The 57,671-nt window shown below is 44.3% G+C and carries 53 protein-coding genes (1 of these 53 running past the window's edge); 26 read left to right on the top strand and 27 right to left on the bottom strand.

What is annotated here, in order from left to right; translation table 11 throughout:
* The 12 genes from grpE to PHF32_02620 form a co-directional block, all read left to right on the top strand.
* Positions 1 to 284, top strand: the 3' end of a protein-coding gene (gene grpE, locus PHF32_02675) for a nucleotide exchange factor GrpE (GenBank protein MDD4559635.1). It extends 355 nt beyond the left edge of the window; the window shows 284 of its 639 coding nt (coding positions 356-639); its start codon lies off the left edge, out of view; it ends in the stop codon at positions 282 to 284.
* Positions 285 to 2,252 carry a molecular chaperone DnaK gene (dnaK, locus tag PHF32_02670; protein MDD4559634.1) on the top strand — a complete coding sequence of 656 codons (1,968 nt, stop codon included), beginning with the start codon at positions 285 to 287 and terminating at the stop codon, positions 2,250 to 2,252. It begins immediately after the preceding gene.
* A gap of 112 nt (positions 2,253 to 2,364) precedes the next feature.
* On the top strand, positions 2,365 to 3,516 hold the full coding sequence (gene dnaJ / locus PHF32_02665; GenBank protein MDD4559633.1) for a molecular chaperone DnaJ: 1,152 nt from the start codon (positions 2,365 to 2,367) through the stop codon (positions 3,514 to 3,516).
* A gap of 2 nt (positions 3,517 to 3,518) precedes the next feature.
* Positions 3,519 to 4,232, top strand: coding sequence for an RsmE family RNA methyltransferase (locus PHF32_02660; GenBank protein MDD4559632.1), 714 nt, complete (start codon positions 3,519 to 3,521; stop codon positions 4,230 to 4,232).
* A gap of 128 nt (positions 4,233 to 4,360) precedes the next feature.
* A complete protein-coding gene (locus tag PHF32_02655; protein MDD4559631.1) occupies positions 4,361 to 5,152 on the top strand; it encodes a TatD family hydrolase in 792 nt (263 codons plus the stop codon).
* On the top strand, positions 5,149 to 6,354 hold the full coding sequence (locus PHF32_02650; GenBank protein MDD4559630.1) for a hypothetical protein: 1,206 nt from the start codon (positions 5,149 to 5,151) through the stop codon (positions 6,352 to 6,354). The genes PHF32_02655 and PHF32_02650 overlap by 4 nt, the downstream gene beginning before the upstream one ends.
* Positions 6,348 to 7,874 (top strand): DHH family phosphoesterase, encoded by a 1,527-nt coding sequence (locus PHF32_02645; GenBank protein ID MDD4559629.1) that lies wholly within the window; start codon positions 6,348 to 6,350, stop codon positions 7,872 to 7,874. Before PHF32_02650 ends, PHF32_02645 begins: the two co-directional genes overlap by 7 nt.
* Positions 7,875 to 7,880: 6 nt before the next feature.
* Positions 7,881 to 8,468 carry an SEC59/DGK1/VTE5 family protein gene (locus PHF32_02640; protein MDD4559628.1) on the top strand — a complete coding sequence of 196 codons (588 nt, stop codon included), beginning with the start codon at positions 7,881 to 7,883 and terminating at the stop codon, positions 8,466 to 8,468.
* A gap of 10 nt (positions 8,469 to 8,478) precedes the next feature.
* The gene (locus PHF32_02635; protein MDD4559627.1) at positions 8,479 to 9,435 is read left to right on the top strand and encodes a glycosyltransferase family 2 protein; all 957 of its coding nucleotides are present in this window, start codon (positions 8,479 to 8,481) and stop codon (positions 9,433 to 9,435) included.
* A complete protein-coding gene (locus PHF32_02630) occupies positions 9,422 to 10,636 on the top strand; it encodes an ABC transporter permease (GenBank protein MDD4559626.1) in 1,215 nt (404 codons plus the stop codon). The genes PHF32_02635 and PHF32_02630 overlap by 14 nt, the downstream gene beginning before the upstream one ends.
* Positions 10,637 to 10,645: 9 nt before the next feature.
* Complete coding sequence (locus tag PHF32_02625) at positions 10,646 to 11,320, top strand: ABC transporter ATP-binding protein (GenBank protein MDD4559625.1); 675 nt, start codon at positions 10,646 to 10,648, stop codon at positions 11,318 to 11,320.
* A 1-nt stretch (position 11,321) separates the two neighbouring features.
* Positions 11,322 to 15,395, top strand: coding sequence for a hypothetical protein (locus tag PHF32_02620; GenBank protein MDD4559624.1), 4,074 nt, complete (start codon positions 11,322 to 11,324; stop codon positions 15,393 to 15,395).
* Between the two features lie 45 nt (positions 15,396 to 15,440).
* On the opposite strand, the gene PHF32_02615 is transcribed toward PHF32_02620, so the two are convergent.
* Together PHF32_02615 and PHF32_02610 are read right to left on the bottom strand one after the other, a co-directional pair.
* On the bottom strand, positions 15,441 to 16,778 hold the full coding sequence (locus PHF32_02615; GenBank protein MDD4559623.1) for a hypothetical protein: 1,338 nt from the start codon (positions 16,776 to 16,778) through the stop codon (positions 15,441 to 15,443).
* A 294-nt stretch (positions 16,779 to 17,072) separates the two neighbouring features.
* A complete protein-coding gene (locus PHF32_02610) occupies positions 17,073 to 17,669 on the bottom strand; it encodes a hypothetical protein (protein ID MDD4559622.1) in 597 nt (198 codons plus the stop codon).
* 237 nt (positions 17,670 to 17,906) lie between these two features.
* Between PHF32_02610 and groL the strand changes: the two genes are divergently transcribed.
* From groL to PHF32_02550, 12 genes are all read left to right on the top strand, one after another.
* Positions 17,907 to 19,544: a chaperonin GroEL gene (groL, locus tag PHF32_02605; GenBank protein ID MDD4559621.1), complete on the top strand. Its 1,638-nt coding sequence runs from the start codon at positions 17,907 to 17,909 to the stop codon at positions 19,542 to 19,544.
* A gap of 441 nt (positions 19,545 to 19,985) precedes the next feature.
* Positions 19,986 to 21,083: an ATP-dependent 6-phosphofructokinase gene (locus tag PHF32_02600; GenBank protein MDD4559620.1), complete on the top strand. Its 1,098-nt coding sequence runs from the start codon at positions 19,986 to 19,988 to the stop codon at positions 21,081 to 21,083.
* A 73-nt stretch (positions 21,084 to 21,156) separates the two neighbouring features.
* Positions 21,157 to 22,077, top strand: a complete 921-nt coding sequence (locus PHF32_02595) for a 3-phosphoglycerate dehydrogenase (protein MDD4559619.1) — start codon at positions 21,157 to 21,159, stop codon at positions 22,075 to 22,077.
* A 537-nt stretch (positions 22,078 to 22,614) separates the two neighbouring features.
* Entirely contained in the window at positions 22,615 to 23,811 is a 1,197-nt protein-coding gene (locus PHF32_02590) for a pyridoxal phosphate-dependent aminotransferase (GenBank protein MDD4559618.1), read from the top strand.
* Between the two features lies 1 nt (position 23,812).
* Positions 23,813 to 24,415, top strand: coding sequence for a hypothetical protein (locus PHF32_02585; GenBank protein MDD4559617.1), 603 nt, complete (start codon positions 23,813 to 23,815; stop codon positions 24,413 to 24,415).
* Positions 24,412 to 25,827 carry a sigma-54 dependent transcriptional regulator gene (locus PHF32_02580; GenBank protein ID MDD4559616.1) on the top strand — a complete coding sequence of 472 codons (1,416 nt, stop codon included), beginning with the start codon at positions 24,412 to 24,414 and terminating at the stop codon, positions 25,825 to 25,827. Before PHF32_02585 ends, PHF32_02580 begins: the two co-directional genes overlap by 4 nt.
* Positions 25,824 to 26,759, top strand: a complete 936-nt coding sequence (locus PHF32_02575) for a sugar ABC transporter permease (protein MDD4559615.1) — start codon at positions 25,824 to 25,826, stop codon at positions 26,757 to 26,759. Before PHF32_02580 ends, PHF32_02575 begins: the two co-directional genes overlap by 4 nt.
* An 11-nt stretch (positions 26,760 to 26,770) precedes the next feature.
* On the top strand, positions 26,771 to 27,754 hold the full coding sequence (locus PHF32_02570; GenBank protein ID MDD4559614.1) for a carbohydrate ABC transporter permease: 984 nt from the start codon (positions 26,771 to 26,773) through the stop codon (positions 27,752 to 27,754).
* A gap of 12 nt (positions 27,755 to 27,766) precedes the next feature.
* Entirely contained in the window at positions 27,767 to 30,472 is a 2,706-nt protein-coding gene (locus PHF32_02565; GenBank protein ID MDD4559613.1) for a DUF2723 domain-containing protein, read from the top strand.
* Positions 30,473 to 30,546: 74 nt separating this feature from the next.
* On the top strand, positions 30,547 to 30,786 hold the full coding sequence (locus PHF32_02560) for a hypothetical protein (protein MDD4559612.1): 240 nt from the start codon (positions 30,547 to 30,549) through the stop codon (positions 30,784 to 30,786).
* Positions 30,786 to 31,553 carry a 4Fe-4S binding protein gene (locus PHF32_02555; GenBank protein MDD4559611.1) on the top strand — a complete coding sequence of 256 codons (768 nt, stop codon included), beginning with the start codon at positions 30,786 to 30,788 and terminating at the stop codon, positions 31,551 to 31,553. Before PHF32_02560 ends, PHF32_02555 begins: the two co-directional genes overlap by 1 nt.
* A complete protein-coding gene (locus tag PHF32_02550) occupies positions 31,550 to 32,161 on the top strand; it encodes a 4Fe-4S binding protein (GenBank protein MDD4559610.1) in 612 nt (203 codons plus the stop codon). The genes PHF32_02555 and PHF32_02550 overlap by 4 nt, the downstream gene beginning before the upstream one ends.
* Before the next feature lie 528 nt (positions 32,162 to 32,689).
* Here PHF32_02550 and PHF32_02545 read toward each other — a convergent pair.
* The 12 genes from PHF32_02545 to PHF32_02490 are packed head-to-tail and all read right to left on the bottom strand — an operon-like array spanning position 32,690 to position 43,094.
* Positions 32,690 to 34,474 (bottom strand): NADH-dependent [FeFe] hydrogenase, group A6, encoded by a 1,785-nt coding sequence (locus PHF32_02545; GenBank protein MDD4559609.1) that lies wholly within the window; start codon positions 34,472 to 34,474, stop codon positions 32,690 to 32,692.
* Positions 34,475 to 34,492: 18 nt separating this feature from the next.
* On the bottom strand, positions 34,493 to 36,055 hold the full coding sequence (nuoF, locus tag PHF32_02540; GenBank protein MDD4559608.1) for an NADH-quinone oxidoreductase subunit NuoF: 1,563 nt from the start codon (positions 36,053 to 36,055) through the stop codon (positions 34,493 to 34,495).
* Positions 36,055 to 36,510, bottom strand: coding sequence for an NADH-quinone oxidoreductase subunit NuoE (gene nuoE / locus PHF32_02535; protein MDD4559607.1), 456 nt, complete (start codon positions 36,508 to 36,510; stop codon positions 36,055 to 36,057). Before nuoE ends, nuoF (PHF32_02540) begins: the two co-directional genes overlap by 1 nt.
* 9 nt (positions 36,511 to 36,519) lie before the next feature.
* Positions 36,520 to 38,376 carry an NADH-quinone oxidoreductase subunit NuoF gene (gene nuoF, locus PHF32_02530; protein ID MDD4559606.1) on the bottom strand — a complete coding sequence of 619 codons (1,857 nt, stop codon included), beginning with the start codon at positions 38,374 to 38,376 and terminating at the stop codon, positions 36,520 to 36,522.
* Positions 38,377 to 38,391: 15 nt separating this feature from the next.
* On the bottom strand, positions 38,392 to 38,757 hold the full coding sequence (locus PHF32_02525) for a (2Fe-2S) ferredoxin domain-containing protein (GenBank protein ID MDD4559605.1): 366 nt from the start codon (positions 38,755 to 38,757) through the stop codon (positions 38,392 to 38,394).
* Positions 38,757 to 39,326 (bottom strand): ATP-binding protein, encoded by a 570-nt coding sequence (locus tag PHF32_02520; GenBank protein MDD4559604.1) that lies wholly within the window; start codon positions 39,324 to 39,326, stop codon positions 38,757 to 38,759. Before PHF32_02520 ends, PHF32_02525 begins: the two co-directional genes overlap by 1 nt.
* A 4-nt stretch (positions 39,327 to 39,330) precedes the next feature.
* Positions 39,331 to 39,813, bottom strand: coding sequence for an NAD(P)H-dependent oxidoreductase subunit E (locus tag PHF32_02515; protein ID MDD4559603.1), 483 nt, complete (start codon positions 39,811 to 39,813; stop codon positions 39,331 to 39,333).
* 26 nt (positions 39,814 to 39,839) lie between these two features.
* Complete coding sequence (locus tag PHF32_02510) at positions 39,840 to 40,583, bottom strand: PHP domain-containing protein (protein MDD4559602.1); 744 nt, start codon at positions 40,581 to 40,583, stop codon at positions 39,840 to 39,842.
* Between the two features lie 9 nt (positions 40,584 to 40,592).
* Entirely contained in the window at positions 40,593 to 40,934 is a 342-nt protein-coding gene (locus PHF32_02505; protein MDD4559601.1) for a hypothetical protein, read from the bottom strand.
* Between the two features lie 22 nt (positions 40,935 to 40,956).
* Complete coding sequence (locus PHF32_02500) at positions 40,957 to 42,243, bottom strand: [Fe-Fe] hydrogenase large subunit C-terminal domain-containing protein (protein ID MDD4559600.1); 1,287 nt, start codon at positions 42,241 to 42,243, stop codon at positions 40,957 to 40,959.
* A 5-nt stretch (positions 42,244 to 42,248) separates the two neighbouring features.
* Complete coding sequence (locus PHF32_02495) at positions 42,249 to 42,740, bottom strand: ATP-binding protein (protein ID MDD4559599.1); 492 nt, start codon at positions 42,738 to 42,740, stop codon at positions 42,249 to 42,251.
* A gap of 6 nt (positions 42,741 to 42,746) precedes the next feature.
* Entirely contained in the window at positions 42,747 to 43,094 is a 348-nt protein-coding gene (locus tag PHF32_02490; GenBank protein ID MDD4559598.1) for a DRTGG domain-containing protein, read from the bottom strand.
* A 924-nt stretch (positions 43,095 to 44,018) separates the two neighbouring features.
* Between PHF32_02490 and PHF32_02485 the strand changes: the two genes are divergently transcribed.
* Together PHF32_02485 and tpx are read left to right on the top strand one after the other, a co-directional pair.
* On the top strand, positions 44,019 to 47,072 hold the full coding sequence (locus PHF32_02485) for a GNAT family N-acetyltransferase (GenBank protein MDD4559597.1): 3,054 nt from the start codon (positions 44,019 to 44,021) through the stop codon (positions 47,070 to 47,072).
* A gap of 215 nt (positions 47,073 to 47,287) precedes the next feature.
* Positions 47,288 to 47,791, top strand: a complete 504-nt coding sequence (gene tpx, locus PHF32_02480; GenBank protein ID MDD4559596.1) for a thiol peroxidase — start codon at positions 47,288 to 47,290, stop codon at positions 47,789 to 47,791.
* On the opposite strand, the gene PHF32_02475 is transcribed toward tpx, so the two are convergent.
* The 13 genes from PHF32_02475 to PHF32_02415 all read right to left on the bottom strand — a co-directional run bounded on the left by PHF32_02475 (position 47,781) and on the right by PHF32_02415 (position 57,358).
* A complete protein-coding gene (locus PHF32_02475) occupies positions 47,781 to 48,455 on the bottom strand; it encodes a metal-dependent hydrolase (protein MDD4559595.1) in 675 nt (224 codons plus the stop codon). The two genes, tpx and PHF32_02475, sit on opposite strands and share 11 nt — an antisense overlap.
* A gap of 10 nt (positions 48,456 to 48,465) precedes the next feature.
* On the bottom strand, positions 48,466 to 49,002 hold the full coding sequence (locus tag PHF32_02470) for an NUDIX hydrolase (GenBank protein ID MDD4559594.1): 537 nt from the start codon (positions 49,000 to 49,002) through the stop codon (positions 48,466 to 48,468).
* A 250-nt stretch (positions 49,003 to 49,252) separates the two neighbouring features.
* Positions 49,253 to 49,531: a hypothetical protein gene (locus PHF32_02465; protein ID MDD4559593.1), complete on the bottom strand. Its 279-nt coding sequence runs from the start codon at positions 49,529 to 49,531 to the stop codon at positions 49,253 to 49,255.
* A gap of 10 nt (positions 49,532 to 49,541) precedes the next feature.
* Positions 49,542 to 50,387 carry a hypothetical protein gene (locus PHF32_02460; protein ID MDD4559592.1) on the bottom strand — a complete coding sequence of 282 codons (846 nt, stop codon included), beginning with the start codon at positions 50,385 to 50,387 and terminating at the stop codon, positions 49,542 to 49,544.
* 11 nt (positions 50,388 to 50,398) lie between these two features.
* On the bottom strand, positions 50,399 to 51,799 hold the full coding sequence (locus PHF32_02455) for a cohesin domain-containing protein (GenBank protein MDD4559591.1): 1,401 nt from the start codon (positions 51,797 to 51,799) through the stop codon (positions 50,399 to 50,401).
* Positions 51,800 to 52,357 carry a signal peptidase II gene (gene lspA, locus PHF32_02450; GenBank protein MDD4559590.1) on the bottom strand — a complete coding sequence of 186 codons (558 nt, stop codon included), beginning with the start codon at positions 52,355 to 52,357 and terminating at the stop codon, positions 51,800 to 51,802.
* Positions 52,358 to 52,363: 6 nt separating this feature from the next.
* Positions 52,364 to 52,765 (bottom strand): TraR/DksA C4-type zinc finger protein, encoded by a 402-nt coding sequence (locus PHF32_02445; GenBank protein ID MDD4559589.1) that lies wholly within the window; start codon positions 52,763 to 52,765, stop codon positions 52,364 to 52,366.
* A 78-nt stretch (positions 52,766 to 52,843) separates the two neighbouring features.
* Complete coding sequence (locus PHF32_02440; protein MDD4559588.1) at positions 52,844 to 53,650, bottom strand: purine-nucleoside phosphorylase; 807 nt, start codon at positions 53,648 to 53,650, stop codon at positions 52,844 to 52,846.
* Complete coding sequence (locus PHF32_02435) at positions 53,647 to 54,216, bottom strand: DivIVA domain-containing protein (protein ID MDD4559587.1); 570 nt, start codon at positions 54,214 to 54,216, stop codon at positions 53,647 to 53,649. The genes PHF32_02440 and PHF32_02435 overlap by 4 nt, the downstream gene beginning before the upstream one ends.
* A gap of 14 nt (positions 54,217 to 54,230) precedes the next feature.
* Positions 54,231 to 54,494: a YggT family protein gene (locus tag PHF32_02430; protein ID MDD4559586.1), complete on the bottom strand. Its 264-nt coding sequence runs from the start codon at positions 54,492 to 54,494 to the stop codon at positions 54,231 to 54,233.
* Entirely contained in the window at positions 54,494 to 55,057 is a 564-nt protein-coding gene (locus tag PHF32_02425) for a thymidine kinase (protein ID MDD4559585.1), read from the bottom strand. Before PHF32_02425 ends, PHF32_02430 begins: the two co-directional genes overlap by 1 nt.
* A gap of 128 nt (positions 55,058 to 55,185) precedes the next feature.
* Positions 55,186 to 55,755, bottom strand: a complete 570-nt coding sequence (locus PHF32_02420; GenBank protein ID MDD4559584.1) for an indolepyruvate oxidoreductase subunit beta — start codon at positions 55,753 to 55,755, stop codon at positions 55,186 to 55,188.
* 1 nt (position 55,756) lies between these two features.
* Positions 55,757 to 57,358: a thiamine pyrophosphate-dependent enzyme gene (locus PHF32_02415; protein ID MDD4559583.1), complete on the bottom strand. Its 1,602-nt coding sequence runs from the start codon at positions 57,356 to 57,358 to the stop codon at positions 55,757 to 55,759.
* Positions 57,359 to 57,671 lie beyond the last annotated feature (313 nt).

Raw genomic sequence — 57,671 nt, 5'->3', positions numbered from 1 at the left:
AGGCCAAGACTGAAGATTTGGAATCTCCATTTGGCAAGGGTGTACAACTGATAGAAAAACAACTGGCAAAGACTTTGGAAAACGAAGGAGTAAAGAAGATTGAGGCATTGGGATGTGAATTTGACCCGGAGTATCATGATGCTTTGGCGCATATTGCCAGTGAATATGAAGAGAATATTGTGGCCGCTATCATCCAGAATGGATATACCATGCACGACAAGGTGATCCGTCCGGTTCGGGTAGCGGTTTCAAATGGAAATAAAATGAATACCCTGGAGGAATAAATGGGAAAGATAATTGGAATCGACCTAGGAACCACCAATTCCTGCGTTGCAGTAGTTGAAGGTGGTAAACCTGTAGTAATCACAAATGCAGAAGGCGGACGCACCACTCCGTCTGTAGTTGCATTTACAAAGGATGGACAACGTCTGGTAGGACAATTGGCAAAGCGTCAGGCGGTTACCAATCCGATCAATACGGTGTTTTCGATAAAACGCTTTATGGGCCGTTCTTACTCGGAAGTGAGTGAAGAGATAAAACAAGTGCCTTTCAAAGTAAAATCCGGCATCAAAAATCAAGCTGCGGTTCACGTGGATAGTGAAAACAAGGACTTTACTCCTCAAGAGATATCCGCAATGGTGCTTGCACGTATGAAAGAGACCGCAGAAGCATATTTGGGAACCACAGTAACCGAAGCTGTGATTACTGTGCCAGCTTATTTCAATGACGATCAACGCCAAGCCACTAAAGATGCGGGTAAAGTGGCAGGTCTGGAAGTGAAACGAATTATAAACGAGCCTACCGCTGCAGCTTTGGCATTTGGTATGGAGAATAAGAAAGAACAGAAAGTAGCGGTATATGACCTGGGCGGAGGTACCTTCGACATCTCTATCCTGGATATCTCTTCCGGTGTGGTAGAAGTACTTTCCACCAATGGAGATACTCATCTGGGCGGAGACGACTTTGATAAGCGGGTAATAGACTGGATTCTGGAGCAGTTTAAGAAGCAGGAAGGTATGGATCTCAGTAAGGATCCGATGGCGATGCAGCGTTTGCGTGAAGCAGCAGAAAAAGCCAAGATCGAGCTCTCCGGAACTCAGACCACAAATATCAATCTTCCCTTTATCACAGCGGATGCCACCGGTCCCAAACACTTGAGTCTGGACCTCAGTCTGGCAGAGTTTAACCGTCTGACTGCTGATTTGGTTGAGCGTACATTGGGTCCCTGCAAAAAAGCTCTGGCCGATGCCAAGCTAAGCACTTCCGATATTCAGGAAGTACTGATGGTGGGTGGCAGCACCCGTATTCCGGCAGTAGGAGAAGCGGTGGAAAAGTACTTTGGCAAAAAGCCCAATCGCAGCCTCAATCCTGATGAAGTGGTTGCCATTGGTGCCGCCATTCAAGGTGCTATCATGTCCGGAGATGACAAAGTATCCGATGTGCTGCTTTTGGATGTGACTCCACTATCATTGGGAATCGAGACTCTGGGAAGTATGATGACTACTCTGATTCCTCGAAATACTACAATTCCCACAAAGAAGAGCCAGGTGTTTTCCACTGCTGCGGACAATCAAACCGCTGTGACTATTCATGTATTGCAGGGTGAGCGTCCCATGGCTCAGGATAATAAGAGTCTGGGCAGATTTGACCTGGTTGGAATTCCTTCTGCTCCACGCGGAGTACCACAGATCGAAGTAACCTTCGATATCGACGCTAATGGCATTTTGCATGTATCCGCAAAGGATAAAGGCACGGGTAAGGAGCAATCCATCCAGATAGACCGTGCAGGTAGTATCGACAAGGAAGACATTGATCGCATGGTGAAAGATGCCGAACTACACGCTGAGGAAGATAAAAAGCGCCAGGAATTTGTAAGCGCAAAGAATGAACTGGATACACTGATCTTCAGCACTGAAAAGAGTCTATCTGAATATGGTGACAAACTGCCGGAAAGTGATAGAAGCGAATTGGAAGCTGAATTGAAGAACGCCAAGGAACGGCTTGACAAGCTTGGTGACAAAGAACAGGTTGATCAGATTATAGAAAATCTATCCAAAAAAGCTCAAAAATTGGGGGAGATCATCTACGCTAACATGCAGCAGCAACAACAGCAACAGCAAGGTGGCGGAGCAGGATTTGATCCCAACGCGCAAGGCTTCAATCCGGAAGATTTTGTGGGAACAAAAGAAGAAGATCATAAGAAAGATGACGGCCCTATAGACGCAGATTTTGAGGTCGTTGACGATAAATAATCCAATAAATATCCTGCGGGGATAGTTCGTGAATCGGGCTATCCCCAGGGATAGTTTTGTTTATTGATCTGCTTTCTGCTAAGCAGATAGTTTTGATTTATTAGGAGAATAGATGGCGAAACGCGATTATTATGAAGTATTGGGTGTTGACAAGAACGCCGATGAAGCAACTATCAAGAAAAACTACCGCAAGCTGGCTATGCAGTATCACCCGGATAAGAATCCGGATAACAAAGAAGCAGAAGAAAAGTTCAAGGAAGCCAGTGAAGCATACGAAGTCCTGAGTGATAAGGATAAACGGCAGATTTACGATCAATATGGTCATGCCGGAGTAGAAGGACAGTTTGGTGCGGGTGGATTTTCCTGGGAGAATTTTACGCATCGTAGTGATCTAAACGACATCTTTGGCGACGGTTTCTCTTCCATCTTCGATAGCCTTTTTGGAGGTGGATTTGGATCGCGTTCATCGGGAAGAAGCTCGAATCGTGGAGAAGATCTGCAAATCGAACTATCGTTGAGCTTGAACGAGATTGCCATCGGAGCCGAGAAAAAGATCAAGATAAGCACCAAAGAAGTCTGTGACAAATGTAACGGGAGCGGCAGCGCCGACGGCCAGGTGGATACTTGCTCTCAATGCAGAGGATCGGGACAAGTGCGCCAAGTTCGCCAATCCCTTTTCGGGCAGATGCAAACCGTTTCCGAATGCCCATCATGCAGAGGTGAAGGCAAGATCATCAAGAACAAATGCGGGAAATGCTATGGTGAAGGGCGCATCGCAAAGGTAAAAGAAATCAACGTAAAGATCCCCGCAGGAGTGGAGGAAAACCAATATATCCGTCTGCGTGGACAAGGGAATGTGGGACCCAGAAACGGAAGTCGCGGAGATATCCTGGTTCTAATCCATGAAAAGCAGGATGATCTGTTTGAGCGCAATGGAAACGACATCATTATGGAATACCCTATCTCGATATCCCAAGCAGTCCTAGGGGACGAAATCCTAGTACCCACGCTAAGCGGAAAAGTGAAAATGAAGATTCCATCCGGAACTCAAAGCGGCAGACTGTTTCGCCTGAAAGGTCAGGGCATTCAAAGCCTGAATTCATATAGCAAAGGCGATGAGATCGTGCGGGTTGTGGTTGTGATCCCCACCAAAATATCGAAGGAAGAAACCGAGATGTTCACGAAGCTGAAGGAATATGACGCCAAGCGGGAGTTGAAACCAGGTAAGGGCTTCTTTTCGAAACTAAGGGATTACTTCGTATAGAGATGCCATCATACTATTATCCTCAGTTGAGAACAGACAGCCGGGAAATCATCCTGGAAAATGATGAGTATTACCACCTTAGCAGAGTAAAACGCATTCGAAGCGGGGCCAGGATCATGCTCAACGGGGGTAATGGCTTGAGCGCAGAGTGCAGAGTGGTTAAGCTGGAAAAGCGTTGTGCAGTATTGGAAGCGATCAGCATCAAAGAACATCCAGCGCCAGAGATGCCTTTTGCCATAGCCTTTTCACTGCTCAAAAACCATCATGATGAATTAGTGGTGGAAAAGTGTACCGAACTGGGAGCGAGCGCTTTCTTCCCCTTGCTTACGGAATATACTGTAAGGGACGAAAAACGCAACACCATATTTCGCTTTGAAAAGATCGCTTTGGCAGCGATAAAGCAATGTGACAATCCCTATCTGCCCACAATACATCCTATTCTGAACCTCGAAGATGCTTTGCCCTATATCAGACAACAGGGTTATCAGCCAGTATTATGCTCTGAAAGCGAGCAGCAGAATTGCCTATACGACACAAAGAGCACTAAAAAGCCTTGCTTTATCATTGGTCCCGAAGGGGGCTTTTCGGAAGCTGATATCCAGGTGATGCAGGAAATTCCTTCCATTAGCATCTGCAAACGGATTGTAAGGGCGGAAACGGCGGCTATCTGCATTGCTTCCCAATATCAACTCCTTGCTTTGAATGAGCAGTATTAAGAGCTCACCTGGAGTATCTGTACTATATGAAAAAGCCTGCTTAACAGAGCTGGCCAAAATTCTCTTTGACAGGATAAAGAAGGTGATATAATTGACACAAACAAGAAAAAGGGGACTCGCCTAGAAATATGAAGCTGTTTGAGACTCATGCGCATCTGGACCTTCCGGATTTTGATTCTGACCGGGAGAGTCTTATCAATAAATGTTTTAGCACTGGTATCGAATACATTATCAACATCTCATACAACAAGGATACCGCAATATCGTCGCTGGAACTGGCCAAGAAGCATCTGCATATTTATACTTCGGTTGGTTTTCATCCGCACGACGCTCAAGAATTTGACGCAGAGCTGGTGAAGAAACATGCGCGGGAAAAGAAAGTCTTGGCCATTGGCGAGATCGGCCTCGATTTCTTCCGCAATCTGTCTCCTTATCCAGTGCAACGGGAAGTATTTGCAAATCAAGCTCACTTGGCTGTTGAATACGATTTGCCAGTGGTAGTTCACGACAGACAAGCGCATCAGGAATGTTACAATATACTGAAACAGGAAAACGTGAAGGAAGCTGTGTTCCATTGCTTCTCCGGAGACATCATCTTTGCCCAGCAGGTTCTGGATGCTGGCTGGATGATGAGTTTTACAGGCAGTATTACCTACAACAATTCTCATCTGGATGATGTGGTTCGTTTGGTGCCTATGGACAGATTCATGATCGAAACGGATTGTCCCTACTTACCGCCTCATCCGCACCGAGGACAACGCAATTCTCCGCTGCTGTTACATCTTGTTGCAGAAAAGATTGCACAGATCAAAGAGATCAGTCCCAATGAAGTGGCAGAAGCCTCATATAATAACGCGATGAAGTTCTTCCGCGTTCCACCAGATCCGGTTAAACACCATAAAGCAGGTCATAAGAAATGAAAAGATCAATACTAATCGCATCCTGTCTGATAGCCATGTCACTGTGGGCAGGAAATTCCATCTTCTCTTACGATGGTTATCCTGTCCAATACTATGGGCGCGACATTTATAGTTTGAGCATGGGAGATACCGGCTCCAGCGATGTGTTTCGCAATAACACCGCCTACGCAAATCCAGCTCAGAGCAATATTGACAACAAGACCCTCTTTGGTACGGGTATGGTTTTTGGCTATACCGGATATAAATCCAAATACAACGGAAACGAGAACAGCTTTCGGGATGATTCGGTAGATTTCCCCTATTTCAGCATATCGATTCCGGTAAAGAAACATCGTTTTGCTTTCCAGTTTGCTTCTTATGCCAATGGTTTGGTGAAAAATCAGACCATGATCGATAGCCTTACCATAGAAAGCCAGGAAGTGGATAAATACTTGTACCGTGCGGACCTCGTCTACAGCTATAGATACAAAAACCTGAACCTTGGTATCAGCGGTAATTATTTTTTAGGGCATGACAACCGCAAATTTGTTCAAAGCTCATCTGAAAACACAGTGCCCAGCTCCGAGACGTTGGAGCAAAACTACAAGAATCCCAGCATCAGCGTTGGATTTGTGCAGCGATATAATGACCATGCCTTTGGCTCTTATGCGACCCTGCCAGTTACATTGAAGGGAGAAAGAATCTGGAGCAGTTTCCACAGTAGCGGTGAAGCAGAAAATTCATCATTTGACATCCCTCTTACCATTGGCTTTGGCTACACCGGCCTTATGCTACGGGAGTTCAAGGTTGCCGCTGATTACACTTATGAAGCCTTCTCCGAAACCGATGCCAACTTGCGTGATGGCTGGAAACTGGGTGTTGGTGTGGCATATGAGCCCAATACTGCACGCAAGCGCTATTGGTATCACAAGATTCCGTTGCGGGCAGGTTATTCCAGACGCGCTTTACCGTTCAAAGTAAACGGGGAGTATGTGGACGAGAATGCCATCAGTGCCGGTTTCAGCTTACCACTAAAGGGAGAAGTGAATCGCTTGGACCTTGGCTTTATGTATCAGACACGCGGTTCTCTGGACACACATAATATCCAGGACACCAGTTATATGATGCTTATTGGTTTTACCGGTTTCGACATCATTAGCAAAGCGATTGATCGCACTGCTCCCAGAGAGATACCTAAGGCGGAGGAATTGCAACAATGGTAGCAGATGGCAATTTATCCGAAAGAATATTAAAAGCCCGCAATCTACTGCCTATTGATATGGAGAGCAGTATCGATGATTTGCCGGACGAGGGTCTCTTTGCGAACATCGACAAGGTTTCGGAGCGAATACGGGAAGCCATTTTCCAAAACGAACCTATGGTCATTTTTGGGCACGACGATCCGGATGGTATCACAAGCACATACATATTGTACAACTATCTGAACAGTTGCGGATATCAGCGTCATAGCTACTATATCCCAAACCGCAATCTGGAACCTCACGGTATCCAGGCAGGCTTTATCGAGCATGTAAAGAAGAATGGTTACAAGCTCGTTATTACTGTGGATAATGGCATCTCCGCTTTTAAAGGAGTAGAAAAGCTGAATGATATTGGTTGTGATGTTATAATCACCGACCATCATCTTGTGCAATCAGATATGTTGCCCAATGCTTATGCCGTTATGAATCCGCAGTTACCATCCTGCGAGTATCCCTTCAAAGCCTTGGCTGGAGTAGGTGTGGTACTGATGCTGATTCGTTATCTGGCCAAAGTATGGGAACATCCTATCGATCCAGCCAGCTACTTTTGGACTGCAGTAGGCTCATTGGCGGATAAGGTACCCATGATCGGTATCAACCGAATCCTGGTAAGACATGTTTTAAAGCACTTCGAAGAAGTAAGCGACCATACAGTACAGTTTCTTTTGCGTAACTACAGCAGGGTAGACAACCCCACCGATGTCAATAATTTCCTTATCTATACATCCCGCCTTATTGCCAATGGCCGGGAAGAGGGAGGACAGCATACAGCGCTCCGCTTCATTTTGCAACTCTCCGATGCCAAGGCTCGTCTGTTTGAGGGTCTAGAAGAGCAAAAGAATATCTGGGAAGCGGAACTGAACCATGTCTTCAGCTTTCTGGAGACTCTAGCAGAAAACTTTGTGGGAAACTTCTTTGTATATTACGACGAAGAAGACGCCATTCCATATTCTTTGTTGGGCACAGCATCTACTTTTATTGTGAACCGGCTGGGTATCCCGACTATCATGCTGAAACATCACAACGGCAATACGGTATGCGAAGGGCGTTGCGGAGAAGGTTTTAACATGGTGGATGCCTTTACGCACTGTAAAGATCATCTCATCCAATTTGGCGGACATGCAAAAGCAGCCGGATTCTCCATGAATACAGATTCTTATGACGGTTTCCTTGAGTGTTTTACTGATTACTTGAGTGCTAACCTTATATCTTCAAACGAAGTAGATGAGATTCATTACGATGTTGAATGCTCACTTGCGGAGATGAATCAAGAGCAATGGCAGAAGCTAGAAATCATGCTTCCATGGGGTCAAAAGAATCCGGAACCTACTTTGCTCATCAGGGGACTGAAAGTGAGCGAAATGGCCGGTTCTTGGAATCTGGATTGCGGGGGGCTGCATCTCATGAAGGATAAGGAGTACGATTGTCTCGTTTTGTGGCGCTCAGCCAACCAGCTACGCATTCTAAAAATACTTGATTAGTGCATCATGGGAAGACTTAGCGAGACTCTTAGAAAGTCAATTCATCTTAGTTCGTTGGTGATTCCTCTCGGTTATCGCTATACTCTGGAATACAACAGGCGTATTGCCTTTGCGATGCTACTGGCTGCTTTGGTTGTCAGCTTAGTAATAGAGTTTAACCGCTTTTGGCAACGCAGCTTTCGTAAAACCTTTCATCGTCTCTTTGGTATGATCTTGAGGAGACACGAACTCAAGGATTTTACCGGAGCCACTTATTTATTGGTTTCCAGCTTGCTCTGCGTCGCGTTCTTTGATGAGAGAATTGCAGCGGCTTCCATTGCATTTCTAAGCATAGGTGATACTTTTGCCGCATTGATAGGTATGAATTTTGGTAAACGGAAGTTCCTGCGAAATAACAAAAGCCTGGAAGGAAGCCTGGCTTGCTTTGTCACCTGTGCTGTTTTTGGATTATGGTGGCTGGCAAATCCCTGGCTGGCCATTATTGGTGCATTAACAGCTACAGCGGCTGAACTGAGTAGTGTACCTCTGGATGACAATATCAAAATACCGTTGTCTTCCGCTTTAGTGATGACTGTTGTGAGTTTGTTCATATAGTGAGGACAATATGCTGATATCGTTTGTGATTCCTGTTTTGAATGAGTGTGAGTCCCTCAATCAGCTCTATGATGAAATCCTGGCCAATCTGGGTGATAACACTTATGAGATTATCTTTGTGGACGATGGTTCCACCGATGGCAGCTATAAAGTAATGTGTGATCTGGCAGCGCTAGACCAACAGGTAAAGGTGATAAAATTTCGCCGCAACTTTGGGAAAGCCGCTGCGCTCCAAAAAGGCTTTGAACATGCCGATGGCGAGATTGTCTTTACCATGGATGCCGATCTGCAAGACATTCCTGCGGAAATACCTGCCTTCATAGCAAAGTTGAACGAGGGTTTTGACCTTGTATCCGGGTGGAAGAAGAAGCGCCGTGATCCATGGTACAAAAGGTTACCTTCCAGACTGTTCAATTCTGTAACCGGATACACCTTCAAGCTGAAACTGAATGACTACAATTGCGGGTTCAAAGCATATCGGCGGGAGGTTGTGACGGAACTCTCACTATATGGGGAGATGCATCGCTATATACCAGCTCTGGCTCATTCCTTAGGGTTCAGAGTGGGGGAGATCCCCGTAGAGCATCGGGCGCGGCAGTATGGGAAGAGCAAATACGGGGTAGAACGTTACTTACGTGGCTTCTTTGATCTACTTACTGTGAGGATGATTACATATTACATTAAGAGTCCGCTATATCTATTTGGTAGAGTAGGGCTTATTTCCACTATAATAGGATCACTTATTACTCTATACCTTGCAGTTTTGAAGATATTCTGGGGTATGCCTCTTTCGAATCGCCCCCTCTTGTTATTGGGAGTTCTTATGATCTTGGGTGGGCTTCAGTTCATATCTCTGGGCTTGATTTCTGAGCTCATCATAAACCGAATCAGTCCCACTCAGCGTTTACCATTGTCCATTGAGACAATGCTCAATGTGGAGCAACACAGTAAAGATGCAAAACCTTGAGCTTTTTTTTCTGAAACGATATATTAAATCTCCGAAGCGAAACCTGTTTCGCTTTAGTTTTGTGTTTATGGTTTTAGGTATTGTACTTTCTGTAGGCATTCTTTCTGCAGGATTGCACTTATTCCAAGGTTATGAAAGCACGCTCAAAAGACTCTTGTTGGATAGCTTTGCTCATATTAGTATCGCTTCGTCCGATTCGAATCTACTTAGTGTAGAACAGATCGATCAAATCCGTAAGATAACGGAGCAGATAGATGAAGTTCAATCCAGTGTGGCGACTCTACAGTTTTCTTTGATGGCGCAAAACCAAGACAAGATTCGAGCTGCGAACCTGCGCGCTTATGATGCTCATGATGATGCTCCATACAGCCAGTATATCAGCAAAGGAAAGACACAGATTAATAGGGGAGAGGTGATCGTAGGGCACTATCTTCTGGAGGAGCTGGGTTTGAGCATAGGCGATACGCTTAGCTTGAATTATCCCCGCCTGGATCGGATCAGTCCTCTGGGCATCCCCAGTGCCCATTACAATTATGTTATCGCTGCTGTATACCGCTCTGGTTATTATGAGAACGATCGCAGTATAGTAATATCCAGCGAAGAAGATGCCCGTGACTTGATGATGCTTCCTTCAGGGTATTCCAAGGTGGAATTGCGTTTAAAAGATGCTGATCAAGCTTCCGAATTGGCACAATATCTGATCAATCACTTGGGAGTGGATTATATCGCCATTCCGTGGAATCTCTACGCAGAAAGCCTCTTGCGATTGGTTGCTATGGAAAAATGGCTCATATTCATCGTCTTTAGTTTTCTGGTATTGATCGCAGGTATCAACGTGATCTCCACAGTAAGCACCATTATCATAGATAAAAAAGCGGAAATAGCGGTATTGCAGACCTTGGGAGCAGGGATCGGTTCCATTCGCAGATTGTTTTCGTTCCGAGTAGGCTTAGTGGCTGTTCTTTCCGTGATTGTCGGGCAGATGTTTGGTGTTTTCTTGTCCTGGTGTGTGGAGAAGCAGAGCTTTTATCGATTGAAGGGTGATGTTTATTTCATTGACACTCTGGGAGCTCAGATCACTTTTGTGAATCTATTGGTAATCTTTGTGGTCGCCACTATCCTGATTTTTATATGTATCCTTATTCCCTTGAAGCAGATAGAGCGGTTACAGATCATCGATATTATCCGCAACAAAAATTAGCGAGGAAGCATGATATTAAGTGCAAAACACTTGAGTAAGTCCTATATTGACAGCGACCAGATCATAGAAGTTCTGAAGGATGCATCTCTAGATGTATCAGCCGGAGAACTGGTCTGTATCACCGGAAAATCCGGATGTGGAAAAAGCACAATGCTGCACATCATGGGCTTGCTGGATGAGCCTGATGGGGGTGAACTCAGGATTTGTTCCCAACCTATTCGCTCAAACGATCCCCAGGCTCCGATAGTGCGAAACAGAGACTTAGGTTTTGTATTCCAATTTCACTATCTGATTGATGACCTTAGTGCCACCGAGAATGTAGCTCTGCCTTTGCTGATTGCAGGTCGCAGTGAATCTGAAGCAAGAGCTAGAGCCAAGGAATTGTTGGTATTGCTGGGTTTGCAGGATCGCTTGAATCGATATCCCAATCAGCTCTCCGGAGGTGAGCAACAAAGAGTGAGCCTGGCCAGGGCATTGGCAAACAATCCCAAACTGGTGCTGGCAGATGAACCCACCGGAAACCTTGATCCCACTCATAGTAATGAAGTATGGGAGATGATTCGGAAGCTTAATAAAGAACTCAATCAAGCATTTGTGGTGGTAACCCATGATGTAGAAGCGGCGTCGAAAGCAAGCCGCAGTTACGAACTTATCGATGGCAGGTTGATACAGCTCGAGGCATAACATGCATCGTCCCCGCAAGTTTCTCATTTTGATTATTGTCCTCTTGGTGATCAATGTGCTTTTCTTCAGCATTTGGTATCCTTTGGGAGGTAGAGACTTTGTGCGGAATTATATCGCTTCAATGATTGGTAAGGCTGCTAATGCCTCTATAAAAATTGGTAACCTTCATATCAGCGATAAACAGATTCTGGTGCAGGATTTCAACATTGCCACGCAGGACAGTCTGATTGATCTCAAGATAGATAGTGTAAGACTGCGCTACAATCTGTACAAATTTATTCTGTCCGGTTTCAAACTGAATAATGTAGTATCATCAGTAGAGATTGTCAAGCCGGTTGGGCGTTTATACTATCATCCAATCTCCAAAGCGGAAAAGAAAAAAGCCAAGAAAGAGAGATTCAAGATTCCTGATTTAGTGCCCTATTTCAAACTCATTACTTTGGAAGATGGTGCTCTGGAAGCAGATTTGGCCTTTGACCTGAAAATCCTTCATACAGGAAAGCTAAGCATTGAAGAGAACCTGACTCATCTGGATCTACGCATAGAAAACACGAGTTATACAGACGTACTCCTGAGCGCAAACACTTCCTTGGGAGGTAGTATTCACCTGAAGGGGAGCCTTGATAATGGTCGTATTGCTTTGGCAGAAGCGGAAATCGCAGACTTCAAGCCACTCTATGTATCGCATCCGGATATCAGAGATTTTAGAAGTGATATCAACATCAATGCAAACTACAGTGAACCAGCGGATTCTGGTGCAGTGCAGTTTGGTGGAAAGGCGATCATATGGAATACTGCAGCTGAGGTGATAGACAAATTTGCCGTGCAGATCCCATTGATTAATCTAGAGACAGACGGTCATGATGCCGCTTTATCAATATCCCGATCAAGCATAGGGCGTAGTAGCCTAGTTGCCGATCTTTTGGTTCAAGATTATCTGGGAGATATGACTTTCGATGGTTCAAGAGCTTCGATAAGCTTGGATGCGTCTGATATTTTACCTCAGATGAATGGATTGATAGAAGCGGATCTATGCGCATCCGGCAGTATCAAAGATCCTAGCGCAGAAATAAGTGCGCGTAGCCATCGTTTTGCTTATCAAGAATGGGTTTTTGAAGACCTGTCTCTTGTGGCGGATTACCAGGATGATCGCGCCAGCTTGAGTACTTTGGATGCCAGGTGGAAGAATCAAGCCCTATCCATCAGTGGAAGCTTTGTTCCCCAGACACTTTCCTTTGATGCTGAATTGGCTACCAATGCTCTGAAAGACATACCTGGGGATATTGTTGCAAACGGCAGGTTGAACCTTAGTGGTGTCATCTTGAAGCCTTACCCCCTACTCTCAGCTAATTTGAAAGATGTGAATGTAGTATGGCGCCATCTCAATCTGCGCAATCTGAACGCAGAAGCCAGCATGGTGCCTTCTGAGGGCTCTCTTCTGGTCTCAGCAGATATTCAATCCGAAGAGGGATACAGTATACGGGCGGTGGGAGATGTCTTATCTCAACACATAGCCTTGGATGCAGTGTTTGACAGTTTGGAAGCAGCGAGTGTCTATGATCTGGATGTGCTTGGCATATTAGCTCCACAGGTCAGCGGGCAACTGAAGGCAGTGATGACTGGTAGAGATATATGGTATCATGCGAATCTAGCTTCAGCGCTAAAGGGCGAGTATGACTACATTGCAGATATTGATCTCCTGGGCAATGTCAATGTGGCAGAACCAGCTGTAATGGCTTCGCTAAAGACCTCCAACGGATACTTTAACGGTTTGCCTGCGGATATCAGTGTAAATATGGACTATCGTGATATGAAGCTAAAGCTATGGTCGCTGAAGCTGGAAGACATGCTCAATCTTTCGGCAATGGTGGACTTGAAAGATCTTTGGCTCTCCGATGTGGATCTCAGCATACGCAATATCGATTCAGCAAAGATCATCTCATACTATCCCGATATCAGTCATCTGATTCCAGAGTTTAATAAGCTAAACCTCTTTGCTACATACAATAAGGACAGTCAAAAGAGTATTGACGCATGGGTCAATCTTACTGATGTAGATCTTATCAGCGTGATACCCCTTAGCGTAGATATGCATCTGAAAGGAAGCCCTGACTTGCTTAGCCTTAGTGGAGACATCTCTCATAAAAAAAAGACATTGATAGATCTTGCCGGAACAGCATCTCTACACCCTAAGCTTAATGTTGCGCTGGGTGCAAACATAGATGATTTGAAGCTACAGGAGGTTTTGACCCAAAGCCCGGGTTTGGCATCCGTCAGCGGAACGGTTGATTTTAGCATGCAAGATATCCTCTCTGAGGATTCCGTAATGGAGATTGCTGCGGATCTCGTTGGCCGGGATATGAAATTCGGAGATATTGAAGTAGATTATGCAGCGGTGAAAGCCGCTCAAGAAAGCAATGCGCTTGTGATAGATTCACTCTATGTGTTTGCCCATGATCTTTTAACTGCCTCCGCGTCTGGCTCACTGGATTACAACATCCTACAGAATGAATTCTATGAGGGAGATCGGCTATTGAATATACAGGTGGATGGCGAATTGTTCCCATGGTTAAAGAAGTTAACAGATTATATTCTGGTTTCTTCGGGAGATTCCAGCCTCGAGCTGAGTATAGGCACGTCGGAGGATCAATTTATGTTTCATTCCGGACACATTAATCTCAGCAATGGCCTCGTCCATCTCAAAGACCAAGTAGAACCAATGCGAGACATTCAAATACAGGGAGTATTCGAACAAAATCGCCTTATGATTCAGCGGGGTACTTTCCAAATGGGCAACGGGAAGTTCTATATGAACAACCTTTTTGAAAGCGAACCAAGTGATCATTTCATGGTCAGTTTTCTGGATCTTGGTTACTTCAGAGTCCTTATTGAAGAACCAGGAATACAGGCTACCATACCTGTCGTGTCTCCGCCAAAGACTCTTAGCAATGTAGCGATAAGCGGTCAAGATGGCAGATATGCAGTGATTCGTGGCCCTTTTGACGATATGAAGATTGAAGCTTTGGTAACCGCCTCCAATCTCGATATCCTATATCCTCCGGGAGCGGATAACCTGCTGAATCTCATCATGTCTGTCCGAAGCACCGGAAAGAAACCTGATACCGAACCAACTCCTTTGCCATTCAAGCTTGATGTGCGCATAAATATCGGTGAAAATGTACGGTATGTAACCTATCCTACAAATCTCTACCTGAGCCCAGGGGGATTTTTGCATCTGATTTATAATGGCAATCGCTTTATTGTGGAAGAGGCAAACATCAATTCTGAACGTGGTTCGATCGATTTCTTCGGTACAGTATTCCAAGTGGAAAACATCGCTATCACAATGATAGATCAACAGAACATCCTCAGTGTAAACGGTCTCTTCAACAAGCGCACTCCGGATGGAAGCATTATTACTCTGTCCGTAGCATCCAGTCCGGAATACGACAAGGGATTCTTCGATCGCTTACAGATCAGCCTGTCCAGCGATAATCCTCAGGATCAAAACATTACACAGGTTCTTTCCCGAATGCGCTACAATCAAGGTATGGAAGAGCTTCCGGAGGATCAAAAACAAAACCTGCTCCAAGATGAAGCTTTGGGTTTGATCGGCGGGAACTTGAATTCCACGGTGCTCACACCTTTCTTTTACCCCGTGGAAAACTGGTTTCGCCGTACCTTGAAGCTGGATGGATTCTCCATAAACGCAGGTTTCATTCAAAATATCTTCAGCGAATACTCCGCTAATCCCTCCCAATTGGCAGATATGACAGACCTTAGCAATCTTTCCTCCGATATCACCCGATTCTCTTCGTCCATTCTGCTGAACAATCTTTCGGTTTCGATGAGTAAGTACTTGGGCTATCGTGTATTTGCGGATTATGAATTGCAATTGCAAGAAGCTACGGACATGCAGCAAAAAACACGCATTCTGGTGTCTCATGATACCAGCCTGCGTCTCGTTCTCCCGCGTCAGTTCAGGCTGGGCTATACTCTAAACTACTCTCCCAAAGACACCGGACTTACTCATGAGATCCTCCTGCAAAAATCATGGCGCTTTTGGGGGCTATAAAAAAACCAAGCAATGCTCGGTCTCTTTTGTATATCGTACATTTGACTAAAAATTGACCTTAACACCTACTGCCGCAGAGCGCTTGGTGTCTTTCCACCAGTTAATCCCACCTTCTTTATCCTTGTATTTTTCAGAGTATTTTGCGATCACAAACCATCTGTGCTTGGAATCCAAACCTATAGTACAACTGGCAGACATATTAGCTCGAGGAACGGCTATTTTCCCCAGATTCAGGCTGCTTACGTTAGTTTTACTATAAGAGAATGCTACTTTTTCCAAGCGCTTGTACTTCGTATCCACATTCAAACTGAACCACATGGATTTTCCGTTTTTCAGTTCGTTTCCATACATATTTTGCCAGGCAAACATCGCTTTCAGCCGTTCCCCAATCACGCCTTGAATCTTTCCATAGAATCCATAGGAGGATTGTCTGTCTTGCAGAGCCTCTTCTTTCGTGATGATAATGGGAGTGCCGTCTGCCAAAGTATCCTGAATGGCACGCTCTGCCTCATAATGATAATCGAAATATGAAGGGGCAAATTTATCGCCATTTGTCCGATACTCCAGATTCACTTTCACAACTTTAAAATCGGCATATACTCCGGGCAATATGCTTCCGGTACCATTATCGATCATGTGCGCTACTTCCGTATAAATGCCATACTCTGCTTTCTCACTGCGCTTGATGGGTTGGGAATAATCGAAGGAGATGATGGTAGCAGCATCCTTTTTCCCTGTGCGAAGGTAGTCCAGACTGTCTGGTAGAGTGTGCTTCAGATTACTGTATTGATTCAGGTCGGAATACACGGAAAAACCTATCTTTGCCATGTCCAGAATCTTCAGGGTCGAATCCGCCAGAGGCTTGAAATGTGCGCGGAAGCATAGTAAATCGTTCTTTGTGATGTCCGAACTAAAGAGCTCCAATTCCGGCTCAAACAGCGTTGGTACTCTGCCTCCAATCAGAACACCCTGATGTCTCAAATCTGGATAGAATGTCATGTTTGAGTAGTTCAACATCACAAGTCCGTTACCCACCGAATACTTCGGGAATCCTCCGACGTGGAAGAATAACGGATCACCCAGTTCGGCATAACGGAAATAGTAGATTTTGTTCAACGCGTCGCCGATATGATCCCAGTCGCTTTCTTTGATATGGTAGTTCTTGTCGAACAGTATATCCAGATCCAGTCCCAAACCAAACTTTTTATACTTGAACTCCTGAATAAAGCGAAACTGCGTATAACGAATGGAGTCTTCTTCTACTTTACCATACATTGTGGAAGCACTGTAATTAGTGCTGGATTTAACTGCAAATGGCATATCCTGAGCGTATATGAACACCGGTAACAAGATAAGAAAACAAAAAAACAGTCTCTTTAGCATAGCTTCATCCTTTCATTCCGTTAATATTAACAAGTATATGCAAATTAATATTACTGTCAAGCTAAAATGCGTTTTTGTATATCAAGCCATAAATGCATTGCCCGATTTCCAAAGCGTATGAGTAGTGAGATATGTATGGAACGCAGATGACGCTGTTCGAACAGATGAGCGCTGATTCTATTGTCTAGAGAATGTCTGGGTCTTTATTTGGGTTCACGCAGATTTACGCAGATAAATGCGCCGTTCCGTTCGTATGGAAGGCTTCCGATCCTCCCAATACGTAGCATCGGAATGCTACGATACCTTTCGTAGGACAGGATTGCGCTTCAGAAACGTAATGAACTGCCAGATTCCTGCGACCACATTGAAAATACCATAAACAAAGAGCAGCTTAAAGATATCCAGAAATTTTAGATTGCCAATGGCAAACACAATAATGAGACCCAGGATTACAACCCTCTCAAGTAGGGGATACCAGCTTATCCCATCCCATTCCATGAAAGACCTGACCTGCCATTCTACGAACAATACCAGATAGATACCAAAGAAAAAATAACCAGCCTTGTCCTCAGTTAAACCCTTGCCAAATAGTGCTAGTAAGAACAGCATGATCAAAAGGAAAGCAAAGACAATCGCCGTGTTCCGCTGCCTGCTTCTTTTCCAATACAAGCGGGATTTTGCATCACCTCTGCGCTGGCTGACGTACTTCTTTTTGATCCAGTAGTTCAAGGGGATAAACAGGATCGGCAAAAGACACATCAACAGGGATACTTCGAATACAAGATAACACATTATAAATGCAAATCCCTTAAAAACCCAAGTAAGGCCGTCACCATAGTATAAGTCCCGGTTATGCTTTCTTTCAGTTTCTTTCAATGATGGATCTATCATAATTTCTCTTGGCAAGTTTGTGTTAACTTAGGAGCCTCTCTTTTCTATGAATATATTGTTACACTTGCAGAATTAGCTGACTCTTGATAAGGTGTTTATACCCCCAATCTGGAATCAGCGGAAAGAAAAAATAATTTGCACTTGACAGGAAACGGGATATAATAAGATTAGCACTCAAAAGAACAGACTGCTAAGATTAAAGAAAATGAAATTTAGTAAATATGGAGGAAAAACAAGATGGCAAAACAAATGCAGTATGCACACGAAGCCCGCACTTCCCTGAAACGCGGTGTGGACAAATTGGCAGATGCCGTTAAAGTTACCCTTGGACCCAAGGGCAGAAATGTGGTATTGGACAAAAAATTCGGTTCTCCGCTCATCACGAATGACGGCGTTACCATTGCTAAAGAAATTGAACTGGAAGATCCCTATGAAAACATGGGCGCTCAACTATGCAAAGAAGTAGCTGAGAAAACTCACGACAACGCCGGGGACGGTACAACTACAGCAACTTTATTGGCTCAAGCAATCATTGAAGAAGGCTTGAAGCATGTAACTGCTGGTGTGAATCCGATGTATCTGAAACGCGGATTGGAAAAAGCCACAAAAGTGATAGTGGATCAGATCCATGAGTATTCGAAGACCATCAAGAGCAATGCCGAAGTAGCTCAGATTGCAAGCATCAGTGCAAACAACGATCCTGAAATCGGCAGACTAATCGCAGAGGCGATGGAGAGCGTTGGTAATGAAGGCATCATCAATATCGAAGAAGCCAAATCCATAGATACAGGTCTGGAAAAAGTAGAAGGTATGCAATTTGACCGTGGCTACATTTCTCCTTATTTTGTCACCAATCCGGACAAGATGATTGCTGAGATGGAAGATCCCTTCATTCTGCTCTATGACAAGAAAATCACCGTAATGAAAGACTTGTTGCCCATTCTTCAGGAAGTAGCGCAGACCGGTAAACCCTTGCTCATCATCTCTGAAGACATTGAGGGTGAAGCCTTGGCAACCTTGGTCGTTAACAAGCTCAGGGGTGTATTGAATATAGTAGCTGTGAAGGCTCCTGGCTTTGGTGATCGTCGTAAAGCCATGATGGAAGACATTGCCATTCTTACCGGAGCTACCTTGATCTCTGAAGATATGGGCCGCAAATTGGACAGCGCAACCATGACCGATCTGGGCAGAGCCAAAAAGATACTTGTGGAAAAAGAAAACACTACTATCCGTGAAGGCGCTGGAGTACAGGAAGCTATAGACGGCAGAATAAAACAGATCAAAGCTCAGATTGATGAGACAAAATCAGACTATGATAAAGAAAAGCTTCAGGAACGTCTGGCAAAACTATCCAGTGGTGTTGCGGTTCTGCGCATAGGTGCAGCTACCGAGACCGAAATGAAAGAGAAAAAAGCTCGCGTTGACGACGCTCTACATGCTACCCGCGCCGCAGTAGAAGAAGGTATAGTCCCCGGCGGTGGAGTTACACTCATTCAAGCAGCAAAAGCTTTGAAGAACTTGAAAGGACTATCCTATGAAGAAAAAATGGCAGTGGAAATCCTTGCGAAAGCTGTGGAAAAACCAGTTTATCAAATCGCAGCCAACGCAGGAGAAGAAGGAGCCGTGGTAGTTGAAAAGATTAAAGGCTTCAAGGACATTCACATGGGTTTCAATGCCGCAACCAGCAAGTATGAAGACCTCTTTGAGGCTGGCATCATCGATCCCGCCAAAGTAGTACGCAGTGCCGTTCAAAACGCTTCTTCCATCGCAGGTCTGTTCCTCACCACCGAGTGCATAGTTACAGACATTCCCGAACCGGAAGCACCAGCTTCCATGCCGAATCCCGGAATGGGCGGAATGGGCGGAATGTATTAATTGACCCGACATAATTGCATAATAAAAGGCCTCCTCTTTTCTGAGGAGGCTTTCATTTATCTAGCAAAAGGGAAGATGTGGGGAGCATATCCAATATGAAGATTAATAAAAAATCAACATCATAGTATCATCATCCCAATTTATACGGTAGAAAAGCTGCAACTGAGCTATACCAATAACTTCCTGGCCAAAGGAATTCTTTCGCAGATCGGGATGTTGTTCTTGGCACTATTATTCGGGAGGCTGCACGACAAGTGCATCCCTTTAAATACATAGGAATTAGCTTTGCAATGTTAATGCTCTTTCCTATATTATTCGTGTTATCGTCTTTATGGGCAGGGGAATCGGTGATAGCAGTGTTGTGTTGTTCCAAATGAATAAATATAGGTTGACTAAAATAAGCAAGTATGAGAACCTGACTCTAGAGATATTGGAGCCTGTATGAAAAAGAGACTATTGATAGCAACCGGCGGAGGAGATTGCCCCGGATTGAATGCGGTGATAAGAGCTATTGTAAAGCGAGCATCACAGGAGCATAACTGGGAAGTTTTAGGTTCCATAGATGCGTTTGACGGTGTACTACGGGATCCCATGCATTTGGTGGAGCTTACTCCGGAAATTGTAGCCGGGATTCATGTAAGGGGCGGAACGATTATCGGTACTACCAATAAGGGCGGTCCCTTTGCCTGGCCTGTACAGGACGAAGATGGTAAATGGAGTACGGTCGATCGTAGTCAGGAATTTGTACAAAGACTGCGCTACCAAAACATTGATGCCATCATCAATATTGGCGGAGATGGGTCGCAAAGAATATCTCAAGGCTTGTTTGAACTTGGTTGCCCCATCATCGGGGTGCCTAAAACCATCGACAACGATCTCAGTGATACCGATTTCACTTTCGGATTTCAGACAGCGGTGGATGTAGCTACTGACGCTGTGGATAAACTGGTTACTACTGCCGCAAGTCATCATCGCGTTTTGATTTTGGAAGTGATGGGCAGATATGCGGGCTGGATTGCTCTTCATGCTTCAATTGCAGGTGGGGCAGAGGTATGCCTGATCCCTGAGATTCCTTATGATATAAACAAGGTAATGGAAGCCATCTTACAACGGTTTGACCACGGTCGCGGCTTTGCCAATATTGTGATAGCAGAAGGGGCAATACCCGTAGGAGGAGATTTGTCCTTTACGGAGAACAATACTCCGGGAGCTATGAAGATACGGCTGGGGGGAGCCGGTATGCGTCTTGGAGAGGAGTTGCGCAAAGCAGGATGTCCCATTGAGATCAGGGAAACCATATTGGGGCATTTGCAACGCGGAGGTACCCCAAACGCCTTCGACCGTATCCTGGCTTCTCAATTCGGCGTTGAGGCCTTCGAACTGGTATTGGAGAAGAAATGGGGTAATATGGTAGCCTATCGGCATCCCAATATCATCGCCGTACCTATCAAAGATGCCATCAAAGAGTACAACTTGGTAAATCCCAAGGGTAATCTGATAAAGACAGCTCGCGGTTTGGGAATCTCCTTGGGGGATTGAGCACTCTGTTTGCTTTCATACAAAGCGAGCTTATACTGTATTTAGAAAAACAAAAATATACATGGAGGCTATAATGCCAAAAGTCTTGATTGCCACAGAGAAACCCTTTGCCGCCGAAGCCGCAGCAAAGATCAAAGCGGAGCTGGAATCCGCAAAGTACGACTACAGCTTTTTGGAATCCTACACGGATGTCAAAGATTTTCACAACGCAGTTGCCGATGCAGAAGCACTGATTATTCGTAGTGATAAAGTGGATGAAGCGGTTTTCAACGCAGCGAAAAAGTTGAAAATTGTGGTAAGAGCCGGAGCCGGATACGATAATGTGGATTTAAAAGCCGCTACTGCCCACGATGTGGTGGTTATGAACACACCTGGTCAAAACTCAAATGCCGTAGCAGAGCTTGCGATCGGAATGATGATCTATATGGCTCGTGGCAAGTTTAATGGCAAGACCGGCACTGAAATTGCCGGCAAGAAGCTGGTTCTGTTTGGCTTTGGTTATATTGCTCGCCTGGTAGCCAAGATGGCTCGCGGAATCGGAATGATAGTATATGCTTATGACCCCTACATTGCCGATGAAGTGATGGTAAAAGAAAGCGTGAAACCGTTGAAGAAAGTGGAAGATATCTTTAAGACAGGAGATTATGTCTCTATACATATTCCAGCAAATTCAGAGACAAAGAAATCGATAAATTGGGAAATGCTTTCCTTGATGCCCGATGGAGCTACTTTGGTGAATACTGCACGCAAGGAAGTGATAGATGAAGAAGGACTATTACAGGCTTTTGCCCAGAAAAAAGGTTTCCGCTATGTAAGTGATGTTGCTCCGGATAACCTGGCAGCAATAAACGAGCAGTATGCAGACAGAATTTACTGCACCCCCAAGAAGATGGGAGCGCAAACAGCGGAAGCTAATACCAATGCCGGCATCGCTGCCGCCAAACAGATTGTAGCCTTCTTTGAAAAAGGCGATAAGACCTTCAAGGTAAACTAATATCACGTCCAACTTAGTGTGGTAATCTACGAATCGCCACAGCGACCGAATGGAGCTTTGAATCATACTTCTCTTTCCCTTTGTTCGATCCAGTGTTGAAGCTGATATCAAGGTGTTATCATCCTGTGTTCACTCGATGATAACCCGATAGTATCAGGTTCAAGTATCGATAACCCAAAGAGGAATGAAGCTTTTGAATCGTTTAGTAGATTATATGCTAAATTGGAGTTGGCAGCCCAGTAGCAAAACGACATTCGTACCTTGACGAGTCACGAGTATTATTGCAAAAATATCAAAGCCGGGTTACAAAAAGCCCGGTTTTTTTGTTTCAATTGATCCATAGCGGGAAAAATCCCCACACTACTATGTCTTTATGCTCTAGCTTTGAATTTCAGAGCAAATCATGCTTACTCTCAAGGTCTTGTAAAATAGCATCTAAGCGGTGTGCAATCCTTTGTGTTCAAGATTTTCCTTGTCTTTTTTTCATTGTTCTAAATATAGGACACAAAGGATAAAATAAAAAAAGGAATGTAAAAAATGAAGCTATCAAAACGTGCTTTGGAAATCCAAGCATCCCCAATCAGGAAGCTTATGCCTCATGCTGTTGATGCAAAGAAAAGAGGCGTAAAAGTGTATCACCTCAATATTGGCCAGCCCGATATTCCAACACCACCTCAGATGATAAAGGTATATCACGAGTTTTCGGAAAAAGTGCTGGCATACGGTCCCTCTCAGGGATTGGAAGTGTATCAGCAGGGCCTGGTGCACTATTATAAGCACTTGGGGATATCTTTGGACACCAAAGACATTATTGTAACCACAGCCGGAAGTGAAGCTGTAACCTTTGCCATGATGGTAGCAGCAAACGAAGGTGATGAAATCTTAGTTCCGGAACCGTTTTATACAAACTACAACGGTTTTGCAACCATGGCCTCGATAAAGTTGAAACCGATAACCACTTATGCTGAAAACGGCTTTGCATTGCCGGATGACGCAGCTTTTGAAAAGCTGATTACTCACAAAACCAGGGCTATCATGATATGCAATCCTGGTAATCCCACTGGAGCAGTTTACAGCAAAGAAGATCTGTTTCGCTTAGCAAATTTCTGCAAGAATCATAATCTCTTCCTGATCTCTGACGAAGTATATCGGGAATTTATTTATGACGGACTTACGCATACCAGTGTGTTGCAAGTTCCAGATTTTGAAGCGAATGCCATTATGGTGGATAGCGTTTCGAAACGCTATTCCGCATGTGGCGCACGGATAGGATGCATTGTATCCCGCAACCGCGAGCTCATGGGAGCCACACTCAAATTTGCTCAAGCAAGATTGTGTCCTCCCACTGTTGATCAACTGGCTGCAAACGCCTGTGTGTATTTGCCAGACGAGTATTTCCACGAGATGGTGGCAGAGTATCAGTCGCGGCGGGATTTGGTTTATGAAGAGCTGAGTAACATAGAAGGCATCATATGTAAAAAACCACAGGGAGCATTTTACATTGTTGCCAAATTGCCCATTACCAATGCCGAGGATTTTGTAGTCTGGATGCTGGATAATTATCAGATTAATGGCGAAACCGTGATGGCAGCGCCGGCAGAAGGCTTCTACGCAAGTCCCGGTTTGGGTAGAAATGAATTAAGGCTGGCATATATCCTGAATCGCGATGATCTTAGAAAAGCCATGCACATCTTCCGTGAAGGATTGAAAGAATACCGTAGAACACATCAATAATATGATTGATAACATCCTGGTTCGACATATTCTGGAAGGATTGATTCACAATCTGAATAATCCCTTGAACTTGATTCTGGCATACAGCCATCGTCTGCGCAAGGAATATCCGGATATTGAAGAAATCAGTAAGATTTATGAAGCTGGAGTCAGGATGGACGATATGTTGAAAGACTTGTACAACCAGTTGACAGAGAGATCTTTTGCCAAGAAACAGGAGATCTCTCTGCCCAAATGGTTGGATAAAGAAATGGGCTATCTACAACACTATCTCCCGGTGAAGCACAGCTTTAGATTGAATCAGGATAAGTCTTTGAAAGAGTGCAAAGCTCACACAAGTTCGATTGAATTATCCATGTGGTTCGAGACAGTCTTGCTGCGGCTTAGTTTATGGTTCGATAGCATTGAACTCCGAACAGGAGCCATGGAATATGAAGGTTGCTGTGCAATCTATTTAGCCTTCAATGATGATTTCAAGCTGGATGATGTTCAGTGGGACAAGCTTTTGCAACAGCCAGAATCGACTTTGTTTGAAGAAGATAGCTTTTGCATTAACTCGGTTTGGCTACCACAACAAAACAGGCTATTGGGAGTAATCAGATGAAAGAAAAAGCACGATTACTAATTGTGGACGATTCCAAAGAGAGTCTTGAACTAATCGACTCTCAACTGAACAATGAGTATCACACCACATTGGTGACAAACTTAACAGAAGCCAGAAAGAAACTGCAGAATCATCGTTATCACATAGCGATTGTGGATCTTGTATTACCTGGTGAGAATGGACTGGATCTGATCAGGGAATTGTCCTCCGAGCATCCCTATACTGCAGTGATAGCTATCAGCGGGCAAGCTTGCATTGAATCTGCAGTGATGGCAATGAAGTTGGGTGCTGCGGAGTATTTGGTGAAACCTCTGCGCAACCCTGATCTTATCAATATCATGGTGGAGAAAACGCTGCAATCTCAATGGTTGTTGGAAGAAAACCGCAGACTAAGCGCAATGCTGCGAAAAGAACTGGATACCGATCTGATCATCGGAAACTCGCCCCCGATCCAATCTATCATCCAAAAAGTGAAGAAAATCGCAGGATTGGATACATTGGCACTGATCACGGGAGAAACCGGAGTAGGGAAGAGCGTCTTTGCAGAATTGATTCATCGCAATAGCCCGCGCAGAGCGGAGAAATTTGTATCTGTGAATTGTGGAAGCCTCACCGAGACTTTGTTGGAAAGCTTACTCTTTGGGCACAAACGAGGCGCTTTCACGGACGCTAGTCGCGATAAGATCGGATATTTTCAGGAGGCTAATGGTGGTACTCTGTTTTTGGATGAAATCACAGAAACGTCCCCTGCTTTTCAGGTTAAGCTGCTGAAAGTTCTGGAGACGGGAGTTTATAGAGCGGTAGGCTCGGATGAAGACGCTCGCACGGATACCAGAATCATTGCCGCCAGCAATAAAGACATTGAGGAATTGGTCAAAGAGGGTAGCTTTCGGGAAGATCTGTATTATAGATTGAACGTAATAAACCTGCATATTCCTCCTCTGCGGGAACGCAAGGATGATATCAGAATACTCGCGAGTTCTTTCGTACAGGAGTTTTGTCAAAAGTATAATAAATCTGAATTGAAGATATCTCCCGGAGTGATGTCTTTACTACTCAACTACAAATGGAAGGGTAATATACGTGAATTGCGTAATGCTCTTGAACACGCTGTTATTTTGGCTGAAAATAAAGTGATCCAACCCGAGGATCTTCCGGAAAGCGTGAGCAACACATCCGAATATTCGGAAGTATTTGTGGAAATGGACAACACCAACTGGGCAATAGCAAGGGACGCTTTCAGCAAACACTATATCCAGAATCTACTCGTTAAAACCGGGGGAAACATCCTGCGCGCTGCAGCGATAGCAGAGATCACCCGGGAAAACTTCTACAAAAAGTGCACAAAACTGGGCATAGACTGGCGAGAGTATCGCAAGCCCGGCAACAACGATAATGGTGGTGAGATATGAAAACAAAATGGAAGATTTCTCCATACCTCTACCTTTTACCAGCATTGGTAATTGTGGTGGCATTCCGTTTGATACCAATTGTGATGAGCTTTATTCTCTCGTTTTTCGATTGGTCACTTCAGGGAACCGGAAGATTCATAGGTTTGGAAAACTACAGCAAGATGATGCAGGATTCGGTGTTTTGGCAATCCATGGGTAATACCTTTTGGTTAGTGATTATCCTGGTTCCTTCGACCATCGTGCTTTCTCTGCTGTTTGCAGTGCTTTTAAACAAGATTAAGTACTTTAAAAGCCTGTTTCGGATTGTATATTTCATGCCCTTTGTAACCTCTTTGGTAGCGGTATCTATAGTATGGAAACTGATCTTCAACGAACAAACGGGATTGATGAATACCTTCCTGGGTTTTATCGGAATATCTCCACAAGCATGGTTGTCTGAATCGCGGGGTATTTTTCTGATTATGTTTGAAAACCTGGGCTTTGAGAAGCTGCCACAGTTCTTTCACGGCCCCTCTCAAGCGCTGTTTGCTATTATTATTATGACCATATGGAAGGGACTGGGCTACAACACCATCATCTACCTGGCTGGGCTACAGAACATCTCAAAGGTCTATTATGAAGCTGCCGAGATAGACGGTGCCAGTAAAACGCGTCAGTTCTGGAATGTAACTGTTCCTCTAATTTCACCTACTACTTTTTATGTTTTGATCATGACCACTATCACAACCTTCCAAACCTTCTCGCAGATATATCTGATGACCGATAAAGGCGGGCCGCTAAATACCACAAAGTTGATAGTATACTATATCTATGAACGCGGATTCGATGTATTAGAGATGGGCTATGCCAGTGCGGTATCCCTAGCTTTGTTTGTCCTGATTCTTGCGCTTACCATCTTCCAACGCAGAATGGAAAAGCACGTTAATTATTAAGGGGGGATGAAATGGACAGATTAAGAAGTATTCTCACCTACTCAATCCTGATTATTTTCGGATTGACCATGGTCGTACCCTTTTTATGGATGCTTTCCACATCTCTGATGACTCAAAGTGAATTCAACAAACAAGAGACCTTATTCATTCCCAAAGAGGAATATCATGTGTGGCAAAATAACGGACAGACTGAACGCATCCTTTTGGTTATGGATAAAGGTGAGAAAAGCATTATTCACATTTTGGATGAGGACTTGAACATCGTTGAGGAATACAAGGAAGTACCTACAGACGAGATTAAGCTGGTGCGCAAGAAACCCAGCTTCCATTTTGAGAACTACATCAAAGCCTTCAAGAAAGTACCGTTTGGATTGTATTTTTACAATACCATTTATGTGTCTTTACTTAGTTTGATTGGAGTGCTGTTTACTTCCTTGTTATCGGCCTATGCTTTTGCCCGGATGGAGTTTAAAGGAAGGGATTTCTTCTTCTATCTGTTCCTGTCCATGATGATGGTTCCTCAACCAATCTACATGATATCATCCTATGTCCTATTGGATAAACTGAACTGGTTGGATACCTATAATGCGCTTATCATACCCTGGATGGCAAACATCTTTACCATCTTCCTCTTTCGGCAGCATTTCAAGTCTCTACCCAAAGAACTGTTTGATGCCGCATCGATAGATGGCTGCTCCACCTTTGGCATGCTGTGGCGCATCGTAGTTCCGCTTTCCAAACCCGTAATTGCCACTGCATCAATTTTTTCATTAATCTCCAGCTGGAACAGTTTTATGTGGCCATTAGTAATGATCAACCGTCCGGAACTGAGAGTTCTACAAGTGGGATTAAGCTATTTCAACCAGGAAGCCTCCACGCAGACTACCCTGTTGATGGCTGCGTCCACATTCAGTATATTACCGATCGTAATCCTGTTCTTCTTTGCTCAGAAGCAGATTATTGCCAGCTATTCCCGTAGCGGAATGAAAGAATAAGAAGGAGTCCTAATGCCGAAAAGCGAAAGTATAAAAAAGAAACTAAATCAAGCTAAAAAGATGGAATATGTAAGACCGGAACCACAGCGTATTGTGGACACCACTCCCATGAAACCTCAGGCCCTGGTTTCCGTCCTGCACAATCGCATCCTCGCATGGCTGATCTTTGCTCTCACATTGGCTGTATATATCAGCACTCAAGCCCGCACCATGAGTTTTTGGGATAGCGGAGAATATGCCACGTGCATCAGTATATTAGGTGTGCCGCATCCCCCGGGAAATCCTTTTTATATAGTATTTGGTAGGGCTTTGGTTGCTCTTTTGGGAGGCATTGTATCTCACGCGGTGATAGCAGCTTTTATTTCCGCTTTGGCTTCTGCATTTGCAGTGATGCTTACCTATCTGTTTACAGTGAAGCTGGTAAGCATGATGAAGGTAAAAGCTTGGGAAGCGATGTTTGCTGGGACAGTTGCGGCTTTATACACTGCTTTTTCCTTCACTTTTTGGATGAATGCCATTGAAGCGGAAGTCTATTCCGGACTCGTGTTCTTTGTGAACCTGATCCTCTGGCTCACTCTCGTGTGGGTGGAAAAGAGTGAAGACTACAGCCATCAAAACATTCTTCTGCTTATTGTGTATCTGTTCTTTCTGGGCTTTTGCGTTCATCAAACAGCGCTACAAGTAGCTCCTGCGGTGCTCTTTATTGTAGTTTACCCTTTACTACAAAACGGTATCAAAAAAGAGAATTTCTGGCTCAAGGTATTAGGATACACCTTTGCTATCCTGGCTGGATATTTCATCTTCGGAGCCATCGGAAAGTCTCTGTCGGTTGATGATTTTGACAAATGGGGATTTGCAGTTGTCACCTTGTTTATTCTTGCTTACGAATTGCGTGATGTATTCGGAAAACGTTTCTGGTTGTGCTCCGCACTTCTGGTTTTAATAGGGGTATCCAGCCATATCTATCTGATGGTACGTGCCGCTGATCGCCCCTTTATCAACGAAGGGCGTCCCAGCAACCTACCGTATTTTATGGATTATGTCTTACGGAAACAATACGGTAACACCAGCTTTGTTCAGCGTAGAGCCAGCTTTTTCGAAGATCAAATGGGTTTCCACTTCCTCCGCTATTTCGGTATGCAATGGTTCCCTCAAGGGATACTGGCACCAATCGTGAATATGGGATCTTTCCTGGGCAAATCCATTGGTGCTGCCTTAATAGCCCTGCTAGGCTTTGCCGGAGCAATATTCCATCGTAGAGGCAATAGGCATAGCTTCAAATACTTCCTTAGCATCATTATCTTCACAACAGTAGTGATGGTTTTTGTGATGAATCTGTCCGATGCTGAGGTGCGCGACCGAGATTATTTCTTCGTTGTGGCATACAATATGTGGGCTATTTGGATCGGTATCGGAGCTTTAGCAGTCATAAATCTGTTTAAACAGCATTCCATTCGTTATATCCTTGCGGCTATCATGTTGCTTCTACCCATAGGAAACATGGTTTCACAATACCATGTTCACGATCGGTCTCATGAATACATAGCGCTGGATTATGGCTTGAATTTCCTGAATTCGCTGGAAGAAAATGCCATTATCTTTACAAATGGAGATAACGATACCTTTCCCTTGTGGTATGCACAGGCCGTAAAAGATCCTCATGCTAGGGAGTATATGTATCCCGCTGAAGATGTACAACCTTCCGAGCAAGCACTTGAAGCGATGAAAATTGCCATGGAATACAAGAACAAGTATCTAAAGGGGATTCGCAAGGATGTATCGGTGGCAAACCTGTCTTTGCTAAACACGGAATGGTATATACGTCAATTGAGAGATATGGAAGGCGTGTTGTTCAATATGTCGGATGAAGATATCGATAAAATGAATGTATCCAGACTTGAGCAAAACCTGTATGCTCCGGGCACCGAGGCTAGCGGATCCTTTACTGTGGAGCTGGAACCAACTCCCACATGGCGTCCAAATGAGCCATTTTACAGGATATCCGACCAGGCAGTAATGAAGATCATCAAAGACAATTTTGGTCATAGACCAATCTACTTCGCCGTAACCTGTGAGAGTTTTATCGGATTTGAAGATTACTGTCGAAATGAAGGCATGGTGGCACGCGTGGTCTCAATCAAAGGGGATGATCAGGAAAACATCCCTAGATTGCTGAAAAACATCGATACTGTTTACGAATATCGCTCCATCGGAGATGACAAGGTGTTCAAAGATGAAAATATGCGCCGCCTTGTATTGAACTATGGATCAGGATTTGTAAGAGCAGCTACGCACTTTGCAGAAATGGGAGATACCGAAAAAGCCCGTTCTTACATCGATCGCAGCAAGATATTCATAGACAACGAAATCAAGCTCACAGAATTCTACACCACCATATACACAAAAACACAGGACTGGGATGAACTGGAAGCCTTTGTGGACCGTGTGATATTCCCCCATAACGAAGGCTGGAAGATTTATGTGCACTTTGTATTGCAACACCTGTTGGATAACGCACCGGAACACAGTCTTCGCTTTATCAAAAAAGGGATGCTGCACTTTCCGAGTGAAGTTACCTTTGCCCAAGTAGCCTTGTATCTGGCCGATAACTCGGATTTGGATAACGAAGCAATTCAGGTGCTCCTTGAGGCTAAATCCCAAGTTCATTATGATGTCATGCCCTATATAGAAGCAATCAAAAACCCTGAAGGATTATAAAGTGTTGTCTGGCAATATATATACCGTCCCTATCTGCGGCAAAGCTGGAGAAGGAGCAAAAAAAAGCAGTCCAGGTGATTGCCAAGCTAGCTGTAAGCCACAATAACACCTTTGAGCTTTACAATGAAAAGAGCGTGATAATGGACAAAGTACCGGAAAGCACAGAAGAAGCTCGAAAACTGACACTGGATACTGAGAAGTACTACATAGGCGTGTATCGCGAGGAACATCGCCCAGCATATCATGAAGCTGTGAAAACCAAAGTGAAAGCGATGAATATACTGCAAAGAAGGGCTTTTCTAAAAGAACCGTAATGAGCAAACGCAATCTGATTCAGACTCTCTTTCTGGTGTTGACTTCGGCATTTCTCACAAGTGTGATTGTTCTGGGCAAAAACTCCATCCACAGTATCTGCCCATATGCGGTAATCTGCTTTGGTATGCTAAAGGGAAATCTACTTACACTTAGTCTTGGCTTAGCTTCTGTGGGAATATTCTTCGGAATACTGTTCATGATTCTGGCCATGTTTTGGGGCAGAGTGTTTTGTAGTTATGTGTGTCCTCTTGGTACTATTCAAGAACTGCTGTATAGAATTACCCATAAAAAGAGGCTCCGGCAGATACCCCTTTTTGCTGAACGTAAACTGAACAAAATCAAGTATTTTGTTCTGGGTATTAGTATCATTCTGGTGATCTGCGGATTTGCATGGTTATACATCAAATTATGTCCCTTTTACTCTCTATCGCTTCTGCCAAGATTGGTTTATCTAGGCTTGTTTACCATATTGGTCATTGTGATAGGAGGAGTATTTCTGGAACGATTTTGGTGTCGTTTTCTATGTCCCTATGCCGCATTATTGATTGTATCTCAAATCCTGGGCGGCTTGTTTGGCATCAAACGAAAGAAAATCCGCAGAAACATGGAATGTTGCACGGATTGTGGTATTTGTAACCTGAATTGCCCCATGAATCTGGATATACTTTGCGATGAATACGTGGAATCAATTGATTGCATTATGTGTGATCGCTGTGCCGAAAAATGCCCAAAACACGGTACTATCACGAAAGAGAGAGAACAATGAAGAGAGTCTTACAAATCATTATCGTAGCCTTGATGTTTCTGTTGGCAATCATTCAGATAACGGCTGCACAAGGTGTGTTTTCAAAAAGTGAAGAACAGATAGTATGTCCGGTGAATGCCATCTACATGGAAGATGGTAAAGCAGTGATTGACAGTGAGAAATGCATCGGTTGCAAGCGCTGCGTGGATGGATTTATTGCCATTCCGAATGATAAAGCTCAATATCCAGTTGAGCAAGTTACTGCACTTGCTACAGAGCCTGAAATAACGGAAGAAGTAAAGAAAGAAGCCCCTCAAACTAAACCTGGGGGAGAAGATATTGCAACTCCTACAACCAAGAATCAGGAATCAGACATTGCTCAGAATCCCCCTGATTCCACACAAGCAACTGAAATTGAGGAAAAAGCTTACAATGTTGTGGATGCCTCTACTTGCATATCCTGTGGATTATGTTTGAGAGTCTGCCCTGAACATGCTATCTCTTACAGAGATGGGAAAGCCTATATTGACCCCGAGAAATGCATCAATTGCGGTAAATGCACTGGAATAGACCCCAAGATTTTCAGAGGTTGCCCAGTGGATACTATTCATCCCTCATCCGGTTCGTAATACTGTAGTACATAGCTCATAAGTATTCAATCTATTTCCAATCTCGCGGAAGCGCCTTGCTTACCCTTGGGTACATCGCCTCATAGACCTCTCATAAGCATCCTGAGAGCTACTCAAGCTCCGCATAGGAGACCTTTGGGAGGATCGCATATGGCAGTAAATCAATGAGGGCTAGTGACTCGTCAAGGTACGAATGTCGTTTTATTGCTGGGCTGCCAACCTCCAATTTGATTCAACCGTTTTTATTAATTTCTGATGCATTGCTCTTGGTTTCGTCGTGATATGAAGTAGATATTATCGGGTTATCATCGAGTGACGACAGGATAATAACGGCTTTATATCTGCTTCAAATCTCCTTCAGTCTCAGGGGAAGGATAATGTACCGAATACGGAGATTAACACTCCAAGCTTGACACGACAGCAGTATCTTTCCCTTTTGCGATGGAAAGGAATACTGTCATTGATGTTCTTAGACAAAAAAAAGACCGATCTGTTTATAGACCGGCCGATTTATTGATATTGAGTATATCAGTGATGTTTGTGAGTTACTTCTTCAACTACCTGACCATTGCTGATCGAACGTTTGAAGTAGTAAGTATGAAGCAGCTTATGTGCTAGAGGAGAATTCGGAGCTCCAAGGAAGCGTTCATAGATTCTCTGTACTTCTGGATTATGATGCGACTTGCGTACTGGAAGCGATTTGTCTTCTTCATACAGAGCTAAACCGCGACGTGCACGGGAAGCGATGTCATTGCCGTAGGGCTGACCACCACCGCCAACGCACCCACCTGGGCAAGCCATGATTTCGATGAAGTGCCAGGGAGACTCGCCTTTGGTTTTCAAGCCTTCACGAACTCGATCCATCACCTTACGGGCATTACTGAGACCGTGGGCAACTGCAACTTTCAAGTCACCAAATCCGGGGATATTTACAGTAGCTTCTTTTACGCCTTCAAGGCCGCGAACGCCTTGTATTTCTACATTCTCCAGTTCTTTTCCGGTTACCAGAGTGTAAGCTGAGCGGATAGCCGCTTCCATCACACCACCGGTAGCACCGAAGATGGTTCCTGCTCCGGAGTAGAAGCTCATACCTTCGTCTGGTTCTTCATCAGGAATGTTTGCAAAGTCGATACCGGCTTCTTTGATCATCCGCAAGAACTCGCGAGTAGTAAGTACATAGTCAGTATCTTGGAATCCGCTGTCGTTCATTTCAGGACGACGGGCTTCAAATTTCTTTGCAGTGCAAGGCATGATCGCTACAGATACTATCTTGGCAGGATCTATTCCATGTTCCTGAGCATAGTATGTCTTGGAAAGCACACCAAACATACTCATCGGGGATTTTGCCGTGGAAACGCAATCTGCCAAATCGGGAAAATAGGTTTCCATGAACTTGATCCATCCAGGGGAACAGGAAGTGATTAGAGGACGCTTTTCTCCGGCTTTCAGCTTGGTCACCAATTCTGTACCTTCTTCCATGATGGTGAGGTCAGCGGTGAAGTTCGTATCCATTACGCTGTCAAATCCGATCTTACGAAGGGCTGCATACATCTTCTTAGCAGTTACGCTGCCCAGCGGCATTCCGAATTCTTCTCCCAAAGATACGCGAATTGATGGTGCTTCTTGCACGATCACATGCTTGTCAGGATCCAAGATAGCTTCCCATACATCATCGACTTCGCTTTTTTCACGCAGAGCACCTGTGGGGCAGTAAACTGTACATTGACCGCAGTTTACACAGGGGCTTTTAGCCATACCCAGTCCAAAAGCGGTAGTCACTTCGCTGCCGATACCACGCTCGCTATTGGTTAGGGCATACACTGTTTGCACTTCATTGCATACTGTGATGCAGCGTCCGCAAGCAATACACTTATTGGGGTCGCGAACAATGGAAGGAGAGCTGAAGTCTACGGCTTTCTTTTTTAGGATATTGGGCAGAGCATCAGGATCTACACCAAGGTTGTTTGCCAAGGTCTGTAATTCGCATTTATTATTTGCCGAACAAGTTGGGCACATAACTTCATGATTCGAGAGAATCATCTCCACCAATGTTTTGCGATATGAGCGCAGTTTCTTGCTGTTGGAGTGTATTTTCATACCTTCTGTAACCGGTGTGCAGCAAGCACGTTTGGGAACCGGGCTTCCCTCGATATCTACAACGCATACTCCGCAGTTTGCGGTAGGTGGTAGATCAGGATGGTAGCAGAGTCTGGGAATATATATCCCGTATTTGTCGGCTGCTTCGATGATGGTCGTGGTATCCGGAACTTCCAGGTGATGACCATCAATCCAAACGTTGACGTTTTTAGCCATAATTCTATTCCTCATGTATTATTTTTGTGTTATCGCGATGAATTCATCACGGAAGTTATCTATTGCGCTGCGAATAGCCATGATCGGAGATTGGCCCAAAGCGCAGAATGAAGTTTGCTGCATTGTTTCAGCGATTTTAAGCATCAGATCCACATCGTCCATAGTACCATCACCTTTCTTTATTTTAGTGATCAGGCGATAGAGCTGTTGAGTTCCGTTTTTACAGGGTGCGCATTTTCCACAGGATTCATGACGGAAAAAGCGTAGGATGCTCCACAGCATATCTGCTATGCTTTGATGTTCGTTCATCACCAATATAGCGCCACTGCCTAAAACAGCTGAATACTGATTCAGGCTGGCAAGATCCATCTTTACATCCAACAGACGTTCGGACAGGATCATACCTGCAGCTCCGCCAACCAGCGCGGCTTTGAACTTAAAGCCCTTCTTCATGCCGCCGGCATAGTCGTTGATTATGGTGCGAAGGGTAGTTCCCATATCCACTTCGCAAAGGCCGGGATAGGCTACATCACCAAGGATGGTGTAGACCTTTGTTCCAGGGCATTCGAGAGTGCCATATTTACTGAATTCGTTGGCACCATTAGCGATGATAAAAGGCACGTTTGCTAAGGTTTCCACGTTGTTCACTACTGTGGGAGCCTGCCATAAGCCTTTCACTCCTGGGAACGGGGGTTTCCAACGTGGGTGACCCCGGTTTCCTTCCAGAGACTCGATCAACGCTGTCTCCTCGCCGCATACGTATGCGCCAGCTCCAATCTTGATCTGAATATCAAGGTCAAAGCCGCTATCAAAGATGTTTTTACCTATGATGCCATAGTTTTTACAATCATCAATAGCCTTCTGTAAACGCTGAATGCAGAGTTTGTATTCACCGCGAATATAGATATATGCTTTTGTAGCGCCAACGGCACGAGCACAGATCATGATTCCTTCCAAGAGTTGATGTGGATCACCTTCCATTATCAAACGGTCTTTGAAGGTTCCAGGCTCGCCTTCGTCAGCATTCACAACCACATATTTTTGTTCAGTCTCTAGCGGTGCAGTAAAGCTCCATTTTACGCCGGTAGGGAAACCTGCGCCGCCGCGACCGCGCAATCCGGAATTCTTTACTTCATCTACGATTTGTTTGGGCTCCATTTTGGTCAAAGCTTTTTCCCAAGCTTCGTAACCACCAGTGCCAATGTAGTCATCTATCTTTTCGGGATCGATGATTCCGGAATTACGTAATACAATACGTTTATTGTAATTCAACTTGGGGCTGAACTTTCCGGCAGATTCCAATAAGAGATGTGCTACAGGACGACCTTTCAGAAAGTGTTCTTGCACCAATTCGGTGATGTGTTCTTCTTTTAGGTTCTCGTAGTTGATGTTATCCGGATACACTGTAACGCAGATTCCTTTACCAAAGAAGCCAAGGGGACCGGTTTCTAAAATGTTTATTTCGTCACTCAAGCCGGTTTTGCTCAGTTCAGCTCTCAGAGCTTTCACAAAGCTGTGTACACCGGCAGCTACGGATGTTTCATTTATGCCTACCAGCACATGAGAGCGAAAGTATTTCACTAGTTCCTCCCTCTCATTTTTTCGATAATATCTTCTACTTTCTCTTCTGAGAGATCGCCATACACATCTTCGTTGATCATCATAACTGGTGCGTTTCCGCAAACACCTAGACAGGCACATAGTTCCAAAGTGAACTTACCGTCTTTGGTAGTTTCACCTACTCCAACACCAAGGATGGTCTTCAGCTTGCGCAGAATGTTTTCGCTTCCTTTGATGTAGCAGGGTGGGGATTCGCAGAGGCGGATGATGTTTTTTCCGCGAGGATTGGTGGAGTACATAGAGTAGAATGTAAGTACTCCATAAATATGGTTCTCCGGCAGATTCAAGTATTCAGAGATAGCCTTTACCGCATCTGGGGATATATAATGTTGCGGATGGCTATCCTGAATGTCGTGCAGGATATATATCAGGTTGTCTTTGGTTGGGGCGTATTTAGCGCAGATTTCTTTATACATAATCTCCCCTTAATCGTCGTAATGGTGAGCGGCTTTCGCCATATTAGCTCTATGAGCCTCAATTTCGGGATGCATTCCCGGCACTTTGTCGATTGCCTTTACCGGGCACACATCAAAGCAATTACCGCATTTCACGCAATCCAATTGATGGATGGTGAATTTTTCTTCGCGATTACCGCTGATGCAGCTGGCAGGACATTTTCTGGAACACAAAGAGCAGCCGATGCATCTGTCCTTATCAATTTTGAAGTGCATGAGATCGCTACACACCTTGGTGCTACAGCTATGATCCCGAATATGGGCTTCATAGTCTTCCCTGAAATAACGGATGGTAGAAAGCACTGGATTGGGAGCTGTCTGTCCCAGTCCGCAAAGAGAAAGCTTGCTGATGGATTCACCCAGGCGCAGTAATTCTTCGATATCGCCTTCACGACCGTATCCGGAGGTGATGCGTTCCAGAATCTCCAGCATCTGTTTCAGGCCAATTCGGCAGGGTGAGCACTTTCCGCAAGATTCTTCCACGCAGAAATCCATAAAGAACTTAGCGACATTCACCATGCACTTTTCTTCGTTCATCACGATTACACCGCCGGAACCCATCATTGCTCCACGTGCTTTCAAATTTTCGTAGTCAACGGGAGTATCCAAATGGTCAACGGTAAGGCAACCACCGGAAGGTCCGCCCAATTGCACTGCTTTGAATTTATGGTCGCCGATCATTCCACCGCCAACATCAAATATCAGCTCACGCAGGGTAATTCCCATAGGTACTTCCACCAATCCGGTGTTATTAACATCTCCGGTAAGAGCAAATACCTTGGTTCCTTTGGATTTCTCGGTGCCCATAGATGAAAACCAACTGGCACCTCTACGTAGAATAGTGGGTACATTACCCAGGGTTTCTACGTTGTTCACTACGGTAGGTTTACCCCACAAACCCTGTAACGCCGGATAAGGTGGTTTGGGTGTGGGATTACCACGTTGGCCTTCGATGGAGTGGATCAGAGCCATTTCTTCTCCACACACAAATGCTCCGGCTCCGGTACGCACTTCAGCATCAAAATTGAAACCGGAATTAAACACATTTGTACCCATCAAGCCGATATCTTTGGCTTGCTGAATAGCCATCTTGATTCTCTTGATGGCAAGCGGGTATTCGGCGCGGATGTAGAAGAAACCATTGGTAGCACCCATAGCATAAGCGGCGATCATCATACCTTCAAGTACACGATGAGGATCACCTTCCAAGAGTGAACGATCCATAAAGGCACCGGGGTCACCCTCGTCTCCATTGCAAATGATGTATTTTTGATCCGATTTATTGTCGTGAACCATCTGCCATTTTATATGGGTGGGGAATCCGCCACCGCCGCGACCGCGCAGACCGGATTCTTTTATAACATTAATGACATCCTGAGGTTTCATCTCGGTCAGCATTTTTGCCATGGCTTCATATCCACCGGTTGCGATGTATTCATCAAGACTTTCGGGATTGATGTAACCACAGTTTTCCAAGGCCACTTTAATTTGTTTTTGGTAGAAGGGGATGTCTTTTTGGGCAGAAAAAGTCTTATCCTCATCCTGCAACATCAAGCGCGCTACCGGGCGGCCTTTTACGAAGTGTTCGGTTACGATCTCGGGGACGTCGTCCGGGCTTACTTTCTTGTAGAAAATTCCTTCCGGATAGACAACCATCACGGGGCCGTAATCGCAAGGCCCCATGCAACCGGTTTCAATTATATTCACTTCGTTTGAAAGATTATGCTCTGCCAACACAGTGTGAAAGCGTTCTTTGATCTTGAGTGCGCCGGCAGAAACACAACCAGAACCGCAGCAGATCAAAAGGTCAATACGTTTCAGAGACATTTATTTACTCCTCCTTTAGTTGCCGGTAGCGACAACATAGTCGGAGACGACTCTGCCATTAACGATATGTTCGACAACTACCTTTTTGACCTTGTCGGGATTCATGTTCCCATAGGTTACTTTTGGCTTGCCATCTTCGATGATATCCACTACCGGTTCCATTGAAGAAAGACCCTTTTCGCCAGTCTGAGTAACCATAACGTCGGTCAAATTTCTTGCTGCAATTTCTTCCAAGAAGGTCTTCATCACTTCACGAGCACCCATCGCGATTCCGGATGTTCCCATCCCTACCACGATCTTCATGCGTACGTTTCCGCCACGAAGCTTCATATCTTCCTGGGCTTTTTCACGGATTTTCTTAAGGTCTGCCAGTGTTTTCATCAGACATCCTCCATGTTTGTATTTTGTATTCCTTCATATAAAGATTGGTCTATGTATTCAATAACATCGGGATAGGTGAGAGGGATGTCTCCCAACTCCTCCCGAATAGCTTTGGTATCGAAATGGAAACAGAGCTCTTTAGCCTTGTCTTTGTAAAGAAAGTGGATAAAGAAATTTACATCTTGATGTCCTATGATGCCACCCAGAAGTGTATCCTTCAGATTTCCCAAAGGCATTCTGTCGATGTGATCCAAAGGGAAATCCACCGTAAGAACAGTGCCAAAGCCAGGCTCGCTGGCCATTTTGAATGAACCGCCAACGATTTCTGCATTCTGTTTGAACAATGGTATGCCCAATCCCACTTTTTTTACTCGTTCTTCTTTTGAAGTATAAAAGGGATTCTGAGCTTTTTCCAGAGTGTACGCATCCATCCCTGAGCCATCGTCTTCAACGATGATTCGCAGACGATTCTTCAACACATTGTTTATCACGCGCACCTTGATATTTCTTGCTCCTGCTCTTACAGAGTTTTCCAGAATATCTAATAGGTGCAAAGAGATGTCTTGCATTGAATTACTCGTAACGTTTTAGGATTTCTTTGATCTTGTCTTTGTTATCGTTACGCCCATAAGTATCCTCTCCGATCACAAAAACAGGAGCCAGAGAACAAGCTCCAACGCATCGGACTGCACTCATCGTAAATTTCCCGTCTTTTGTGGTTTCGCCCATGGAGATACCCAACTCTTCCGAAATCATCTGGATGAGTCGGGGTGCACCTTTCACGAAACATGCAGTTCCGGTGCATACATTCAATGTGTACTTGCCACGGGGTTTCATAGAGAAAAAGTTGTAGAAAGTAACCACGCCGTATATTTTGCTGGCGGGGATGTTCATTTTTTCTGCAACAAATTCTTGCACTTCAACCGGCAGGTATCCAAAGATTTCCTGGGCTATACGCAAAACTTCGATCAGCGGATTACGCAGATCCTTCTTTTCTTCGATCACCTCTGCCAGGCGATCATAGAGACGATTCTTGTCTTGAGCTATGGAAGCCATAACTCCTCCTTGTCTATCATTCAATTTTATGTGTAAAAGTCTATGAATCTACCGTCTTGCTTTCGGGCTGCCGCAAGCAACTCGCTTACGGTGGCTTGCTTGGCATTTACTTTACAAAGTCCGGGCTTTAAATCTGAAAGATAATGGGCATCACTAGCTCTTAAAAAGGCTTTTTGCACCATTTCGGGATGTTGTAACAGAAAGCTGTTCATATCCAATGTCGCAGTGATCCCCAAAAGTTCAAATTCAGGATATACAGGAAAAAACCCCAATTGGGATAGAACACTGTTTACTTCAGCATCTACATGAGCAGGTACAGGTAGACCGTTATGTGCTAAAACCTGTTCTGTAGCAGTGGCCAAATCCCAAGATGAGGAATTTATCAATGCAATAGATTCCACTCTTAAAATGTTCTCATTTTCGTCAATGATAACTTGATCTCCAAAGTATTCAGGATCGTTTTCGATGGGCAATAATGACTTATAGAGTTCTGAATCAAAAGCTAATGCCATTTCCCGATTATCAAAATAGGCTAACAGATGAATTTCTTCCAAAGTCTGAATTTCCACTCCCCAGCTAAACGAAATTCCAGCTTTATTTGCAACCGCCTCATAAGCAGGACAATTTGCCATGCTATTATGATCTGTGATGGCAAACCATTCTATTTGCAGTGCTTTCAGTCTGGCGGTCAGCGCTGAAGGCGACATCTCCAGGCCTCCACAGGGAGATAACACGCTATGTATATGCAGGTCAGCGCTAATCAGGCGCATGGGATGTTGTTATAGACCCAAGGTTTGATACAATATTCCGGCCAGGCTGAAGGTATCCAGAGTGCTGCTTATCAGGCAGATGCCTTCTTCCAAAGCCTTGTCGCATACGGCATCATCAGGCACATTCCCTTTGGCAAAGATAATCACGGGGATTCCGGTCATAGACGCCACAGCTACCACGTTCATGTGCTTCATGATAGTGATCCAAGCCTGGTCTGGCTTTGCTGAACCCATCACATCGCTAAGCATATCGCTCACATACGCACCGGATATCTCTATGTTTTCCGGATCCATAGCGGGAGTAAGGTTCTTGCCGTTGACCTTGACAATGTAGTCGCTTAATTTGCTCATAATAATATCCTTATTATTCTAATTATTCATCTTCATCTGCATCGCTACTCTTGCCGCGTTGAAGGACTACGCAATCATCGATCGATGCTTTGCCCAAAACAATGTCCTCTGCCAGAGCGTAACAAGTGGGGCTGCCACAGGCGCTGCAATTCAAGCCGGGAAGCATCGTGAGGAATTCGTTGATCTTCTTCATCTTTTGAATGGCTTTCTTGATGTCTTTATCCAACTCCATAATGGGTCGTGGAGCCAGTGGGGAAACTGAGAATTCTCCGGCAGCGTGCAAACGTTCCAGTTCTTCCACATGGATCTCGCTTCCTTCACCTTCTTTGCTCATCTTTTTGATGCGACTCATTGCCACAAAAGGATTCTCCACGTTCAGGCATCCACCTACACAACCGTTTGTGCAACTTCTCAGAACGATATAGTCATATTGATCCAGATAGTGATCTTCCACTTTGGATAGTATGTCCATTACATTTTCCACGCCATTTACAGAGAGAGTGCGAATGTCGTCTGTGTCCACCAGTTCTGCCTGCACTCCTGATAGCGCCCAAGCGAGTCCTTGGGGATAAGTATCGATGGTTTGTGGATTGTTCTGTACATCTTTGATGATCTCGCGCACTTTGCCATAGATCATTCCAGTAGAGAAAGCTCCATCCTGCAGGTGTTTGTATGCTCCTTCAGGTTGGTGTACTGCTGTAACGTGAGCCACGCAGGGTACGATCAGAAAGATACCAATCTCATTATCGTTCAAATGCTGTTCCTTGGAGATTCTGTCCCGCAAATAGCGGGTTAAAATGCTCATAGGGGCTTCTTCATGATACAGACTGGGCAAGAGCGAAGGATACTTCACTTGAATAAGGCGTACTACTGCGGGGCAATTGCTGCTGAGGATCGGCCTTTTATCCCGGTGTTCGCGAATGTACAGGCGAATCACAGAGATCATGAAATCCGTAACCATCGCCTCTTCTGCTACTTCGTTAAAACCAAGCTGTAAGATGGCTTGCTTGGCATTACCATAACTGATGTCCTCAGAAAACTGACCAAAGAAACTGGAAGAAATAATGGCGACAGTGTATTTAAAGTTGTTGATGATATCCAGGGGATCGCTGGAAGGAATGATAGCATGGAATTCGCAAGCAGTTACACAATTGCCGCAATCCACACAACGATAGGGATCTATATACGCCTTGCGATCACGCACTCTAATGGCTTCAGTGGGGCAGACTCTCACACAAGCCGTACAACCAGTACAGTTGTCTTCCAGGATCTGTATGGCATGAAAGTATTTGCTGTCTTTCTTATTCATAATGCTTAAGAAAAGAAAACTATGAACTCCACCAAGGTGGAAGAACCATGCTCAGAGACAATATGCATGGCATCGCTGTTTTTTTTGATGTTTGGTAAACCAAGGCCAGCTCCAAAACCAAGTTCACGAACCAGCTCATCGGCGGTAGAAAAACCGGGAATCATGGCTTGTTCGATGTCACTGATACCAGGCCCTTCATCCTCAAAGCGAATGTGGATAAAATCGTCGTGAACCGCACTGTGCATTATTCCTCCTTTGGAGTGAGCGGCTACGTTGATCTCTGCTTCATAGGAGGCAACCGCGATCCGGCGTAGGATATCGGAATTTACCCCCAATCGCTTCAGGAGGATCTTCAATTCGGAAGATCCCTTTCCTGCTGTATTAAAGTCCTTTTCCGGTACTGAAAACATCATATCTACCTCAGATTCGCCATTGTGGGTCAAATAGCTGTTTACCCGCTCTTCAAAACCTTCGGCTATATACCAATACTCTGCCATATCTGCTCAAATCTTACAGCTGCGTAAACCAGCATTGTATAGTAAGCCGCTACTGCGATAGAGAGTAAACTTGGTAGAAATGATGGGCAATCCCCGTTCAGCAGCCATATCGATCACATCCTGCAAAGGACGCTTTCCGCGTACAAAGACTATACCGGAAAGATCGATCATATCGCTAAGGCGGATTACCTGGTTGTTTGTAAGCCCAGTGAGGAGTAGGGTTGGCTCTTTAGTACACATGAGAATGTCGGAAATCATATCAGACGCAAAAGCGCAGGGCACTTCCCTGTCCAGATCAGCTTCCGGGAATAGCACTTCGCCTTCCAGCAAAGTGACGATATCTCTGAGAGTCATTCAATATCACCTTGTATTTTTACTAGAATTCACTATCAATAAATCCTGTATATCAGTCAAGCGAAAAGTGCGGTATTATATACAATTCGGATGGATAGCTAATATAAAAGCTTTCCCTGGCAAATTTCTGCATGGATATTGATGCTTGTGGTCTGTGTGTACAGTTTGTGGGATCGTTATGAGTAATCAGAGAGACCGTGAGCTATTTAGAGAAAATAAAAAGCCTTGCTTCTTTGGTAAGCAAGGCTTTAAGACATCCTATAGTCATTTGATACTATTTCATCAGGACAATCTTGTATTGAAGGTTAAGACCCTTTCCCGATACTCTTACGAAGAAAACGCCGCTTCCGCACATTTTTTACCATAGGTATCTTTCCCATCCCAAGTCAGATGGTTTCATCCTTCGTTGAGAATCGCTCCGTAAAACGTTATAGCCGCTGAGATTAGTTTCAGATTGGGTAGTCCATTTTGGATCAACTGCAAAAATGTCAAACGATTACGTGTTAAAATTTGTGCTAGATTCGAATCACTATCTGGAATCTGTGTATTTCTTCCACACATTTAGCATATGCAACTGTCCCCGTAAGTCTAAAGTCCTGTTCGACGGTGATAATCGGTTACTCTTGGACTTGTGTGCACTCTCATTATCAGGCATACTGCTATCAGGTTATAGCGATAGCGTAGAGCCAGATATTCGGGCATTTCCTCAATTATAAGATGCAGAGTACTATATGGCTGAATGTTCGTCAAAAAATGGCATAACCACTCACACAATACTCACGCAAGAACGACAGGAGACTATCAAGCTGGTTTGAACCATTGAAAGAATGTCTATGGAGTTATGATCGGAGAGAAACATATTGACAGTTGACATCGTTACGAATTAAGTAGCATACTCAAGTAATCACTGTTTATGGAGAAGGAATGAAACTGAATTACGATGACATTGTTATTTGTGAATATGAACCAAAGCATGCCGCGGGATTAGCGGAAATGTGGAACAATAGCAGTTCAGAATGGAATGGTATGGTGTTCAACTACAGCACAGAGCAGGTTATCTCAGAACAGGCAAACAGCTCAGCTGTGGCACAATATGTAGCCCTGTATAAAGATCAGGTATTGGGATATGTGGATATCTTGTGTGAAGCAAAGAAACAGACTCATATTTGTATGCTGAACGTTCTACCAGATTATCACGGTTGTGGAATTGGCAAGAAACTACTTCACGCCTGTGTATATAAAACACTAGAACTCAAGATTCCGGTGCTAAGCCTGTTTACATGGCCGGGAAACACTAAAGCTATACCATTATACAAAAAATGTGGTTTCTTCTGGCAAGAGATGCAAAATCCCAGCACTTATCTGTTGAACTATCTCCCTGGAATCATTAGTCATGAATTGTTGGCCCCATATTTTGACTATTTTAACTGGTATAAAGACCAGGTACGAGATCTGTCGATCATTACTGACGGAGAGAAGGAAAACGGTTTCACATATTACTCCTACCTTTGGCAGAAAGATGGAAAAAGCTTGAAAGTGGTCGTAGAAAAAGGATCAAGGGAGATTGTGGAGATCCATAGCCCGGATTTTCACATCAGTTGTAAAGCAAACAGAGCAAAAGTAGTTTTTGGTTTAAAATACTCTATAAAATTCCATTATGAGAGTTTTAGTCCCGATTACAACGATTTCTCATTGAAAAGTGAAGACAACGAACTCATCGATTATAAGCTGAAACTTAACGCTAAAGCCGAACCATCAAGAACAATAGATGCTGAATACACTCCGCTCTTTTTTGACGGAGCAACCAGCGAATGGGAAGTACTACCTGCAATTAAGACAAAACTATGCGTAGCAGGCAAGTCAGTAGTCTTGGGTATATCTCAGGAAATATTCCAACCTCTCGATATCAAACTACTGAGCTATGGACCGGTTCAAACTGATACGGATCAATATATGTACTTGAATGTGGAGAGTATGTTGGAAGTCCCAGCAAGTTTCAGATTGATCTTTCCCGATGATGATAAAGTACAAATCCAAACAAAGGTACTTGAGATAAGCCTGAACGCTCGAGAGAAACAAACCTATACTCTCCGATATCAAACAAGCGGCTCCGCAGTCTACAATCCTGAAATAGAGGTGAAAGTTAAAACTCAGGATTCCACAGAACAGCAATATTTCACACATGAAAGCACACCGATACTTACAAACCGGGGATGTGATGCAAAAGGCACAAAAAGCGATGCCTTTATCATAGCCGCTAACAGCTATGTGAAAATGCCGCTAAAAAATCAGAATAATTGGGCATATTTTTACTCCGACCAGAAACCCACTACTACAAGATACTCCCCCTGTGATTTTGGGCAGCCATATAGCGGCGAATTTGAAGAACAAGACCCTGAGAGGATTTGCTATAGCCAATCCGGAGACTCTGCAAGTATGGAAGTATTCTATGAGAGCAGAAAACACATCGGATTAAAGTTTTCCAAGGTTTTCACATTGTTTCCTTCCGGTGAATTGGATCTTGTTTTCAAGTTTCAGAATATACCTGATGATGCAATGGACTTGAATTTGCGGCAAAGAATATCTTTTTACATCAAGGAATGCAAGTTTATGCAGAATTCTGAAGTGATAAGTATGCTTACAGATTGCGATCAGTTAACTTTGGATGATTTCGATCCCAATTCAATATCCGAACCCTGGATTTTTGCTAAACAGAGCAGTGACAACACACACTGCCTTACTTGGCATAAAGGCTGGAATCTTTCCTTTGAATACAACTTCCTGCTATTGGATGTAGCTCTTGCAGATATCAAATCTACAATGGATATGAAGAGTCCTGCGATCAGAGTGTATCACAATCTCTTCCAATCTGCTGGGGCATTTAGGAATTTCGTAATGGGAAAGAGCTTTGATTCTCCTGCTCATTACAATAGCGTTGATGTGATAAGCAACAATCACAATCCGATATTTCCGGATGTAATTGCTCTCAAGCCAGTGCATCACCATAAATTGAGTTTGGAGCATACTCTGGAAATTCCCTCTCAAAACTATTCAGCTTCCGCAACGGAAGATACCATCCACAGCTTGCCCCTGGATAATGCGGGACTTAGTATTCTGGATGCAAAGCTGCGTTTCCCATATTTCGATCTGGATTGTAAACGCTTGATTCTAAATAGTGTTGGCACCATAGATACACATGAAGGCGCGTCTGAGATCACTATCAATAATGGCTCACTCAGCTTTAGTGCTGCAAAAGACAATAGATTCCCTCTTATATCAAGCTTGAAAATGGATGTTATTGAATGCCTAGAGTCCGCAGAACCAGACTTCGGCCCCAGAGCCGGTAGAAATCCCTTTGTGGGGGGATTGTTTATGATGCCAAGCTCCATGAATGAAGCCAAGCTGCTGCGTGAAAAGCACGTTCTGCAGAGAGCTGATTATTATGATCAGTATCAAAATCTGTGGCAGGGACTTAGCTGGGAAACCGCAATAGAAGAGATTGAGTTCCTCAAGGGAGCAAGATACAGGTCATTGTTCCTTACAATGCCAGGAATTCCTGTTCTGCTGAACAGTGTGGAAATCGTCTCCTGGCCCAAACGTACAGGATACGAATCCTTCTATCAATACATCTTTGTAAACAGCAAAAATGTGCTTCCTGACGCAGTATTCGGCTTCTTGGATGAACATGGGAATTGGCAAGAGTATCGTAAATCAGAATACGCCTGCTATCCGCAAGGAAACTACGCTGTGAGCAGAATTCGCAATGAGAAGATCAGCATGAATGTAATGTCCGATTTATACGGGCACTCAGCGTTTACTGTAAAAGCACAATATCTCATGGCGCGCAATATGGTATATAGTAGAGAGCTTTGCAAAGCCGGAGATATCCTTGATCCAATATTCATTGTTTTTTCGAACGCAAACTTGAATGATAAAATGGCACAGGATTTGTTACGGATCAAGCTCACTAAAGCCTAAGAACAGCACAGTCCCTTTAAGTTATCGAGGTCTGAAGTAGATATCATCCCGTTATCATCGAGTGAGCACTGCTTTATCACACGATTATATCTGCTTGATCTCTGGTTGGCAAACAGGGGATGCAAGGATCATCCGGATCGGATTAATAATGGATTTGCATTTCTGGACAAAATGCCTATCATATAAGTAGAATATCAAACAAACGAGGTAATACAATGGCTAAAATAAAACTAAAAGGCAATCCAATCAACACAATAGGGGAGATGCCCAAACCGGGAACGATCGCAAAGAATTTTGTGCTAACTGCCGGGGATCTGACGGACGTTAGTTTGGATCAATATAAGGGGAAGAAGATACTATTGAACATATATCCTTCCATCGATACTGGTGTGTGTGCTACAAGCGTCCGCAAATTCAACGCTGAAGCAGCAGCACTGGAAAATACGGTTGTATTGGGAATATCCAGAGATTTACCCTTTGCTTTGGGGAGATTCTGTGGAGCAGAAGGTATAGACAGGGTTTATACGCTATCTGAGATGCGAGACCGGAATTTTGGCAAGGACTATGGCCTGGAGATCATGGACGGTTCTATGGCAGGTTTATTAGCTCGTGCAGTAGTAGTAATCGATGATCAAGGCAAGGTAGTATATACCGAGCTGGTCGATGACATTGTACATGAGCCCAACTATCAGGCGGCTTTGGACGCGCTTAAAGGTTGATTGTCTCTCCTGGTTGCATTATCTTCACTATGATCCCGTGCACTTTGCAAAGCTCTGCAAAATGTGCGGGATCTTGCTTTATTAGCGGGAAAGTGTTGTAATGCATGGGAATGGCGAGGCGGGGTTTCAGCCAGGAACAGGCGATAGCTGCGTCCGCAGGATCCATGGTATAATTGCCGCCGATGGGTACAAGCAGATAGTCAATTTTGTGCATTTCAGCGATCAATCTGATGTCTCCAAACAAGCCTGTGTCTCCCATGTGGTATATTGATATCCCATCGATGGTCACGATTATTCCGGCGGCAAGTCCCCCATATCTGCCATCAGGAGTCATGCTGCCATGTTCCGCTTTTACGAATCTCACAGAGCCAAAATCGAATTGGAAAGCACCACCAATCTGCATGGCGTGTGTCTTACATCCGGCTGCTTTGTAGTAACCTGCCAGCTCAGATACAGCTACTACTAAAGCATTCTTATCTGCAATCTTCAAAGCATCACTGCAATGATCACCATGGGCATGTGACAGCAGTATATAGTTTGCTTTTATTTCATTTGACTTCACTGGAGATAGAGAATTCTGATCCAACCAAGGATCGATAATGATACTTATCCCTTCATCAGTAATAATCTGGAAGGAAGCATGGGCAAAGTATCTAAGCTTCAAGGGAACCTCCTTAGCGGGCATTGATGCCTGTTTCCAGTTTGATATAATGCCTATGTGCGTCAAAAGCTATTGGGGGTAGTTTGTCCAGTTGGAAGAATCTGGTGTCTTCCGCATCATCGCCGGCATGTAGCTCTCCACCGATTATTCTCATTCTGAAGCCCAAACTGAGAGTTCTGAGATAGATGGGACTATAACCATAATACCAATCGATGAAGTGATCTACTTCTCCCAGTAGCCCTGTTTCTTCTTCCATCTCTGAAATAGCGTTTTCTTGGGGACTCATATTGATCTCTATATAACCGCTGGGTAATGCCCACATTCCGGCTCTTGGTTCGTAGAGACGTTTTACCAGGAGGAGTTCGCTGTTATCATTCAAAGCGAATATTGCTACAGCAGGGATGGGATTCTTATACAGGATAAAGCCACAAGTAGGGCAGATGCCGCGAAGCTTGCCTTCCCGATCTTCCTTTAGCTCAAGTCGTCCGCCACATGACTGGCAGTAGTTCGCATTCTGATACAGGTCTTTAACTGATCTTACTTCTTTCATGAATTCCAAAATATTATTTCCATCTTCTTTGTCAAACCTTTATCGAAGATGCCTTGTACGTTTTCTGTAGATACTTGTGGCACTATCTTTTATAGAACACTTCATAATCAAAACCAAGATATAATCCATTAGTAATTGGTCATGGTCCCAAAGGAATAAAAGGCTCTATTGACATAGTGCTACCGCTAAGCATAAAAATACAGGCTTCCCTAAAGAGAAACCTGTATGTATATTAAGGCTGAATACTGGCTCAATAGAAGAAGATCTTCACCCCGATAGCTATGAGAATAATACTGTTTATCGTAAGCCAGATGTATATCCGTCGGGCTATCTTCTCATATGTTTCGCGGTTGAATTGGATCTTCTTTTCCAAGCGTACTAGCAGATGTTCTATGGTAGCCATCTTTTCGGAATTGTGGTCAGTTTTTCGGATGTTTCCATTGTGGTTCAAATCTCTTTTGAAGTGTCTGAAGATTTCTAACAATAGCGGTAAGTATGCGGGGAAAAAACGTCTGAAGCTAGTTGCCATAATATCTCCTTTAGAAATTGTAGCCTAAGTTTATGTAATGAGTGGGTGACAGTACAGAATGCATGGTAAAGGAGTAATCCAAAGATACTCCTTCCAACACAAAGGTAGCTCCAGCAGAATATGTAGCGGGATTTTGATGTACACCGGCGCGAATATACAGGGGATCGAAGATTCTGGCTTCCACACCGCCCATAAACTCTGTGGTTTCGGCAAAATCCTTCTTCACTTCTACAGTAGTCGTAACTCCATCGTAGGGGATGTAGGATATGCCCAAGGCTAGTTTGCTGGGAAGATCAATCTGATTCTCGAAGCCCATCTTGGATTTTGTGAGGTTAGTAACTGCAAAACCAAGCTTTGTACGGGTGTGTAAGAGTGCTGTAACGCCAAGATCAAGCCCAAAAGCATCATCAGTATCGTCATCGTCGTCAAAGCGCAAGTTATAGTAATTGAGGTTATATCCAACGTTGATGGTGGAATGAATATCCTTTTGCAGGGTGAAGGCATGACTGAGAGTATAGATCTGATCCCGATACAGGGTAAAATCCTCATAATCCACATCCATCATGCGAACACCGGCGCCCATAGTACCAAGACGCTTGGGAAGAGAGAGGCCTATTGCTATGGTTTTGTACTCAGAAAACTTTTCACCGTTAAGCTGAGAAAAACCAATCTTGGCTTCGTAATGGGTATCTGCCAGTCCGGCAGGATTGTAAAACATAGTATTTACATCGTCGGCAACTCCAGTGAAGGCTCCCCCAAAACCGCGGGCACGAGCGGAAGGTTGATAATCATCAAAAACTGCCAGAAGCATGGCACAGGGAATCAGGATCAGTGTTAATAGTAGTATCTTTTTCATGCTTATCTCCCTCATTTCAAACGTGTTTTAATCACGATAGGTTGTACCGTTGAGTATCTTTTGCTGGTTTCTCTGTTGCTGATCTCAGCATGGCAGTAATACAAGCCTGGTTCAAGCCGCTTCATGTTGCTGTCGCGTCCATCCCACATAATATTCTCGAATCCAGTGGGGCTGTTGAAGTTTTTGTTTACAGGAGTTGCGACTAAACGCCCTTGAGCGTCGTAAATGCGCACAATTGCTTTGGCCATAAAACCAAGTTTGGTTCCGTATTCGATCTTGATCTTCTCATTCATGGAGGGATTGAAGCTGTTTTTCCCAGTAACGGATCCGGAGATGGAAAGGTGAGCTTTGTTCTCAGTGATTTTTACGTTGATTATGCCCGAATTTAGACTGCTAAGTACGATATCATTATACATGAATTCGGTGATGGCAACTTCAAGGTTACCATAACTTTTTACTTTGAACTTCAACTTTAGAAGTACAGCGGGAGAAGTAGAGATCATCTGTTCAGCAGCTTGATACATGATTTTCAGCTCACCGATACCTAAATGAGATATGGTGGGTTGACTCAGTGTAAGTGTACTGTCGATGATCACATCTTCAAATTCAAGGGAATTGGCATCGTATTGCAAACTCATAGCATAGGATTGAACATTCCATTCCTGGCTAATATGAGTAGTCTCCACATTCAGAACATGGCTTTCACCGATAGCGGCATTAGCTACGGAGGATACAGTAATCTGAGAATTATCAATGTTGTCTTCTTTTACCATGTCTTGCGCACTGCGAGGATTTATTTTATATCCAGCACTGGTATGTTGATCCACAATTCCGGAAATCCTGTACCAGGTATCGCCGACGTTGATTGAAGTAGGGCGGTACATAACGTCGTCAATCATGGATTGAGCGCTGCCGCTGGAGACTCTCCATTGGCCGTAAGTATCGGGAGTTGAAACTACAGTGAGATCGTATATGCTAACCAATACGCCTTCCCACTGCTCAGAAATATTATTGTTGTAAGGTACTTCAGCAGTGCTGAGGTCTATTGCCTCGGGGATAGGATTACTGCTGGATATGATTTCCCAAGTATCGGGCAGGCTCATCTCTGTAAGGCCGGAGTACTCCATGATCTCTCCGGTAATATTTACAAAATCTCCTATGGCCAATGCTGCAGCGGCATTTCTTCCGTAGACGTAGAGACCACTCCATGGTCCGCCTTCAGGATCGCTGAGGTACAAACCGGTATTCGGGATTAATGCGCTTACTACAGCGCCTACAGTAACAGTTTGATCCTTGTAGGGTGAATTGCCGTTGGTATTCGTAGTATATTGAACATCATAACAGGTCAATACATCTGCCATGATTCCGACCGTAAAAGTCAGGATTAAAACACTAAGAACTATACCTTTCATTTATATCTCCTTGGTATGAATCTCTTCATGGATTTGTTCCGAACAATCATCAGCCTCTACAGCTTGAGCGTCCTTGATAAGAAGCATATCGATAATCAGCAGACATACAGCGATAAAGATCGCACTGTCTGCAATGTTGAAAATGGGGAATCTCTGCATTATGAAATCCGGAAAGTCCACGTCGATAAAATCTGTAACTCCACCTCGAAAAATTCTGTCGAAAAGATTTCCCAAGGCTCCGCCCATTACCAGCCCAAAAGCTATTACCTGTATGCGGTGAGTGCTTTGGTATAGCAGGTAGAGGATCAAGATAATGGCCAAAAGTGTAGTTACTATAAAGAATATCCGGTTGGTAACATCACTGGAAAAGCCAATGCTGAAGGCGGCACCGGTATTGTTCACATGAGTGAGCATAAAAGTATCCCCAAAGATATTGGAAAATATGGGAATACTATGATGTAAATCCAGGTTGATCCTTATTAATAGCTTTGTAAGCTGATCTGCCACAAGGATTATAAGCATGATCAGGTAGGCGGGAGAAGTCTTCAATTTTGTCATGCTGGTTCAGCGTCTTTGCTTCCTCTTTTTCTCTTCCATCTTTTCCTTGCAATCTATGCAGAGTGTAGCATAGGGGAGGATCTGCAAACGTGTATCAGGAATCAGTTCACCGCACATTTCGCAGACACCGAAGGTGCCGTCCTGGATGCGGCGCATGGCATCGTTCAATAAACGGATTTTTTCTCTCTCGCTTTCCATCATTTTTACAGTGTGTTCCATATAATTCGTATCTGAACCCTGGTCTGCCTGATGATAAGCATAGCTGGAAAGATCGCCACTACTCTCGCGAGCGCCAACGCTCTGTTCTTTGTTTATATTCTCGATGTACTGCACACTTTCATTGAGTTCATTACGGATAAGCTCTTCAAAGTATTGCAGTTTGTCGGTAGTAAGTGTTTTCCTGGCCATTAGATTCTCCTAATCTTTACTCTCATATATTTCAATATTTCATGGTAAAATAAGGGCACAAGTGTGTCAATGAAAATATCATAACGATGCAATAAAGCCAGATATGATCTGCTTTAGATTTTGGGAGGCAACAGCAGCGTTTTGACGGATCTCTTCTTGCGAATGAGCTTCACTGTGAAAGAGGTTGCTATAGTTTGTTACAATGGAGTAAGCGATTACACGCATGCCTGCATGACGCGCTGCGAGAACTTCGGGAACCGTGGACATTCCTACTAGATCTGCTCCCATACCAGCAAAGGCAGCGCATTCGGCTTTGGTTTCCAGGCTGGGTCCACACACTGCCACATATACTCCCTTATGGGTTTCAATATCATGTGAAGCAGCAATTTCGTCGCAGAGTCTTCGATAATCAGGATCGTAGAGATCGTTCATAGAGGGGAAGCGTTCACCCAGTTTATCATCATTCTTGCCGATCAAGGGATTGGTTCCCATGCAATTGATATGATCCGTTATTTGAACTATGGATCCAGGAGACAGAGACTTACGCAGACTTCCGGCAGCATTGGTGACCACAAGTGTCTTTAATCCCATAGCGGCAACTACTCTGGTGGGAAACACTACCTGAGGCATCGAATAACCTTCATAATAATGGAATCTCCCTTGTAGAAGCAGAATCGTTTTGCCTTCACTTCTTGCGAGGATCAGGTTGCCTTTGTGAGATGGGGCAGTACTCATCACAAATCCAGGGATCTCGTCATATGGAATTGTTTGGATTATCTCAAAAGTTTCGGCCATATCGCTGAGACCGGTGCCCAAAATGACAGCGAGAAGGGGTCGTTCAGTCAATTTATGCGTGAGCCACTCTGCGGTATCGCGATAGTTCATCTGCTTTCCCCAGCAGGTTTGTTCGGAACGATTTCTTCTTTGATCTGTTTAAATTCGCCGTCCATAAGCTGTTCGGTATCCTTGCTAAGCAAAGGATCCTTACTGATCCTATCCTGAAAGCTCTGAAGCTCGACTCTGAATTGCATGAGAAACTGGCGTTTTTGTTCCTTAATTGAGAGATACTGGTGCTCCAAAACGCTAAGATGTTGTTTGGCTTCATTGATGGCGCGTTTGGCTTTCAATTCTGCTTCATGAATGATGTTTTCAGCTTCTTTGCGGGCGTTTGCAATGATGTCTGCCTTAGTCTTTTCGGCAAACACCAAAGTACGGCTAATCAGCTCTTCTCTGCGCTTGAGGTCTTCCACCGCGGTATTAGCGGTAACTGCTTCCTGAGTTATCTCATACTGTTTTTGTTCGCGGCGAGCCAATTCCCGCTCTTGTTTTTTAAGCAACTCTTCCAGTTCATTAGCGATCTGATCCAAAAACGCACGTACTTCTTTTTTGTTGTATCCGAACATTTGTCCGGAAAACTCCTGATGTCTGATATCTAAAGGAAAAAGTGGCATTTAGATTCCTCCTGCTAAATAAAACTTGCCAGTATCCTTTGCAGGATGTTTAAGAGAAGATAAGCCACAATTGGCGAAAAATCAAGGCCCATGTTTGGCATCACTCTGCGAAGAGGTGCCAAAATGGGTTCCGTCATGGAAAACAAGAAGCGATAAATGGGATTATAGGGATTTTGAACCAGCCAACTGGCAATTACACGTGCGAAAATTACCATATTGTAGATGTCTATCATCCTAATAATCAAGAGCACAATGAGCACTTGCGGGCTGTAAATCATCAATCCAGAACCTCGTGGCAATTGCGGCAGCGGGCTTCATAAGCATCGGTGGAGCCCACTAGGATTTGTTCTTCCTTGTGAACGGTTCTTTGAGTCCGATTGGCGGGATTACCGCAATGCACGCAGATTGCAAGGTTCTTGGTAACGTATTCGGCTATGGCCAGCAACTGCGGCATACTGCCAAAGGGGCTACCCTTGTAATCCTGATCCAGGCCAGCTACGATTACCCGATATCCTTGATCTGCAAGGTCGTTGCAGATGCCTACAATGGACTCATCGAAGAATTGAGCTTCATCGATGGCAACTATCTGCGTGTCTTCCTGTAGATATGAATAGATCTCGGAGACTTCATTGATTGGGATGGATGGTGCCTTCATGTTTGAATGTGATACGATGCTTTCGCTATCGTAGCGATTATCGATGGATGGTTTGAATACAAGAACCTGTTGTTTGGCATATTCGGCTCTGCGGACACGGCGAATCAGCTCTTCGGTTTTTCCGCTAAACATACTCCCGCAGATTACTTCTATCCAGCCGGTTTTGTTGTTTATGATATTCACGATAACACTCCTGTGGGGGATATACCCCGATTATCCCATGCTCTGTACCGTGGGATTTTTGTCAAATGCTTTATGCGGAGAATAAAGCCCGTAGATTATCTTTCTACGGGCTTGATAGATATCTTCAATCCTCAGCTTATTGCCATTCCGGCTTGCAGAGCATTGATATTGGATTCCACGATAGATTCACCTTTACGGCTAAAGATGCTTTTTATGCTTTCCACAATTTCCGTCTCAGAAAAGCCCAGATGCTTAATAGCTGCACCCAATACTATGATATTCATCGCACGAGGGGCTTTAATGTCTTTGGCTATCTGATCAGCATCGAAAAGAACGTTGTTTTTTACTGTTTTAATGGCATTGTACACTACTTCGGGATCGGGATAATTGGGAATATTGATGAAGGGCTTTGAGTTTGTGATGATCCACCCGTCTTTCGAGAGGAAAGGCAGGTAGCGTAAACTCTCCATTGGTTCCACAGAGAGGATCATATCCGCATCGCCCATTGTGATCAGATCACTGTGAATAGTGCTGTCCGACAAACGTAAATGGCTTTGTACGTCGCCACCACGTTGACTCATTCCGTGAACCTCAGCTTGTTTCAACTGCCAACCTCTGTTTAGAGCTGCATTACCCAGGATGGTCGCGATGGTCAGGATACCCTGTCCACCAACTCCGGCAAGAATAATATCTTTCTTCATCTCAGGACTCCCTTTTGTTCTTTCTTTTCAGAGTTTGTACGCATTCACGACGAGGAATAATCACAGATACACCTTCGTAGGCAATCTCTTCTTTGTAGATGCGAATCATTTCTTCGTGATTCTTCACAAAGGGGAAGAAGGTGCGAATGTGTTCTTTTACCACTCCAAGCCCCAAGCATATCTCTTCCAATCTGCCAAAAGCGGTGTATTCCTGACCTCCGGTCATACCGGTAGTGCTATTGTCCAGGATCACAATCACGACGTTTGTCTTATCGTAAATACAATCCATCAATCCTGTCATTCCACTATGAGTAAATGTGCTGTCTCCGATCACGGCAATGGCGGGGAAAAGTCCGCTGTCTGCTGCTCCCTTTGCCATGGTGATGGAAGCTCCCATGTCCACACAGGAATTGATCGCATTGTAAGGAGGCATAAAGCCCAGAGTATAACAGCCGATATCGCCGAAAACATGGCCTCTGCCATACTCTTTGATGGCCTCATTCAAGGCCAGAAAACTGTCCGCATGAGGGCAACCAACGCAGAGGGCAGGCGGACGGCCAACTACGATCTCCGGTATATCTGAGCCATATTTTTCGGGCATACCTAAAGCTTTTGCCACTTTGTTCGGATTCAATTCGCCATCGCGGTCCAAGGTGCCGTCCAATCTGCCGTGAATTGGTTTTTGACCCTCGCAAGCCATCCCTTTGCAGAGCTCTTCCAACACTGGCATTCCTTCTTCGAAGAAATACAGGCTGTCACATTTATTGTAGAGTTCCTGAATCTTGGTAACCGGAGCTGGATATTGGCATATCTTATACACAGGGAACGGAATGGGAGAATCGCCAAAGACTTCTCGCAGATAGTTATAGGCAAGCCCCGTAGTAACAATACCCTTGCTGAAATCTTTTGCATCCAATTTGTAGTTGTTGAAGGGACTATTCAGAGCTTCAGTATCAAATTTCTCCTGTAAGGAGATCAGTTTCTTGTATTTCTTACGTGCAATAGCCGGTAACAGCATAAACTGAAAGATATCTTCAGGTTTGTTTACAGTGTTTTGAGCTTTGCGTTCTCTTCTTTGAATCCCGCTGCGTGAGTGTGAGAGACGAGTGGTGAGGCGGAGCAAAACGGGAATATGATACTTTTCGGACAGTTCAAATCCGTAGAAAGCCATATCATAACATTCTTGTTGGTTGGAAGGTTCCAATATGGGTATCATGGCGGAATGACCGTAATTGCGGGAGTCTTGCTCATTTTGCGATGAATGCATGGAGGGATCGTCCGCAACAGCAATAATGAGCCCGCCGTGTGCTCCGGTCATTGCTGAATTCATGAATGGGTCTGCGGCAACATTCAAACCGACATGCTTCATGGTTACCATTGCTCGTTTGCCGGCATAGCTCATGCCCAGAGCTGATTCATAGGCTGTTTTCTCATTCGAAGACCAAGTACGGTGAACTTTGTCTTCGAGGGCTTGTTTAGATTTTTGAGCGTATTCAATAATCTCGGTTGAGGGTGTGCCCGGATAACCATAGAAACCGGAGATTCCGGCATCCAAAGCACCCTGCGCAAGGGCTTCGTCGCCCAGTAGCATCATTTTTTCCACTAAAGGACTCCTTTTATCTTTATTTTTTCTGTTGTAGCTTTCAAATGATCCAGTAATTATTGTCCAACGCTAGTTGATTGATAATGTTACTGCTGAAACATCTACCAACTAGACCATAATTTCCTAGGACAACAATATGCTCGTATTCGTCAAGATTTTTCTCATCTTGGCATTCACATGGTTTCGATGAGACTGTTCAATACCTCCCACTTCATTATGCTACTTTCCTTGTGTTCTTAGAGAAAAGCAGGTCGAGATGGTTCCAAGCGAGCTTTTCTTGACAAATTTGGGAGATATTTAGACTGGCGATCAG

It is taken from the genome of Candidatus Cloacimonadota bacterium, assembly GCA_028706475.1.
GTDB lineage: Bacteria > Cloacimonadota > Cloacimonadia > Cloacimonadales > Cloacimonadaceae > UBA5456.
The sequence above is the reverse complement of the archived record's forward strand: the minus strand, read 5'-3'. Positions and strand labels throughout refer to the sequence as shown.

Excerpts from the sequence above, each read along its gene's own strand:
- dnaK (MDD4559634.1), top strand. The coding sequence starts at position 285 with ATGGGAAAGATAATTGGAATCGACCTAGGAACCACCAATTCCTGCGTT.
- dnaJ (MDD4559633.1), top strand. The coding sequence starts at position 2,365 with ATGGCGAAACGCGATTATTATGAAGTATTGGGTGTTGACAAGAACGCC.
- PHF32_02660 (MDD4559632.1), top strand. The coding sequence starts at position 3,519 with ATGCCATCATACTATTATCCTCAGTTGAGAACAGACAGCCGGGAAATC.
- PHF32_02655 (MDD4559631.1), top strand. The coding sequence starts at position 4,361 with ATGAAGCTGTTTGAGACTCATGCGCATCTGGACCTTCCGGATTTTGAT.
- PHF32_02650 (MDD4559630.1), top strand. The coding sequence starts at position 5,149 with ATGAAAAGATCAATACTAATCGCATCCTGTCTGATAGCCATGTCACTG.
- PHF32_02645 (MDD4559629.1), top strand. The coding sequence starts at position 6,348 with ATGGTAGCAGATGGCAATTTATCCGAAAGAATATTAAAAGCCCGCAAT.
- PHF32_02640 (MDD4559628.1), top strand. The coding sequence starts at position 7,881 with ATGGGAAGACTTAGCGAGACTCTTAGAAAGTCAATTCATCTTAGTTCG.
- PHF32_02635 (MDD4559627.1), top strand. The coding sequence starts at position 8,479 with ATGCTGATATCGTTTGTGATTCCTGTTTTGAATGAGTGTGAGTCCCTC.
- PHF32_02630 (MDD4559626.1), top strand. The coding sequence starts at position 9,422 with ATGCAAAACCTTGAGCTTTTTTTTCTGAAACGATATATTAAATCTCCG.
- PHF32_02625 (MDD4559625.1), top strand. The coding sequence starts at position 10,646 with ATGATATTAAGTGCAAAACACTTGAGTAAGTCCTATATTGACAGCGAC.
- PHF32_02620 (MDD4559624.1), top strand. The coding sequence starts at position 11,322 with ATGCATCGTCCCCGCAAGTTTCTCATTTTGATTATTGTCCTCTTGGTG.
- PHF32_02615 (MDD4559623.1), bottom strand. The coding sequence starts at position 16,778 with ATGCTAAAGAGACTGTTTTTTTGTTTTCTTATCTTGTTACCGGTGTTC.
- PHF32_02610 (MDD4559622.1), bottom strand. The coding sequence starts at position 17,669 with ATGATAGATCCATCATTGAAAGAAACTGAAAGAAAGCATAACCGGGAC.
- groL (MDD4559621.1), top strand. The coding sequence starts at position 17,907 with ATGGCAAAACAAATGCAGTATGCACACGAAGCCCGCACTTCCCTGAAA.
- PHF32_02600 (MDD4559620.1), top strand. The coding sequence starts at position 19,986 with ATGAAAAAGAGACTATTGATAGCAACCGGCGGAGGAGATTGCCCCGGA.
- PHF32_02595 (MDD4559619.1), top strand. The coding sequence starts at position 21,157 with ATGCCAAAAGTCTTGATTGCCACAGAGAAACCCTTTGCCGCCGAAGCC.
- PHF32_02590 (MDD4559618.1), top strand. The coding sequence starts at position 22,615 with ATGAAGCTATCAAAACGTGCTTTGGAAATCCAAGCATCCCCAATCAGG.
- PHF32_02585 (MDD4559617.1), top strand. The coding sequence starts at position 23,813 with ATGATTGATAACATCCTGGTTCGACATATTCTGGAAGGATTGATTCAC.
- PHF32_02580 (MDD4559616.1), top strand. The coding sequence starts at position 24,412 with ATGAAAGAAAAAGCACGATTACTAATTGTGGACGATTCCAAAGAGAGT.
- PHF32_02575 (MDD4559615.1), top strand. The coding sequence starts at position 25,824 with ATGAAAACAAAATGGAAGATTTCTCCATACCTCTACCTTTTACCAGCA.
- PHF32_02570 (MDD4559614.1), top strand. The coding sequence starts at position 26,771 with ATGGACAGATTAAGAAGTATTCTCACCTACTCAATCCTGATTATTTTC.
- PHF32_02565 (MDD4559613.1), top strand. The coding sequence starts at position 27,767 with ATGCCGAAAAGCGAAAGTATAAAAAAGAAACTAAATCAAGCTAAAAAG.
- PHF32_02555 (MDD4559611.1), top strand. The coding sequence starts at position 30,786 with ATGAGCAAACGCAATCTGATTCAGACTCTCTTTCTGGTGTTGACTTCG.
- PHF32_02550 (MDD4559610.1), top strand. The coding sequence starts at position 31,550 with ATGAAGAGAGTCTTACAAATCATTATCGTAGCCTTGATGTTTCTGTTG.
- PHF32_02545 (MDD4559609.1), bottom strand. The coding sequence starts at position 34,474 with ATGGCTAAAAACGTCAACGTTTGGATTGATGGTCATCACCTGGAAGTT.
- nuoE (MDD4559607.1), bottom strand. The coding sequence starts at position 36,510 with ATGTATAAAGAAATCTGCGCTAAATACGCCCCAACCAAAGACAACCTG.
- nuoF (MDD4559606.1), bottom strand. The coding sequence starts at position 38,376 with ATGTCTCTGAAACGTATTGACCTTTTGATCTGCTGCGGTTCTGGTTGT.
- PHF32_02525 (MDD4559605.1), bottom strand. The coding sequence starts at position 38,757 with ATGAAAACACTGGCAGACCTTAAGAAAATCCGTGAAAAAGCCCAGGAA.
- PHF32_02520 (MDD4559604.1), bottom strand. The coding sequence starts at position 39,326 with ATGCAAGACATCTCTTTGCACCTATTAGATATTCTGGAAAACTCTGTA.
- PHF32_02515 (MDD4559603.1), bottom strand. The coding sequence starts at position 39,813 with ATGGCTTCCATAGCTCAAGACAAGAATCGTCTCTATGATCGCCTGGCA.
- PHF32_02510 (MDD4559602.1), bottom strand. The coding sequence starts at position 40,583 with ATGCGCCTGATTAGCGCTGACCTGCATATACATAGCGTGTTATCTCCC.
- PHF32_02505 (MDD4559601.1), bottom strand. The coding sequence starts at position 40,934 with ATGAGCAAATTAAGCGACTACATTGTCAAGGTCAACGGCAAGAACCTT.
- PHF32_02500 (MDD4559600.1), bottom strand. The coding sequence starts at position 42,243 with ATGAATAAGAAAGACAGCAAATACTTTCATGCCATACAGATCCTGGAA.
- PHF32_02495 (MDD4559599.1), bottom strand. The coding sequence starts at position 42,740 with ATGGCAGAGTATTGGTATATAGCCGAAGGTTTTGAAGAGCGGGTAAAC.
- PHF32_02490 (MDD4559598.1), bottom strand. The coding sequence starts at position 43,094 with ATGACTCTCAGAGATATCGTCACTTTGCTGGAAGGCGAAGTGCTATTC.
- PHF32_02485 (MDD4559597.1), top strand. The coding sequence starts at position 44,019 with ATGAAACTGAATTACGATGACATTGTTATTTGTGAATATGAACCAAAG.
- tpx (MDD4559596.1), top strand. The coding sequence starts at position 47,288 with ATGGCTAAAATAAAACTAAAAGGCAATCCAATCAACACAATAGGGGAG.
- PHF32_02470 (MDD4559594.1), bottom strand. The coding sequence starts at position 49,002 with ATGAAAGAAGTAAGATCAGTTAAAGACCTGTATCAGAATGCGAACTAC.
- PHF32_02465 (MDD4559593.1), bottom strand. The coding sequence starts at position 49,531 with ATGGCAACTAGCTTCAGACGTTTTTTCCCCGCATACTTACCGCTATTG.
- PHF32_02460 (MDD4559592.1), bottom strand. The coding sequence starts at position 50,387 with ATGAAAAAGATACTACTATTAACACTGATCCTGATTCCCTGTGCCATG.
- PHF32_02455 (MDD4559591.1), bottom strand. The coding sequence starts at position 51,799 with ATGAAAGGTATAGTTCTTAGTGTTTTAATCCTGACTTTTACGGTCGGA.
- lspA (MDD4559590.1), bottom strand. The coding sequence starts at position 52,357 with ATGACAAAATTGAAGACTTCTCCCGCCTACCTGATCATGCTTATAATC.
- PHF32_02445 (MDD4559589.1), bottom strand. The coding sequence starts at position 52,765 with ATGGCCAGGAAAACACTTACTACCGACAAACTGCAATACTTTGAAGAG.
- PHF32_02440 (MDD4559588.1), bottom strand. The coding sequence starts at position 53,650 with ATGAACTATCGCGATACCGCAGAGTGGCTCACGCATAAATTGACTGAA.
- PHF32_02435 (MDD4559587.1), bottom strand. The coding sequence starts at position 54,216 with ATGCCACTTTTTCCTTTAGATATCAGACATCAGGAGTTTTCCGGACAA.
- PHF32_02430 (MDD4559586.1), bottom strand. The coding sequence starts at position 54,494 with ATGATTTACAGCCCGCAAGTGCTCATTGTGCTCTTGATTATTAGGATG.
- PHF32_02420 (MDD4559584.1), bottom strand. The coding sequence starts at position 55,755 with ATGAAGAAAGATATTATTCTTGCCGGAGTTGGTGGACAGGGTATCCTG.